We start from the raw sequence: 57,671 nt of genomic DNA, 5'->3' as shown, positions 1-57,671 counted from the left end.
CGCGCGGACCCTTTTCCGACCCCCTCCCAGGGGAGTGCGTCACAGGCCGCCCGCAGCCGCATTCCTGACCGTATGCTGGCATGACGCAGGGGCGGACGGGGAATGAGAGCCCCGTCGGATCAGGCGCAGTGGGGCGGGTTTCACCGGGGCGATTCCCTGCCTATCCTTGAAGGGTCGGACCGGTCGTCTCACGCGACCGACGAGTAGGAGGTCTCCGTGCCGCTCTCGGAGCACGAGCAGCGCATGCTCGAGCAGATGGAGCGAGCGCTGTACGCCGAAGATCCCAAGTTCGCGTCGGCGCTCGAGGGCAGCGGGCTGCGCACGTTCACCCGTCGCCGCGTGTATCTGGCAGGGGCAGGGTTCCTGATCGGCATCGGTCTGCTCATGGGCGGTCTGGTCGCGCGGCAGACCTGGGTCAGCGTGGTGGGCTTCCTCGTGATGCTCGCGTGCGCGGTGGTCGGGGTGACCGCCTGGCGGCGGGGGACCCGGCCGGCCGAGCAGCCGGCGGCCACGCCCAGGAGGCGGATCGGCGGCCGGGCGGGGCGCAGGCAGCCGCATCCGCCACGGCGCGGCAAGGTCATGGACCGCATCGAGGAGCGGTGGCAGCGCCGCCGCGACGAGCAGGGCCAGTAAGCGGGGCCCTGCCTTTCTTCTGTTCACAGGCGCCGGCCCCGGAGGACGATCTCCGGGGCCGGCGCGTTGGTGCGTCCCGCCCCGCAGAAATCCGGCGCCCCGCCTTCGCCCATCAGGCCCGGGATGCCCCCGGCCCCCCGCGTGGCGCCGCACCCGGCCAGAGAGCCGCATCCGGCCCGGAGGGCGGGGCCTGGGAGGTCCCGCCCGGCAGGCGGGGCCGTGCCCTCGGCCCGTCCGGCGCCCCGGCCTGACCTGGCAGCGCACGCGGCCCGGAGGGCCGCTCGGCAGCGGACTCGGCCTGGACCGCCCGGCGCGGAGGGCGAGGCCCGGGAGGTCCCGCCCGGCCGCGCCCGGCCCCGCAGGCGGCCCCGGCAGGCGGGGCAGCGCGGTCGGCCGGGGCCGGCCACCCGGCCGGCCCCGGTGGCGCTCCCGGCCCGGGAGGGCCGGCCGGTCAGGCCCGGCGGAGCCGTCGGGGGAGGCGGGCGGTGAGGCGCCGGGCGGTGGCCGAGGCACGCTCGGTGATCTCCATCCATCGCGCGGAGAACGCCCAGGCCAGCCGCGCGGAGGAGCGCGGCAAGAGCGTGGCACGCCACCGCACGCGGCGGGACGCCGCCTGGTGCAGCCCGGCCCGCACCCGGCGGACCTCCGCCCCGAGTCCTGCGGTGGGCCGCGGCTGTGGGGCGTAGAGCGTCTCCTCGACCGCCGTCGCGAGCTTCGCGGCGGCCGTGGCGGCCTCGCCGGTCAGCCCGCCGTCCGCCACCAGACGGGCCATGGCCCGCCGTGGCGTCTCGGACTCGTCCGGCAGCACGCCGTAGTCCCAGCCGGTGTCGAGCACCTCGCGCCACGCCGAGAGCGTCGGCCCCTCGGGCTTCCCGCGGCCGCCGCCGAGCCGCCGGGCCCGCAGCCGGGTCCGCCACAGCAGCGGCGCCGCCGGGATGCTCAGCAGCAGCAGCCCGAGCAGCGCGTAGAGGCCGATCCGCAGCGGCGTGCCGGTCCCGCCGCCACCGGAGTTGCCCCCCGCGGTGGCCGCCGCCTGGCCGCAGTCGCCGACGCCGCGGTTCTCCGGCGCGCAGCTGTCCGTGTTGTGCGGGGCGACCGAGGGCGCCTTGGTGGCCCCGTGCGGCGCCAGTTCCTGCGAGTTGTCACCGCCGCCGGTCGCGGTGTCCTGCGTGTAGGAGGGGGCGGTGCCGCGGTACGGGGTGGGCTCGAAGCGCGTCCAGCCGATCCCCTCGAAGTACAGCTCGGGCCAGGCGTGCGCGTCCTTCAGCCCCACCGACATCATGCCGTTCGAGGTCGCGGTGCCCGGCGTGAAGCCGATCGCGACCCGCGCCGGGATGCCCAGCGTGCGGGACATCGCCGCCATGGTGAAGGCGAAGTGGACGCAGAAGCCCTCCTTCGTCTGCAGGAAGCGGGCGATCGCGTCGACCCCGGTGCCCGCCGTGGCCTGGGTGTTGTACACGAACTGGCCGGAGGTGAAGTACCGCTGGAGGTCCACCGCGCGCTGGTAGTCGTCGGTCGCGTTCCGGGTGACCGCGCGCGCGGTCTGCGCGACCACCGGCGGCAGCGACTTGGGCACCTCGGTGTACTGCCGGGCGATCCGGCCGGTGGCGCGCGGCGCCGCGGCGAGCTGGGCGGCGGTCGGCGCCACCTGCATGCTGGTCACCGCGTACCGCAGGTCGGAGGTGGTCTGGCCGCCCTGGCCGATCACCATCCGCCCCTCGGGCTGGAACTTCCAGTCGCCGGGCACCTGCACGGTCAGCGCCGGGAACGGCATCGGCAGCAGGCCCTGGACGTAGTCGTGGTCGGCCCGCACCTGGGTGCTGACCGGGGTGAACTTCACGTCCGCCGCCATGCCCTGCGGGCGCGGCAGCGGATCGGGGATGTCCTGGGTGTCCTGGTGGGACGGGGTCCACGCCTTGCCGTCGAACTTGTCGAGCGCCGCGATCCGCAGATACGTCCCCGGCACGTCGGTGGCGTCGGTGCGGTAGGTCAGCACCTCGCGGTTGTCCGGCTGGTTGAGGTTGTCCTGCAGGGCGGCCACCAGGTTGACCGAGCCGCTTCCACCGCCGCGGCCGGAACCGGAGCCGGAGCCCCGGCCGGAGGGGTCGAGCAGGCCGCCGCCCAGCGAGGGCAGCACCGCGGGGGCGAGCAGCGCGATGCCCAGGGCCATCGCGCCGATCCGCCGGCCGGTGCGCACCGGCGCGCTCGTCGAGCCGCCCGCCGAGGAGCCGCCCCAGCCGTTCGCCGCCGGCGGGCCGCCGAAGACCCGCCCCCAGCGCGACAGCCGGTCGCGGCCCTCGGCCAGGAGCAGCAGCAGGTAGCCGGCCGCGGCGATCAGGAAGTACGGCCAGGCGGCGCCGCCGTCGTAGAGCCCCGCGGCGACCGAGTACAGCGCCAGCAGCGGCAGTCCGGCCGGCGCCGAGGTGTTGTAGGTGACGGCGACGGCGTCCACGGCCAGCCCGACGATGAGCACGCCGCCGATCAGCAGCAGCCGGATGCCGGGCGTCACCGGCGCCGGGATGGAGAAGTTGCTGACGTCGTCCATGCCGTCCTGCAGCACCTGGCCGAGCTGCCGGAAGGCGCTCGGCCCCGGCAGCAGGCCGCCCAGCGCCTGGTGCGAGGCGAACATGACGGTCAGCACCACCAGCGAGACCACCGCCTGCACCAGCACCGTCAGCGGCCGGGCGAGCGGAATCCTGCGGGCGCCCGCGCCGATCCCGGACTGCACGCAGACCAGCACCAGCGCGCGGACGTACCAGCCCGAGCCGTCGGTCAGGGGCAGCAGCGAGAACGAGGCCATCATCGTGGCCAGCGCCGCGCACATGGTCAGCCGTGCCCGCCCGCTCATGAGTCCGCCCCCGCTCCGCGCCGCTGCGCCTGGTGCTCCTCCCGGGACCGGTAACGGTCTGCCTGCTGCCACAGTTCCGGGAGCTTCTCGCCGGGGTGGACCTCCACCACGGTCCAGCCGGACTCGCGCAGCAGCCGCACCGCGCGCTCGGTGCTGTCCGTGTCGTCCGCCGGGTCCTGCTGCCCCGACTGCAGCTCGGGCCGGCCGGCCGCCTCGCGGACCAGCCAGTCGTCGCTGTCCAGCACGAACGCGACGGCGCCGCCGGCCCGCTGGCGCATCCGGCCGAGCAGCACCGCCTGCTCCTCGTAGAGGTCGCCGACGAAGGCCACCAGCAGGCCCTCGGTGCCGGACCGCAGCACCTCGTACGCCGGCGACAGGTCGTCGCCGTCGGAGTGGTCGACCACCGCGAGGGTGTCCAGCAGCAGCCCGGCCATGTCGGAGGAGTCGCCGGTGAACCCGGCGCTGGCCTCGGGGCCCGGCACGCTGCTGCCGGTGTCGGTCAGCAGCCGCACCGCGAAGCCGCGCTCCAGCATGTGGGTGGCGATCGACGCGGCGCCGGAGACCGCCCACTCGAAGGCCGAGTCGGGGCCGGCGCCGAAGAACGCCTCCTTGCGGGTGTCGAGCAGCACCGTGCAGCGGGCCCGGTGCGGCTGCTCCTCGCGGCGCACCATCAGCTCGCCGTACTTGGCGGTGGAGCGCCAGTGCACCCGGCGCAGGTCGTCGCCGTGCCGGTAGCCGCGCGGGATCACGTCGTCGTCGCCGGCCAGCGCCAGCGACCGGGTGCGGCTCTCGCCGTAGCCCGAGGACTCGCCGGCCAGCCGCACCGCGGGCAGCGGCTCGACCCGCGGCACCACGGTGAGCGTGTCGTAGGCGCTGAAGGAGCGGGTCAGCTCGACCATCCCGAAGGGGTCGGTCAGCCGCAGCTGCAGCGGTCCCAGCGGGTAGCGGCCGCGCAGGTCGGAGCGGACCCGGTAGGACACCTCGCGGTGGCCGCCCGGCTCCACCCGGTCCAGCACGAACCGGGGCCGCGGCCCGAGCACGTACGGCACCCGGTCCTGGAGCATCAGCAGCCCGGTGGGGATCCGCGAGACGTTGTCGACCCGCAGGTGCACCCGGGCCTCGGACATCGCGGGCACCCGGGACGGCGCGAGCCGGCGGCTGCCGGCCACCCGGTAGCGGGTGCGGTAGAGCACCGCGACGCACACCAGCGGCAGCACCGCCAGCAGCAGTCCGACCCGCAGCAGGTCGGACTGGCCGAGCACGTAGCTGCACACGGCGGCGGCGACCCCGGCGGCCACGAAGGACCGGCCGCGGGTGGTCAGCCCGCCGAGTGCGGTGCGGAAGCCGTTGCCGCCGTGCTGCCCGCCCTGCTGCGCGGAACCGCCGACCGGCCCCGGGGCGCCCTGCGGCCTGCGGCCGCCCTGGCCTCCGTGCGGGGCCGCGGGCCCCGGGCCGCCGCCGGTCGCGCCCGGTGGTGCGGACGGCGGCGGGGGCGGCGGCGAGGCCATCACAGCTCCCGTGCGCCCGCAGTGCCCTGCGGCCGGCCGGCCGGCGGCTGCGGCCAGGTGCCGGGGACGGGTTCGGGGAGCGGCACCCGCTGCACGATCTCGGCGACCACCTGCTCGGGGGTGCGCCGGTTCAGCTGCGCCTGCGCGGTGGGCAGCAGACGGTGCGCCAGCACCGAGACCGCCAGCGACTGCACGTCGTCGGGGAGCACGTAGTCGCGCCCGTCCAGCGCCGCGGCCGCGCGGGCCGTCCTGACCAGGTGCAGGGTGGCCCGGGGCGAGGCCCCGAGCCGCAGGTCGGGATGGTTGCGGGTGGCGCCGACCAGGGTCACCGCATACCGCCGCACCGGGTCGGAGACGTGCACCTGGCGTACCGCCTCGATCAGCTTGACGATCTCGTGGGCGTGCGCGACGGGCTGCAGGTCGTCCAGCGGCGACACACCGCCGTGCACGTCGAGCATCTTCAACTCGGCTTCGGCGCTGGGGTACCCGATGGACACCCGGGCGGTGAAGCGGTCCCGCTGCGCCTCCGGCAGCGGGTAGGTGCCCTCCATCTCCACCGGGTTCTGGGTGGCGATGACCATGAAGGGGCTGGGCAGCGCGTAGGTGGTGCCGTCGACGGTGACCTGGCCCTCCTCCATCGACTCCAGCAGCGCGGACTGCGTCTTCGGCGAGGCGCGGTTGATCTCGTCGCCCACCACGATCTGCGCGAAGATCGCGCCCGGCTTGAACTCGAAGTCCCGCTGCTGCTGGTCGAAGACGCTGACGCCGGTGATGTCCGAGGGCAGCAGGTCCGGCGTGAACTGGATCCGCCGGACCGTGCAGTCGATCGAACGCGCCAGCGCCTTGGACAGCATCGTCTTGCCGACGCCGGGCACGTCCTCGATCAGCAGGTGCCCTTCTGCGAGCAACACGGTCAGTGCAATGCGTACGACCTCGGGCTTGCCCTCGATCACGTTCTCCACGCTGCGGCGCACCCGCTCCGCGGTCGTGGTCAGATCGCTCAGGCTTGCTCGTGCGTCGAAGGTCGTCACCCGGTACTCCTCGGCCTGTTCCAGGGGACCGCAGGGTTCGGTCATCCCTGGACCGTCCCTCCCCGTGTGCGCAACGCTCGCATCGGACGCGACGTGCCGCACGATGCATTGTTCCCTTTCGGGACGGCCCACGTCACTCGGCTGCCGTTACTGGTTCGTGATTTCCCGCAGCCGGCCGGTGTGCACGTCGAAGACGAAGCCTCGCACGTCTCCGACGTGAACGAGGAAGGGGGAGGTCCGAACCCGTGCCATCGACTGCCGGACGTCCTGGTCGACGTCGGTGAACGACTCCACCGCCCAGGTCGGGCGCTGGCCCACCTCCGCCTCCAGCTCGGCGCGGAAGTCCTCGGTGATGGTCTGCATGCCGCAGTTGGTGTGGTGGATGAGCACCACGGATCGGGTGCCCAGCGCGCGCTGGCTGATCGCGAGGGAGCGGATGGTGTCGTCGGTGACCACGCCGCCGGCGTTGCGGATGGTGTGGCAGTCGCCCAACTCCAGGCCGAGCGCCTTGTGCAGATCGATGCGGGCGTCCATGCAGGCGACCACGGCGACCTTCAGGACGGGGGCGGCGCCCATCCCCGGGTCGTGGAACGCGGCCGCGTAGCGCTCGTTCGCCTCGATGAGCCGGTCGGTGACGGACGTGGTGGCGGTGGTCCCGGGCTGCTCGGAAGGACCGCTGACAGGTATCGACATGTCTATGACGGTATCGCGGAGCGTCCCGCGAGGCAGCGGTGCGCCCCCGTCGGCGGGGGGCGCGCCGCGCCGCGTCCGTCGTTGCCGGTGGAGCATGGTGGAGTAAAGTGGCGCGAAGTGGTGCCGTCTGCGGGAGGTGGGCCGTGTTCCTGGGATTCCTCGGGACGTACACCCCTCGGCTGGACGACAAGAACCGGCTGGTGTTGCCGGCCAGGTTCCGCGAGCAGCTGGCGGACGGGCTGGTGATCACCCGCGGGCAGGAGCGCTGCCTGTGCGTGTGGCCCGTCGAGGGTTTCACGGCGGCCACCCAGCAGCTGTCCGACGCACCGCTGACCTCGAAGTCCGCCCGCGACTACCTGCGGGTGCTCTTCGCCGGCGCCCACGACGAGGTGCCGGACAAGCAGGGCCGGGTCACCGTCCCGCAGCCGCTGCGCGCGTACGCGGGGCTGGTCCGCGACTGCGCCGTCATCGGCGCCAACACCCGGGTGGAGATCTGGTCGGCCGAGGCGTGGGAACGCTATCTGGCGGCACAGGAAGACACCTTTTCGGCCCTGTCAGAGGAGGTTCCGCCCGGATTACTGTGAGCGCGCCGGGCAACCGCGCGCACCGGCGCCGGCCGCCCGCCGGACGTACGGCTCGGCCTCCTCCCGCTCCTCCGGTCCGCTGACACCACTTCCCCGGTGCCAGCGGGTCGTCTCCCTCCGAGCGGGCGGGGACCAGGTCCTACGTCCCGCGGCGCCCGCCGCGGCCCCCGCCGGAACCCTCTGGCACCCTCTAGCACCCTCTGGAAACCAGCCACATGAGCGACCCGTCCCCGTCCTCGCCCGCGTCCTCACCCGCGCAGCCGCGGCACGTCCCGGTGATGCTGCGGCGCTGCCTCGACCTGCTGGCCCCCGCCCTCGCAGAACCGGGCGCCGTCGTGGTGGACGCGACGCTCGGACTCGGCGGCCACAGCGAGGCGCTGCTCGCCACCTTCCCGGCTGCCCGGCTGGTCGCGCTCGACCGCGACCCGGAGGCGCTGCGGCTGTCCGCGGAACGGCTGGCCCCCTTCGGCGACCGCGCCACGCTGGTCCACGCGGTCTACGACGAGCTGCCCGAGGTGCTGGACCGGCTGGGCGTGGCCCGCGTCCAGGGCGTGCTCTTCGACCTCGGCGTCTCCTCGATGCAGCTCGACGAGGCCGGCCGCGGCTTCGCCTACGCCCAGGACGCGCCGCTGGACATGCGGATGGACCAGTCGACGGGGATCAGCGCGGCCGAGGTGCTCAACACCTACCCGCCGGGCGAGCTGGTCAGGATCCTGCGCTCCTACGGCGAGGAGAAGTTCGCCCGCAAGATCGTGGACGCGGTCGTGCGCGAACGCGACCGGGAGCCCTTCACCACCAGCGCCCGGCTGGTCGAGCTGATCAGGGACGCGCTGCCGCAGGCCGCCAAGCGCACCGGCGGCAACCCGGCCAAGCGCACCTTCCAGGCGCTGCGGATCGAGGTCAACGGCGAGCTGTCGGTGCTGGAGCGGGCGGTCCCGGCCGCGGTCGGGGCGCTCGCGGTCGGCGGCCGGATCGCGGTGCTGGCCTACCAGTCGCTGGAGGACCGGCTGGTCAAGCAGGTCCTCGCGGCCGGCGCGGCGAACACCGCGCCGCCCGGCCTGCCGGTGGTGCCCGAGCAGTACCAGCCGCGGCTGAGGCTGCTGACCCGCGGCGCGGAGCTGCCCAGCGAGGACGAGATCGCCGAGAACCGGCGGGCCGCGCCGGCCCGGCTGCGCGGCGCGGAGCGGATCAGGGAGGACGTGCGGTGAGCGGACAGGGCGGAAGCGGGCACGGCGCCGGTCGCGGTGGCGGCGTGCGGCCGGGACGGGGCGCCGCCGGGCGGCCGGGAGCGGTCCGCGGCGCCGGCCGCGGGGCGCGGCTCGGCCGGGTCGCGGGGATCGCGGGGGCCCGCGGCAGTGCAACCGCGGCCCGCACCCCGTTCGTCGTCCTCATCGTGACCTTGCTCGCGGGCGGCCTGATCTCGCTGCTGCTGCTGAACTCGGCGGTCAACCAGGACTCGTTCGAGCTGAACAAGCTGCAGAAGGAGACCACCGGCTACACCGACGAGCAGCAGCAGCTCCAGCAGGACGTGGACGGCTACTCGGCGCCCGGGTCGCTCGCCGACCGGGCCAGGCGGCTCGGCATGGTCCCGGGTGGCGAGCCGGCGTTCCTGACGCCCGGCGGCGGCGTCCACGGCAGCCCGTCGCCGGCCACCGAGCCGCCCGCGCCCCCGTCGCCGTCCTCGCCGGCACCGTCGTCGGCCCCAGGCTCCGGTGCGACCCCCTCCGGCGCGACCCCCTCCGGGCCGACCCCGAGCGGCTCCGCCGCGGGCGGTGCGCGGTGACCGGGCGCGACCCCCGGTCGGGCCGCCCCGACCGACCGGATCGCCCGGACCGCCCCGACCGGGCGCAGGGCGGCCGCGACGCCCGGGGCGCCCCCCGGGCCCGGCGCCCCGAGGAGCAGGACGGCGCGCCGCGCCGGGTGCGCAGGCCCGCCGGCGCCGCCGCCGAGCCGCCACCGCGCGCGCGGCGGCCCGCGCCGGCCGGCGGCGACCCGCGGGTGGCGCGGCCCCGCAGCGCCGGGGGAGGCCCCCACGGCCCGCGCGGGCCGTACCGCCGTCCCGCGCCCTCGGTCGGCCGGACCGTGCGCCTCGGCCGCCCCAAGCCGCGGCTGCGGCTGGTGGGCGCGGCGCTGACCATCGTGATGGCCGTGTTCGTGGTGCGGCTGCTCCAGGTGCAGGCGGTGGACGCGTCCGCGTACGCGTCCAAGGCGGCGGTGAACCGCTGGGTGACCCACGAGGTCACCGCGGACCGCGGCACGATCACCGACCGCACCGGCGCGGACCTCGCCACCACCGTCGACGCCTTCGACGTCATCGCCGACCCGTACCTCTTCACCCGCGCGCAGACCAAGGTCGCGGACGCCCCGCAGCAGGCGGCGGAGCTGCTCGCGCCGATCGTGGGCGGCGACGCGACGACCATCGCCCGGCAGCTGGCCACCCCGGGCTCGCGCTTCCAGGTGCTCGCCACCCGGCAGTCCCCGCAGGTGTGGAACCAGATCAAGGACCTCAAGGCCGCCTTCGCCGACAAGGCCGCCACCGGCGAGGGCGCGAACGTGCTGGCCGGGGTCTTCAACGAGCCGCACTCCCGGCGGGTCTACCCGGCCGGCGACCTCGCGGCCGGCGTCATCGGCTTCGTGAACAGCGAGGGCCAGGGCGCCGGCGGCCTGGAGTCGATGCTCGACAAGCAGCTCTCCGGCACCAACGGCAAGATCCGCTACGCCCAGTCCAACGGCCGCGAGGTGCCCACCGCGGGCGGCCAGGACCAGCCCGCGGTCCCCGGCGACGATGTGCAGCTCACCCTCGACCGGGACATCCAGTGGGCCGCGCAGAGCGCCATCTCGGCCCAGGTGGCCGCATCCGCGGCCGACCGCGGCTACGTGGTGGTGGAGGACAACAGGACCGGGCAGGTGTTGGCCATGGCCGATGCTCCGGGATACGACCCCAACGACCTCGCGCACGCCGACTCCGCCGCGCTGGGCAACGCCGCCCTGCAGGACGCCTACGAGCCGGGCAGCGTCAGCAAGCTGATGTCGATGGCCGCGATCCTCGACACCGGCACCGCCACCCCCACCACCCGCGTCACCGTCCCCGGCACGCTGCCGCGCGCGGACCGGATCTTCCACGACGACGTGGACCACGGCACCTGGCACCTCACGCTCAACGGCGTGCTCGCCAAGTCCAGCAACATCGGCACCATCCTCGCCAGCCAGCAGCTCGGCGCGACCCAGGCGCAGGCCAACAGGGTGCTCTACTCGTACCTGAAGAAGTTCGGCATCGGCGAGCCCAGCGGCATCGGGTTCCCCGGCGAGACGCCCGGCATCCTGGCCAAGCCGCAGGACTGGAACGCCTCGCAGCAGTACACCATCCCGTTCGGCCAGGGCCTGTCGCTGAACGCGCTGCAGGCCACCTCCGTCTACGCGACGATCGCCGACGGCGGGGTGCGCGTCGAGCCCTCGCTGATCCGCGGCATCACCGGACCCGACGGCCGCTTCACGCCCGCCGACCCGCCGAAGAGGACCCGGGTGGTCAGCGCCGCGACGGCCAGGACGCTCTCGCAGATGCTGGAGTCGGTGGTCGGCAGCGAGCAGGGCACCGGCATGAACGCCCGGATCGACGGCTACCGGGTCGCGGGCAAGACCGGTACGGCCAACCGGGTGGACCCCAAGACCGGCCGCTACAAGGGCTACACCTCCTCCTTCATGGGCTTCGCGCCGGCCGACGACCCGCGGGTCACGGTCTCCTGCGTGATCCAGAACCCCACCAAGGGCAGTTATTTCGGCGGCGACATCTGCGGGCCGGTCTTCAAGAAGGTGATGGAGTTCGCCCTGAAGTCACTGGACGTGCCGCCCACCGGCAAGCCCGCCCCGCACCTGCCGATCACCTTCGACCCGTCCGCGCCGGCCTCGCCGGCCGGCGCCAAGGGGCAGTGATCCACCGTGACAGCACACCGCAGCCCGCTCGCGCCGCACGGCGCCGCGGACCGACCCGCCGGCCGGCCCGATCGCGACCCGCACCCGCCGCGACCGGCCCGTTTTGGCCCGGAGACCGACCGGGCCGGTAACCTCACCGCCGTGCCCACAGCTGATCAGTCCACCCTCAGACAGCCGGGCGCGCCGCGCCCGGCGCATCCGCGCCCCACGCCGCTGGCGGACCTCGCCGGCCGGCTCGGCGTGCCGGCGCCCGATCGTGCCGCGCAGGTCACCGGCATCACCCACGACTCGCGGGCGGTGCGCCCCGGCGACCTGTACGCGGCGCTGCCCGGCGCGCGCTTCCACGGCGCGCAGTTCGCCGAGCAGGCGGCCGCGGCCGGCGCGGTCGCCGTGCTGACCGACGCCGAGGGCGAGGCGGCCGCGGCCGCCACCGGCCTGCCGGTGCTGGCGGTCGCCGACCCCAGGGCGGTGATGGGCGGCCTGGCCGCGGCGGTCTACGGCGAGCCGGGTGAGGGGATGCTGCGGATCGGCATCACCGGCACCTCGGGCAAGACCACCACCTCGTACCTCGTCGAGGGCGGCCTGCGGGCGGTCAGGCACGGCGGGACCGGGCTCATCGGCACGGTCGAGACGAGGATCGGCGACGAGCGGATCAAGAGCGAGCGCACCACCCCCGAGGCCACCGACCTCCAGGCGCTGTTCGCGGTGATGCGCGAGCGCGGCGTGGAGTCGGTCGTCATGGAGGTCTCCAGCCACGCGCTGGTGCTCGGCCGGGTCGACGGCGCGGTCTTCGACGTGGCCGTCTTCAACAACCTCAGCCCGGAGCACATGGAGTTCCACTCCGGCATGGAGGACTACTTCCAGGCCAAGGCGCAGCTGTTCACGCCGCGCCGCAGCCGGCTCGGGGTGGTCAACCTGGACGACGAGTACGGCCGCAGGCTGGTCGCCGAGGCGGGCGTGCCGCTGGTGACCTTCTCCGCGCGGGGCCGCCTCGACGCGGACTGGCGGGCCGAGGACGTCGAGGCGCGGCTGCTGGACAGCCGCTTCACCGTGCTCGGGCCGAAGGGCGAGCGGGTGCAGGCGGTCGCGCCGCTGCCCGGCCCGTTCAACGTGGCCAACACGCTCGCGGCGATCGCCGCGCTGGCCTCGGCCGGGCTGGACCCGCAGGCCGCCGCCGACGGCATCGCCGGGGTGCCCGGGGTGCCGGGCCGGCTGGAGCGGGTCGACGCCGGGCAGCCGTACCTGGCGGTGGTGGACTACGCCCACAAGACCGACGCGGTGGAGTCGGTGCTGCAGGCCCTGCGCACCACCACCGAGGGCCGCATCCACGCCGTGCTGGGCTGCGGCGGCGACCGGGACCGCACCAAGCGCGGGCCGATGGGCGCCGCGCTGGCCCGGCTCGCCGACACCGCCGTACTGACCTCGGACAACCCGCGTTCCGAGGACCCGCTGGCGATCCTCGCCGCGATGCTGGACGGGGCCGTGGAGGTCCCCTCCGGTCAGCGCGGCCACGTCATCGTCGAACCGGACCGGGCCGCCGCCGTCGCCACCGCCGTCGCCCAGGCGCGGCCGGGCGACATCGTGCTGGTCGCGGGGAAGGGCCATGAGCAGGGCCAGGACATCGCCGGAGAGGTGCGCCCCTTCGACGACCGTGAGGTGCTGCGCGCCGCGATCGAGAAGGACCAGAAACAACAGTGATCCCCCTTACCCTCGCCGAGGTCGCACGTGCGGTCGGCGGGAGCATGCACGACATACCGGACAGTGGCGTTCGGGTCACCGGGCCCGTGGTCAGGGACTCCCGCGAGGTCGGGCCCGGCGCGCTCTTCGTGGCGTTCGCCGGGGAGCGGGTGGACGGCCACGCGTTCGCCGCGGGAGCGGTCGCGGACGGCGCGGTCGCGGTGCTCGCGGCCCGCCCCGTCGGCGTGCCCGCCATCGTGGTGGACGACGTCCAGGCCGCGCTGGGCGCGCTCGCCCGGCACGTGCTGGAGCAGCTCGGCGCGACCGTGGTGGCGCTGACCGGCTCGGCCGGCAAGACCAGCACCAAGGACCTGGTCGCGCAGCTGCTGCAGCGCCTGGCGCCGACGGTGTGGACCCCGGGCTCGCTGAACAACGAGATCGGGCTGCCGCTGACCGTGCTCAGCGCCGACGAGTCCACCCGGCACCTGGTGCTGGAGATGGGCGCCCGCGGCGTGGGCCACATCCGCTACCTGACCGGGCTCACCCCGCCGCGGATCGGCATGGTGCTCAACGTCGGCAGCGCGCACATCGGCGAGTTCGGCAGCCGCGAGCGCATCGCCGAGGCCAAGGGCGAGATGGTCGAGTCGCTGCCCGCGGCGGCCGAGGGCGGTATCGCGGTGCTCAACGCCGACGATCCGCTGGTGCTCGCCATGGCGAGCCGCACCAAGGCGCGCGTGGTGCTCTTCGGGGAGAGCGAGCAGGCCGCCGTCCGCGCCGAGAATGTCCGGCTCAACGACCGAGGTCAGGCCGTCTTCGCGCTGCGAACACCCACCGGGTGCGCCGATGTGACCTTGCGCCTGTACGGTGAGCACCACGTGTCGAACGCGCTCGCCGCGGCCGCCGTCGCCAGTGAACTCGGCATGCCCGCCGGGGAGATCGCCACCGCACTCTGTGAGGCCGGCTCGCTCTCGCACTGGCGGATGGAGGTCACCGAGCGGCCCGACGGCGTGACGGTCGTCAACGACGCCTACAACGCGAATCCCGAGTCCATGAGGGCAGCCCTGCGCGCACTGGCCGCGATGGGCACGTCCGCACAGGCCCGGGGAGGGCGGACCTGGGCGGTGCTGGGGAAGATGGCCGAACTCGGCGAGCAGTCGCTCACCGAGCACGACGCGGTGGGGCGGCTGGCCGTCCGGCTCAACGTCAGCAAGCTCGTGGCCGTGGGCGGTACCGAAGCCGCCTGGCTGCAAATGGGCGCCTATAACGAGGGTTCGTGGGGTGAGGAGTCGGTGCACGTGTCCGACGCGGAGGCGGCGATCGACCTGTTGCGCAGCGAAGTGCGCCCGGGAGACGTCGTGCTGGTGAAGGCATCGAGGTCGGTGGGGCTCGAAGCCGTCGCCTTGGCGCTGACCGAGGGCAGCGAGGGTGCCGCCCGATGAAGCAGATCCTCGTCTCCGGCGTGCTCGGGCTCTTCCTGTCGCTGATCGGCACTCCGCTGCTGATCCGCCTGCTGGCCCGCAAGGGCTACGGGCAGATGATCCGGGACGACGGCCCCAAGGCCCACCACAGCAAGCGCGGCACCCCCACCATGGGCGGCATCGCCTTCATCCTGGCCACCCTGATCGCGTACGCGGTGACCAAGCTGATCACCGGCGACAAGCCCAGCGTCTCCGGTGTGCTGGTGCTGTTCCTGACCGTCGGCATGGGCCTGGTGGGCTTCCTCGACGACTACATCAAGATCGTCAAGCAGCGCAGCCTCGGCCTGCGGGCGAAGGCGAAGATGGGCGGCCAGCTCACCGTCGGCATCGCCTTCGCGGTGCTGGCGCTGAACTTCAAGGACTCCCGCGGCCAGACCCCGGCGTCCACCAAGCTCTCCTTCACCACGGACTTCGGCTGGTCCATCGGCCCGGTGATCTTCGTGATCTGGGCGCTGTTCATGATCCTGGCGATGTCCAACGGCGTGAACCTCACCGACGGCCTCGACGGCCTGGCCACCGGCGCCTCGGTGATGGTCTTCGCCGCGTACACCGTCATCGGCGTGTGGCAGTACGGCCAGTGGTGCGGCACCCCGGTCAGCGCCAACAACGCCTGCTACGAGGTGCGCAACCCGCTGGACCTCGCGGTGGTGTCCGCCGCGCTGATGGGCGCCTGCTTCGGCTTCCTGTGGTGGAACACCTCGCCGGCGAAGATCTTCATGGGCGACACCGGCTCGCTCGCCCTCGGCGGCGCCCTCGCGGGCCTCGCGATCTGCTCGCGCACCGAGATGCTGCTGGCCATCCTCGGCGGCCTGTTCGTGCTGATCACCATGTCGGTGATCATCCAGGTCGGCTCCTTCCGGCTGACCGGCAAACGCGTCTTCAGAATGGCCCCGCTGCAACACCACTTCGAACTCAAGGGGTGGAGCGAGGTCCTGGTGGTGGTCAGATTCTGGATCGTCCAGGGCATGTGCATGGCCGTCGGCCTGGGCATCTTCTACGCCGCGTGGGTGGCCGCCTCGTGACCACCGCCGAGCGCCTGCGGGACACCGCGGTCACCGTCGCGGGACTCGGCGTCTCCGGAGTGCCCGCCGCCAAGGCGCTGCACGCCCTGGGCGCCCGCGTCACCGTGGTCAACGCCGGTGCGGGCGACGCGCAGCGCGCCCAGGCCGCCGAACTGGAGGCGCTCGGCATCACCGTACGGCTCGGCGACGGCGACACCCTGCCGGCCGGCACCGGGCTGGTCGTCACCACGCCCGGCTGGAAGCCCGCGAGTCCGCTGTTCGCGGCCGCCGCGGCGGCCGGCGTCGAGGTGTGGGGCGACGTCGAACTCGCCTGGCGGCTGCGCGGACCCGGCGCCGCGCCCTGGCTCGCGGTGACCGGCACCAACGGCAAGACCACCACCACCCGGATGCTGGCGAGCATCCTCACCGCGGCGGGCCTGCGCACCGCGGCGGTCGGCAACATCGGCGTCTCGCTCCTCGACGTGGTGCTCGGCGAGCGGGAGTACGACGTGCTTGCCGTCGAACTCTCCAGCTACCAGCTGCACTGGGCGCCCGGCATCAGGCCGCACTCCGCGGTGGTGCTCAACCTCGCCCCCGACCACCTGGACTGGCACGGCTCGATGGCCGCCTACACGGCGGACAAGGGCCGGATCTTCCACGGCAACCAGGTCGCCTGCGTCTACAACACCGCGGACAAGGAGACCGAACGGCTGGTGCGCGAGGCGGACGTGGCGGAGGGCTGCCGGGCGATCGGCTTCACCCTCGGCGCGCCGGGGCTCTCCGAGTTCGGCGTCGTGGACGGCATCCTGGTGGACCGGGCGTTCGTCGAGGACCGGGCGCACCGCGCCCAGGAACTCGCCGAGACCGCCGACGTCCGGCCGCCGGCCCCGCACAACATCGCCAACGCGCTGGCCGCAGCGGCCCTCGCCCGCGCGTACGGCGTCGAACCCGCCGCCGTACGCGAGGGGCTGCGCGCCTTCCGGCCCGACGCGCACCGCATCGCCGAGGTCGCCACCGTCGACGGCGTCCGCTGGGTGGACGACTCCAAGGCGACCAACACCCATGCCGCGCAGGCCTCGCTGACCGCGTACGACCCGGTGGTGTGGCTCGCCGGCGGGCTCGCCAAGGGCGCGGTCTTCGACGAACTCGCCGCCGCCGCCGCGCCGAGGCTGCGCGCCGCGGTGCTGTTCGGCGCCGACCGCGCGCTGATCCGCGAAGCCCTGGCGCGACACGCCCCGCAGGTCCCGGTCACCGAGCTGGAACGGACCGACACTGGGGCGATGTCCGAGGCCGTCGCCGCCGCACGCGGCCTGGCCCGGCCGGGGGACACGGTGCTGCTGGCGCCGGCCTGCGCGTCGATGGACATGTTCGACAACTACAACCAGCGCGGCGACATGTTCGCCGACGCGGTGCGCGCGCTGGCCGCGGGCCCGGCGGGCGCCGCCGCCCAGGACGCCGCCGCCCGGGACACCCACTAGCGCGCTCCCCGCGGGCGCGGAGCAGCGCACGAAGGAGGGGCCGCATGACCGCCTACCCCGCTCCGCCGCGCGGCAGCGCGCTGCGCGGCGCCGTGCGGCTGCCCGGCCGGCTGCGGGCGGCCTGGGACCGCCCGCTGACCGCGTACTACGTGATCCTCGGCGGCAGTGCGCTGATCACCGTGCTCGGCCTGGTGATGGTGTACTCCGCCTCGCAGATCCAGGCGCTGCGGTTCGGGCTGCCGGCCACCTTCTACTTCCGCAAGCAGCTGCTCGCGGTCGGGATCGGCGCCCTGATGCTGTGGTTCGCCGCGAAGGCGCCGGTGCGGCTGCACCGGGCGCTGGCCTACCCGCTGCTGCTGGGCGCGGTGTTCCTGATGGTGCTGGTGCAGGTGCCGGGGATAGGGGAGACGGTCAACGGCAACACCAACTGGATCTCCGTCGGCGGGCCGTTCCAGCTCCAGCCCAGCGAGTTCGGCAAGCTCGCGCTGGTGCTGTGGGGCGCCGACCTGCTGGCCCGCAAGAACGAGCGGAACCTGCTGGTGCAGTGGAAGCACCTGCTGGTGCCGCTGGTGCCCGTCACCGTGATGCTGCTCGGACTGATCATGCTCGGCGGCGACATGGGCACCACGATGATCCTCACCGCGATCCTGTTCGGCATGCTCTGGCTGGCCGGCGCCCCCACCCGCCTGTTCGCCGGAGTGCTCGCCGGGGCCGGCTCGCTGGCCACCCTGGCCATCGCCACCAGCCCCAACCGGATGGGCCGGCTGCACTGCATCGCCGCCACCGACCCGGGCACCGGCGACCAGTGCTGGCAGGCCGTGCACGGCATCTACGCGCTCGCGTCCGGCGGCTGGTTCGGTTCAGGACTCGGCGCGAGCGTGGAGAAATGGGGTGAACTGCCCGAACCGCACACCGACTTCATCTTCGCCGTGACCGGGGAGGAACTGGGCCTGGCGGGGACGCTGTCGGTACTCGCCCTCTTCGCGGCACTAGGCTACGCGGGTATCCGCGTGGCCGGTCGTACGGAGGACCCCTTCGTCAGGTTCGCAGCGGGTGGCGTGACCACCTGGATCACGGTGCAGGCCGTGATCAACATCGGTGCGGTGCTCGGCCTGCTGCCGATCGCCGGAGTCCCGCTCCCGCTGTTCTCCTACGGAGGTTCAGCCATCCTGCCGACCATGTTCGCGATCGGGCTGCTGATCTGCTTCGCCAGGAGCGAGCCCGCGACGCGAGCGGCGTTGGCCGTGCGGGGGCGGAACAACTCCCTGACCGGGGCGATGAGACGGATGATGCGACGGCCCGCCCAGCGGCGGCCGTCCGGAGAGCGGTGAATTTCGGTGCATGTCGTACTCGCCGGCGGGGGGACCGCCGGCCACATCGAGCCGGCGCTCGCGCTCGCCGATGCCCTGCGCAGGCAGGACCCGACCGTGGGCATCACGGCCCTCGGCACCGAGAAGGGCCTGGAGACCAGGCTCGTTCCGGAGCGCGGCTACGAACTGGCGCTGATCCCCGCCGTTCCGCTGCCGCGCAGGCCGACCCCCGAACTGATCACCGTCCCCGGACGGCTGCGCGGCACCATCAAGGCCGCCGAGCAGGTCATCGAGCGCACCAAGGCCGACTGCGTGGTCGGCTTCGGCGGCTACGTGGCGCTGCCCGGCTACCTCGCGGCCAAGCGGCTCGGCGTGCCGATCGTCATCCACGAGGCCAACGCCCGCCCGGGACTGGCCAACAAGATCGGCTCCCGCTACGCCCACGCGGTCGCCGTCTCCACCCCGGACAGCAAACTGCGCGACGCCCGCTACATCGGCATCCCGCTGCGCCGCACCATCGCCACCCTGGACCGGGCGGCGGTCAGGCCGGAGGCGCGGCACGCCTTCGGCCTCGACCAGAACCTGCCCACCCTGCTGGTCTCCGGCGGCTCCCAGGGCGCCCGGCGGCTCAACGAGGTGATCGCCTCGGTCGCGCCGCGGCTGCAGCAGTCCGGCGTCCAGATCCTGCACGCGGTCGGCCCGAAGAACGAACTGCCGCGGTCCGACAACATGCCCGGCATGCCGCCGTACCGCCCGGTGCCGTACATCGACCGGATGGATCTCGCCTACGCGGCCGCCGACATGATGCTCTGCCGGGCCGGCGCCATGACCGTCGCGGAGCTCTCCGCGGTCGGGCTGCCCGCCGCCTACGTGCCGCTGCCGATCGGCAACGGCGAACAGCGGCTCAACGCGCAGCCCGTGGTGAAGGCCGGCGGCGGACTCCTCGTCGACGACCCGGAGCTGACCGCCGACTGGGTGCTCGGCAACGTGCTGCCGGTGCTCACCGACCCGCACCGGCTGTACGACATGTCGCGCGCCGCAGCCGAGTTCGGCCGCCGCGACGCCGACGACCTGCTGGTCGCCATGGTGTACGAGGCCGTCGCCGCCCGGCGCCGGTAGCCCCGACCGGGGCGCGCCGACACGCCGCGCCCGGCGGCCGATTCGGCCGTCGGGCGGGGCCGGCCGGGCCGGACGGGCGCCGCGGCGCGCGCCTCCCGCCGCGCCGGGCGCCCGGCCTGACACGATGGGCGCCGCGGGGGCGGCCGCCCCCAACCGTCGATGTGGGGAGCCCGAGGTGACCGGTACGGAAACCGGAGCGCTCGGCGCGGGACCGGCGCCGCAGCCACGCCAGGACGCCAGGCCCGCGCCGCCCGTCCGGCAGCACACCGGGCGGACGCCGCGGCGCGGCGGGCCGCGGTTCACCGCGCCCGCCAGGCGCACCGCGCTCGTGGCGCTGATCGTGCTCACCGTGCTGGTGGGCGCCGGCACCTGGGCGCTCTACGGCTCCTCGTGGTTCCGCGCGGACCGGGTCGCGGTGGCCGGCAACAGCGCGCTGACGACCGGCCAGATCGAGCGGGCGGCCGCCGTGCCGCTCGGCGGCCCGCTGCTCTCGGTCGACACCGGGGCGGTGCGCGGCCGGCTGCTGGCCGCGCTGCCGCGGATCGGCCGGGTGGAGGTCGGGCGTTCCTGGCCGCACACGATCACCGTGCGGATCACCGAGCGGACCGCGGCCGCGGTGCTGCGCAGCGGCGCGCGGTTCACCGAAGTGGACCGCGACGGCGTGCGGTTCGCCACCGTCGACCGGGCGCCGGCCGGTGTCCCGGTGCTGCGGCTGGAACCGGACCGCGCGGGCGCGGCGGCCAGCCTCCGCCAGTTCGGCACAACGCGGTTGCTGCAGGCGGCCATCGCGGTCGCCGGCGATCTCCCCGACGTGCTGCGCGGCCGGGCCACCGCGATCCGGGTGCGCTCCTACGACGGGATCACCGTCGAACTCTCCGGCGGCCGCGAGGTCGTGTGGGGGAGCGCGGAGGACGGCGCGCTCAAGGCGGCGGCGCTCACCGCGCTGATGAAAGTGCAGCCGCACGCGGACCATTTCGACGTCAGCGCCCCCACCGCCCCCGCGGCGTCGCATGGTTGACGCCGGTGGCGGGCCCGTTGCACGCTGTTCGACCCTGCCAGGACCACGGCCGACGTGATCACATAGGGTGAAAAGAAAAACGGGAGGTTCGGCGTGTTCGTTGAACCGCCCCTGCTTGTCGACTTAGTGTCTCGTCCCAAGGAACACATGGGACAGGCAGACTGGTAACCCTAAACCTCAGGGTCAGGGTTCGGAACGGCAACGGCGAGCGTACCGGCCGTCCCACACGATTCGTAACTCGAGGCGAGAGGCCTTCGACGTGGCAGCACCGCAGAACTACCTCGCAGTCATCAAGGTCGTCGGAATCGGCGGCGGTGGCGTCAACGCCATCAACCGGATGATCGAGGTCGGTCTCAAGGGCGTCGAGTTCATCGCGATCAACACCGATGCACAGGCCCTGCTGATGAGCGACGCCGACGTCAAGCTCGACGTCGGCCGAGAGCTGACCCGGGGCCTCGGCGCCGGCGCCAACCCCGACGTCGGCCGCAAGGCCGCGGAGGACCACCGCGAGGAGATCGAGGAGGTGCTCAAGGGCGCCGACATGGTCTTCGTGACCGCGGGCGAGGGCGGCGGCACCGGCACCGGCGGCGCCCCCGTCGTCGCCAACATCGCCCGCTCGCTGGGGGCCCTGACCATCGGGGTGGTCACCCGCCCCTTCACCTTCGAGGGGCGCCGCCGCGCCAACCAGGCGGAGGACGGCATCGCCGGCCTGCGCGAGAACGTCGACACCCTGATCGTCATCCCCAACGACCGCCTGCTGTCCATCTCGGACCGCCAGGTGAGCGTGCTGGACGCCTTCCGCTCCGCCGACCAGGTGCTGCTCTCCGGCGTGCAGGGCATCACCGACCTGATCACCACCCCCGGCCTGATCAACCTGGACTTCGCCGACGTGAAGTCCGTGATGAGCGAGGCGGGTTCGGCGCTCATGGGCATCGGTTCCGCCCGTGGTGACGACCGCGCGGTGGCCGCCGCGGAGATGGCGATCTCCTCGCCGCTGCTGGAGGCGTCCATCGACGGCGCCCGAGGCGTGCTGCTGTCCATCTCCGGCGGCTCCGACCTCGGCCTCTTCGAGATCAACGAGGCCGCCCAACTGGTCAGCGAGGCCGCCCACCCGGAGGCGAACATCATCTTCGGCGCGGTCATCGACGACGCGCTCGGCGACGAGGTGCGGGTCACCGTCATCGCGGCCGGCTTCGACGGCGGCCAGCCGCCGACCAAGGGCAGCCGCGACAAGGTGCTCGGCTCCACCTACACCTCGCGTGACGACGCACCCGCGGCGGGCTCCCCGCGCGCCGAGGCGCCGCGCCCCACCCCGTCCTTCGGCGGCCTCGGCAGCATCCCGGCCGCCCCGGGCGAGCGGGAGCCGGAGAGCGAGCCGGTCGCCGAGACCTCGCCGGTGATCCCGCCGGTGGTCCCCTCGGCCCGGCCGTACCAGGAGTCGGCCGAGGAGCTCGACGTCCCGGACTTCCTGAAGTGACCGCCCGGCAGTGATAGGGCACCGCACGACAGCGAACGGCGCGCACTTCGCCTTCACCGACCGGTGGGGCGGGGTGAGCGCCGTTCCGTACGACAGCCTCAACCTCGGCGGCGCGGTCGGCGACGACCCCGCGGCCGTCACCGCCAACCGTGCGCTCGCGGCGGGGGAACTCGGCCGCGACCCCGGCCGGGTGGTGTGGATGAACCAGGTGCACGGCCGGGACGTCGCGGTCGTCGACGCGCCCTGGGGGGACGCTCCGGTGCCCGCGGTCGACGCGCTGGTCACCACCCGGCCCGAGCTGACCCTCGCGGTGCTCACCGCCGACTGCGTGCCGGTGCTGCTGGCCGATCCCGCGGCCGGCGTCGTGGCCGCCGCGCACGCCGGACGGCCGGGGCTGCTCGCCGGGGTGGTGCCGGCCGCCGTCGAGGCGATGGCCGCACTCGGCGCCGATCCCGGCCGCACGGCCGCGATCACCGGCCCCTCGGTCTGCGGCCGCTGCTACGAGGTGCCCGCCGCGATGCGCGACGAGGTCGCCGCGGCCGTGCCCGAGGCGTACGCCGAGACCGGCTGGGGCACCCCGGCGGTGGACGTGGCCGCGGGCGTGCGCGCGCAGCTCGTGCGCGCCGGAGTACGCGAGGTGCGCGCCTCCCCGGTGTGCACCCTGGAATCCACCGACCACTTCTCCTACCGCCGCGAGCGCACCACCGGGCGCCTGGCGGGCTACGTCTGGCTGGACGGAACCGAGTGAACGACCCCGCAGCACCCGAGGACCGGGCCGCACAGCTGGCCGCGAACCTGTCCCGGGTGGAGGAGCGCATCGCCGCCGCGTGCGCCGCGTCGGGGCGGGACCGCGAGGACGTGACCCTGATCGTGGTCACCAAGACCCATCCGGCGCACGACGTACGGCTGCTGGCCGGGCTCGGCGTGCGCGAGGTGGCGGAGAACCGCGACCAGGACGCAGCCCGGAAAGCGGCGGAATGCGCCGATCTGCCGCTGCGCTGGCACTTCGTGGGCCAGTTGCAGACCAACAAGGCACGCTCGGTGGTCCGTTACGCTGATCATGTGCACTCCGTCGACCGGCCGCGGCTGGTCGACGCGCTGTCCACCGCGGCGACCGCCGCAGGACGGCAGCTCGGTTGCCTGGTGCAGGTCGCACTGGACGCCGGGTCGGGAGCGCGGGGTGAGCGCGGCGGGGTGGCGCCCGACGCGGTCGGCGCGTTGGCCGACGCCGTCGCGGCGGCCGAAGGGCTGCGGCTCGACGGCCTGATGACGGTCGCGCCGCTGAGCGGGGCGTACGCGGGCCAACCCCGTGCCGCCTTCGACCGGTTGGTGGAAATCTCATCCCGCCTGCGCGAGACTCATCCGGCTGCGAACATGGTCTCGGCAGGGATGAGTCAGGACCTCGACGAGGCGGTGGCGGCCGGAGCGACACATGTGCGCGTCGGAACGGCGGTACTCGGAGTCCGTCCGCGGCTCCGGTAACGTCACCAAACAAGTCGGACCACAGCATAAATATGGTGTGGCGGCCGTCCCACCGGCGGCCGAGGACCGCAACCCCGCTGAGAGGACGCAGAGCATGGCCGGCGCGATGCGCAAGATGGCGGTCTACCTCGGCCTCGTGGAGGACGACGGATACGACGGGCCGGGGTTCGACCCCGACGACGAGTTCGAGCCCGAGATGGCGCCGCCGCCCAGCGGCCGGGCCGCCCCGGAACCCGAGCGCGTGCCCAGGCGGCAGCACATCCCGCCGCCCAGCCAGCACCAGCCGCCGCAGGACGAGCCCCCGAGGCTCGTGCACGCCCCGGCCCCCCGTGAACCGCGGATCGCCCCAGTGGCATCCATCACACCTGAACGCCACAGCCTGGAGAAGAACGCAGCGGTGATCATGCCCAAGGTCGTGTCAGAACGCGAGCCGTACCGGATCACGACACTCCACCCCCGGACCTACAACGAAGCCCGTACCATCGGGGAACACTTCCGCGAAGGCACCCCGGTGATCATGAACTTGACGGAGATGGACGACACGGACGCGAAGCGACTTGTCGACTTCGCCGCCGGTCTGGTCTTCGGTCTGCACGGGAGCATCGAGAGGGTGACGCAGAAGGTCTTTCTGCTCTCGCCTGCTAACGTCGATGTCACGGCGGAGGACAAAGCCCGGATCGCCGAGGGCGGGTTCTTCAACCAGAGCTGAGCGAAACGCACCGCAGGGCCCGGCCGACAGGCCGACGACGTAGTGAGGAGAGGGAAGCGCGATGAGCGTCGCACTCCAGGTGCTGTACATCGCGTTGTACTGCTTCCTCGCTGTCCTTATTTTCCGGTTGGTGATGGACTGGGTCTTCCAGTTCGCCCGTTCGTGGCATCCTGGCAAGGCCATGGTGGTCGTCCTGGAGGGCACCTACACTGTCACCGATCCGCCACTCAAGCTTCTGCGGCGGTTCATTCCGCCGCTACGTCTCGGGGGCGTGGCGCTCGACCTGTCCTTCTTCGTATTGATGATCATCGTGTACATCCTGATCTCCGTCGTCGGGGGCTTGATGTGAACGGTGTGGGCTCCCGATATGTCGACGATCACGTTGAGGTGAAGAGATGCCGCTGACCCCCGAGGACGTTCGGAACAAGCAGTTCACGACCGTCCGGCTCCGAGAGGGCTATGACGAGGACGAGGTCGACGCCTTCCTCGACGAAGTCGAGTCGGAGCTGACCCGATTGCTCCGCGAGAACGAGGATCTGCGGGCCAAACTGGCCGCGGCCACCCGTGCCGCCGCGCAGAACCAGCAGCAGGGCATGCGCAAGCCGGAACCCCAGGACCGGCCGGTGCCCGCTGCCATATCCGGACCGCAGCCGGTGCAGCAGCAGATGCCGCAGCAGCAGATGGGCCCGCCCCAGCTGCCCGGTGGCGCTCCGCAGCTGCCGCCCGGTCCGAGCGGACAGCAGGGTCCGGGCCCGATGGGCCAGCACCCGATGCAGCAGCAGGGCCACCCGATGCAGCAGCAGGGTCCCGGTCCGATGGGCCAGCACCCGATGCAGCAGCAGGGCCACCCGATGCAGCAGCAGGGTCCCGGTCCGATGGGCCAGCACCCGATGCAGCAGCAGGGCCCCGGCGGCGACAGCGCCGCCCGCGTCCTGTCGCTCGCGCAGCAGACCGCCGACCAGGCGATCGCCGAGGCCCGTTCCGAGGCCAACAAGATCGTCGGTGAGGCGCGCAGCCGTGCCGAGGGTCTGGAGCGGGACGCCCGCGCCAAGGCGGACGCGCTGGAGCGGGACGCGCAGGAGAAGCACCGCGTCGCGATGGGTTCGCTGGAGTCCGCCCGCGCCACGCTGGAGCGCAAGGTCGAGGACCTGCGCGGCTTCGAGCGCGAGTACCGCACCCGGCTGAAGTCCTACCTGGAGTCCCAGCTGCGCCAGCTGGAGAACCAGGCGGACGACTCGCTCGCCCCGCCGCGGACGGCCCCGTCCGCGCCGTCCCTGCCGTCCGCGCCCTCCATGGGCGGCGGCACGATGGGCGGCATGGCTCCGGCCGGCGCCGGCGCCATGGGCCACAACGGCTCCGCGCCCTCCTACGGCGGCGGCCAGGGCATGGGCGGCCACAACCCCGGGCCCACGTACGGCGGCCAGCAGCAGATGTCGCCCGCGATGACGCAGCCGATGGCTCCGGTACGGCCGCAGGGGCCGTCGCCGCTGCAGCAGGCGCCGACGCCGATGCGCGGGTTCCTGATCGACGAGGACGACAACTAGTCGCCTCCGGCGCGGGTTCGCGCCACTGAGGGCCGGGCACCACCGGGGAACCGTTTCCCCCGGGCGGTGCCCGGCCCTCTGTCGTCCCCCCTGCGCCGGGCGCGGGGAACCCGGGCGGCCCGCTGCCGGCAGGCCCGCACGCCGCCGCCGGCCCCGGGGGGCGGGTGATCCCCGCGCCCCCGGGGGTGGACGTCCGACGTCCGGCGGAGTGCGGTCAGACCTGGCGGAGGTGGAAGGTCAGGCCGAGGGCGGAGTCGGTGAAGACGTCGCTGAAGCCCTCCTCGGGCCCGCCGGCGCGGAAGGAGTCCGCGAGGACCTCCTCGGCGATGAACCCGGCGTGCACGCCGAGCGCCTCGGCCAACTCGCCGCCGGAGGCGGCGTAGCGGACGTGGATGCGGTCGGCCACGTCGAACCCCGACGTCTTGCGCGCCTCCTGGACCAGCCGGATCACATCCCTGGCGAGCCCCGCGAGCCGCAGCTCGGGGGTGATCTCCAGGTCGAGCGCGACTGTTGCGCCCGCGTCGGACGCCACCGACCAGCCCTCCCGGGGCGTCTCGGTGACGATGACCTCCTCGGGCGACAGCGCGACCTCCTCGCCGTCGACCACGACCACCGCCGCGCCCTTCTCCCGCAGCTCCGCGGAGAGCGCGGCCGCGTCAGCCGCGGCGACCGCCGCCGCGACCGCCTGGACGCCCTTGCCGAACCGCTTGCCGAGCGCCCGGAAGTTGGCCTTCGCGCTGGTGTCGACCAGCGAACCGCCGACCTCGGAGAGCCCGGCGAGCGAGGCGACGTTCAGCTCCTCCGCGATCTGCGCGCGCAGCTCCGCGTCCAGGTCCTCGAAGCCCGCCGCGGCGACCAGCGCCCGCGACAGCGGCTGCCGGGTCTTGACGCCGGACTCCGCGCGGGTGGCGCGGCCCAGCTCGACCAGCCGCCGCACCAGCTGCATGCGCGCTGACAGCGCCGGGTCGATCCACCGCTCCTCGGCCACCGGCCAGCTCGCCAGGTGCACCGAGTCCGGCGCGTCCGGGACGACCGGCACCACCAGGTCCTGCCAGACCCGCTCGGTGATGAACGGCACCAGCGGCGCCATCAGCCGGGTGACCGTCTCGACCACGTCGTGCAGGGTCCGCAGCGCCGCCGCGTCGCCCTGCCAGAACCGCCGGCGCGAGCGCCGCACGTACCAGTTGGACAGGTCGTCCACGAAGGCGGAGAGCAGCTTGCCGGCCCGCTGGGTGTCGTAGGACTCCAGCGCCTGTGTGACATCGCTCACCAGCACGTTCAGCTCGCCGGTGAGCCAGCGGTCGATCAGCGGGCGGTCCTGGACCGCCGGGTCGGCCGCGGACGGCGCCCATCCGGAGGTGCGGGCGTACAGCGCCTGGAAGGCGACGGTGTTCCAGTAGGTGAGGAGGGTCTTGCGGACGACCTCCTGGATGGTGCCGTGGCCGACCCGGCGGGCCGCCCACGGGGAGCCGCCGGCGGCCATGAACCAGCGCACCGCGTCCGCGCCGTGCTGGTCCATGAGCGGGATCGGCTGCAGGATGTTGCCCAGGTGCTTGGACATCTTGCGGCCGTCCTCGGCGAGGATGTGGCCGAGGCAGACCACGTTCTCGTACGCCGACCTGTCGAAGACCAGCGTGCCGATCGCCATCAGCGTGTAGAACCAGCCGCGGGTCTGGTCGATCGCCTCGGAGATGAACTGCGCGGGGTAGGTGCGCTCGAACACCTCCTTGTTGCGGTACGGGTAACCCCACTGCGCGAACGGCATGGAGCCCGAGTCGTACCAGGCGTCGATGACCTCGGGGACGCGGGTCGCGGTACGCGCGCAGTCCCGGCAGGGGAAGGTGACCTCGTCGATGTACGGCCGGTGCGGGTCCAGCCCCGACTGGTCGGCGCCGGTCAGCTCGGACAGCTCCGCGAGCGAGCCGACGCAGGTCAGGTGGCCCTCCTCGCACCGCCAGATGGGCAGCGGCGTGCCCCAGTAGCGGTTGCGGGACAGCGCCCAGTCGACGTTGTTGTCGAGCCAGTCGCCGTAGCGGCCGTGCTTGACGTTCTCCGGGTACCAGTGGGTGCGCTCGTTCTCGCGCAGCAGCGCGTCCTTGACCGCGGTGGTCCTGATGTACCAGGACGGCTGCGCGTAGTAGAGCAGCGCGGTGTGGCAGCGCCAGCAGTGCGGGTAGCTGTGCTCGTACGGCACGTGCCGGAACAGCAGCCCGGACGACTGGAGTTCGGCGACCAGCGCCTCGTCGGCCTTCTTGAAGAAGACGCCGCCGACGAGCGGCACGTCCGGCGCGAAGGTGCCGTCGGGGCGCACCGGGTTGACCACCGGGAGCCCGTACGCGCGGCAGGTGCGCAGGTCGTCCTCGCCGAAGGCGGGGGACTGGTGGACCAGCCCGGTGCCGTCCTCGGTCGTGACGTACTCGGCGTTCACCACGTAGTGCGCGTCGGCGATGTCGATGAAGGAGAACGGCCGCCGGTAGGTCCAGCGCTCCATCTCGCGGCCGGTGAAGGTCTGCCCGGTGGGCGTCCACCCCTCACCCAGCGCCTTGCCCAGCAGCGGCTCGGCGACGACCAGTTGCTCGTCGCCGTCGGTGGCGACCACGTACGTGACGTCCGGGTGCGCGGCCACCGCGGTGTTCGAGACGAGCGTCCACGGCGTGGTCGTCCAGACCAGCAGCGCGGCCTCGCCGGCCAGCGGCCCCGAGGTCAGCGGGAAGCGGACGAAGACCGACGGGTCGACGACCGTCTCGTACCCTTGCGCCAACTCGTGGTCCGACAGGCCGGTCTGGTCGCGCGGGCACCAGGGGGCGACCCGGTAGTCCTGCACCAGCAGGCCCTTGTCGAAGATCTGCCGGAGCGACCACCACACCGACTCCACGTACTGCGGGTCCATGGTGCGGTAGGCGTCGTCCAGGTCCACCCAGTAGCCCATGCGCGTGGTCAGTTCGGCGAAGGCGTCGGTGTGCCGGGTCACCGACTCGCGGCACTTCGCGTTGAACTCGGCGACGCCGTACGCCTCGATGTCCTGCTTGCCGGTGAAGCCCAGCTCCTTCTCCACCGCCAGCTCGACCGGCAGGCCGTGGCAGTCCCAGCCCGCCTTGCGGGTGACGTGGTGGCCCTGCATGGTCTTGAACCGCGGGAAGACGTCCTTGAAGACGCGGGCCTCGATGTGGTGGGCGCCGGGCATGCCGTTGGCGGTCGGCGGGCCCTCGTAGAACACCCAGTCGGGGCGGCCCTCGGTCTGCTGAAGGGAGCGGGCGAAGGTCTTCCGCTCGCTCCACAGGGCCAGCACCTCGTGTTCGAGTGCGGGCAGGTCGACCTGGGCGGGCACCTGGCGGTACTGCGGCTGGCGCGGCTGGCTCATGGGGCTGCTTCCTCCGGCGGACGCTCGTCGCTTGTCGCGGACTTCCGTCGGAGGGACGAGAGCATCGTGCGCGCTCCCGCGGTACCACCCTCCTTGGCGGTGTGGCGGCCCGGCCGGGCCCACCGCCCCCTCATTGGGGTTCGCGAAGCCGGTTCTACCGCCCGGACGGGGCTGCGCCCGCGGGCTTTCTTCCGGCGGCTCCGGGGTGATCTTCGCATCGCGCACACCCCCGGGCTTCCACCGTCCCCGGGTCGCTCATGGCTGCGTGCGGCGCTACTCGTCCCATCCACGCCTTTCGCTCCGCCCAGTGTACGGGCCCGTGCGATCCCCGGCCGACCGGATCACCCGGGGGCGCCGGCCCCCGGCGGGGCCCGCCCGGCGGCGTCGCCGAGGCGCTGACCCGAATGGCCGCGTGGGGGCATGGTCGCGGGTCCGGGCCGGAATACCTGGACGTGAGCTGGGCACAACCGATGCAGGCCGGTCTCCCCCCGGGGAGCGGCGGCCGGCCAGGCAGCGCGCCCCGTTGCCGCGGATCGATGCCCGACTTACCGTTTCCGGCACTGTTCGCGTACAAGATCACGCATGCGAAGGGGACGCGGCCATGGTCGTGAAGAAGGCCGCCGCCAAGAAGGCGGCGCCGAGGAAGTCGGCCGCGAAGTCCGCCGCTGAGAAGACCACGACAGGGAAGGCGCCCGCGAGGAAGTCCGGGACGTCCGCGGCGAAGAAGACCGCGGCCGGGACGTCGCCGGCGAAGAAGACGACCGCGAAGAAGACGACCGCCAAGAAGACGACCGCGAAGAAGGCGGCGCCGATCTCCGGCACGACCGCGGCGCACAAGACCGCCGCGGAGAAGACCGATCAGGCCAAGACAGGAGCCCGCAAGGTGGCAGCCAAGAAGACCGTGGCCCAGCCGGCCGCGACATCGGGGACGCCGGTCCCCGCCGCCCGCATCGCGGTCGAACCGGGCACGCTGGCCGTGCTCCCGGGCGAGGACCCCTGGACGCCCGAGGAGGTCGAGGAGGCCCGCTCGGAGCTGGTCGGCGAGGTCGAGCGCCTCAAGGCGGAGATCGCCAACTCCGAGGCGGCCGTCGCGGGCCTGCTCAGGGACTCCGGCGACGGCGCCGGGGACGAGGCCGACACCGGCAGCAAGAACATCACCCGCGAGTACGAGATGGCGCTCGCCGCCAACACCCGGGAGATGCTCGGCCAGGCCGACCACGCCCTGCGGCGGCTCGACGAGGGCACCTACGGGCTGTGCGAGGTGTGCGGCAACCCGATCGGCAAGGCGAGGATGCAGGCGTTCCCGCGCGCCACCCTGTGCCTGGACGACAAGCAGAAGCAGGAGCGCCGCTGACCGGGTGCGCTCCGGGTGCGACCGGGCCCCGCCGTCGCCGGGCGGCGCGGGGCGGCTGTGCCGTACCCTCGTCAGCAGTCAGGATTTCGGCCTGGCGGGCACGGAGCACAACGGCTGAGGGACTCACGTGACGGAAGCGGAGCGCACCATCACCACGCCGGACACCCCGGAGAATCCGGACACCCCGGAGGCCGCGGAGACGTCGCGGGGCGCGTCCCAGGCGTCCCCCGCGCCGCAGGCCGGGGCCGCCGCGCCGCGCAGGCGCCGGATCGCCGTCCTGATCGGGGTGGCCGCGCTCGCCTACGCGCTGGACCTGCTCTCCAAGATCTGGGTCGTGCACAGCCTGGAGCACCACGAGCCGATCAACGTGCTCGGCCACTACCTGCGGTTCGACGCGATCAGGAACGCGGGCGCCGCCTTCGGCTTCGGGCAGGGCATGACGATCGTCTTCACGGTGATCGCGGTCGGCGTGATCGTGGTGATCGCCCGGCTGTCGCGGCGGCTGTACAGCGCGCCCTGGGCGGTGGCGCTCGGCCTGCTGCTCGGCGGCGCCTTCGGCAACCTCACCGACCGGGTCTTCCGCGCCCCCGGCGGCTTCCAGGGCCGGGTGGTCGACTTCGTCGCCCCCGAGCACTTCGCGGTCTTCAACCTCGCCGACTCGGCGATCTGTGTCGGCGGTGCGCTGATCGTGCTGCTGTCCTTCCGCGGCGTGGACCCGGACGGCACCCGGCACCAGGACTGACCCCCGGCCTCGGGACCGGCCCCCGGGGCCGGTGCCCCCGGTCCACCGCGGGGCCGCTGCCGAGCCCCGGCAGGCCGCTCCGGGCGGGAGGGCCCGCGCGGTCCGGCATACTCGACCAGGTGAGTACGCTTCCCGAAGTCCGTTCCCTGCCGGTGCCCGACGGCCTGGAAGGCGAGCGCGTCGACGCCGCCATCGCCCGTATGTTCGGTTTCTCCCGGACCAAGGCCGCCGAGCTGGCCGCCACGGGCAAGGTCTCCATCGACGGGTCGGCCGCGGGGAAGTCCGAGCGCGTGCACGGCGGGGCCTGGCTCGAGGTCGAGATGCCCGCCACCGCCGCGCCGGTGCAGATCGTCGCCGAGCCGGTCGAGGGCATGGAGATCGTGCACGACGACGACGACGTCGTGGTGATCGACAAGCCCGTCGGGGTGGCCGCCCACCCCAGCCCCGGCTGGACCGGCACCACCGTCATCGGCGGCCTCGCGGCCGCCGGCTACCGCATCTCCACCTCCGGCGCCGCCGAGCGCCAGGGCATCGTGCACCGGCTGGACGTCGGGACCTCGGGGCTGATGGTGGTCGCCAAGTCCGAGCGCGCCTACACCCTGCTCAAGCAGCAGTTCAGGGAGCGCACCGTCGACAAGCGCTACCACGCCCTGGTGCAGGGCCACCCGGACCCGATGAGCGGCACCATCGACGCGCCGATCGGCCGCCACCCCACCCACGACTACAAGTGGGCGATCACCGCCGACGGCAAGCCCTCGGTGACGCACTACGACCTGATCGAGGCGTTCCGCTCCGCCAGCCTGCTGGACATCAAGCTGGAGACCGGCCGCACCCACCAGATCCGGGTGCACATGTCGGCGCACCGCCACCCCTGCGCGGGCGACCTCACCTACGGCGCGGACCCGGTGCTCGCCAAGCGGCTCGCCCTGACCCGGCAGTGGCTGCACGCCATGCGGCTGGGCTTCGAGCACCCCTCGGACGGCTCCTGGGCTGAGTTCGAGAGCGCCTACCCGGCCGACCTCCAGCACGCCCTGGACACCGTGCGGGCGGACAGCCAGTGACCGAGGCGCAGGTCAGGACCGTGCCGCCGATCCGGGTGGTGTCGCCGGACGACCCCGAGGGCATGGACCAGGTCCACGCGATCCGGCACGAGGTCTTCGTCGTCGAGCAGCGCGTCCCCGCCGAGCTGGAGTGGGACGGCAAGGACGGCCGCGCGGTGCACGTGCTCGCCGAGGGCGCGGGCACCGGCCGGCTGCTGACCGGCGACGACGCGGCGCGGAAGAACGGCGGCGACCCGCGGCTGGCCGTCCTCGGCCGGCTCGCGGTGCTGGCCCCGGCCCGCGGCGGCGGCGTCGGCGCCCGGCTGGTCCGCGCGCTGGAGGACGAGGCCCGCAGGCTGGGCCTGCGCGGCGTCCACCTGGAGGCCCAGGTGCACGCGGTGCCCTTCTACGAGCGGCTCGGCTACGTCGCGCACGGCCCGCGGTTCATGGACGCGGGCATCGCCCACCGGGCGATGGCGCGCACCTTCTGACGGACGCCGACGGGCCCCGGCAGACCTTCCGGGCGCGGTACGAAGGCGCGCCGGAGCGCGCGTGCGGGTCCGGGGCGTAGCGTCTGACAGTCTGGCGCTGTGGATCAGCTCGCCCTCTTCTTCTCGCTCACGCTCGCCGCGATCGTCGTGGTGCCGCTGGGCGACTGGGTCAAGCTGCCGTCGCCGGTGCTGATGACCCTCTTCGGGGCGGTGCTCGCGCTGGTGCCGCAGGTGCCCAACGTCCGGATCGACCCGGACCTGATCCTGCCGCTGCTGCTGCCGCCCCTGCTCTACGCGTCGGTGCAGCGCACCTCCTGGCGGCAGTTCGCGGCGAACCGCCGGGCGATCTTCCTGCTGGCGGTGGCGCTGGTCTTCCTGACCACCGCCGCGGTCGCCGCGGTCGCGAACGCGGTGGTGCCCGGCATCACGCTGGCCGCCGCCTGCGCGCTCGGCGCGCTGGTCGCGCCGCCCGATCCGGTGGCCGCGACCGCGGTGGCGGGCGCGCTCGGGCTGCCCCGCCGGATGATCTCCATCCTGGAGGGCGAGGGCCTCTTCAACGACGTCACGGCCATCGTGCTCTACCACGTGGCGGTGGCCGCGGTGGTCTCCGGCCACTTCTCGCTGCCGCACGCGGTGCTCGAACTGGTGCTGTCCGCGGTGGTCGCCCTCGTGGTCGGCCTGGTGCTCGGCTGGGGCGCCAACCAGCTGATGGGCGTGGTCGGCGACGCCACCCTGCAGATCGGCCTGTCGCTGCTGGTGCCGTTCGCCTCCTACGCGCTGGCGGAGGAGTTCCACGGCTCGGGCGTCCTCGCGGTGCTCACCACCGCCCTCTTCCTCGCCGAGCACGCCTTCGAGGCCGACGACGTGAAGGCCCGGCTGGCCGGCAACACCTTCTGGGAGATCGTCGACACGATGGTCACCGGGATCGCCTTCGGGCTGATCGGCCTGGAGCTGCACCACGTCTTCAGCGTCGGCCGGGACGCCTGGGGGCCGATGCTGCGGCACGCCGGCCTGGTGGTCGCCGTGGTGGTCGGGCTGCGGCTGCTCTACCTGCTGCCCGCCGCCTGGATCGCCAAGAAGCTGCACCGGCAGCGGGACATGGACGAGGACATCCCGCTGACCTGGCGGGAGACCGTGGTCATGTGGTGGGCGGGGATGCGCGGGGTGGCCTCGGTGGCGCTCGCGCTGGCCATCCCGCTGCGCACCGACCACGACGGCGCCTTCCCGGCCCGTACCGAGCTGCTCTTCATCGCCTTCGTGGTGGTGCTCGCGACCCTGGTGGTGCAGGGGCTGACGCTGCCCTGGCTGGTCGGCCGGCTGGGCGTGGAGGGCGACAGCAAGGCCGAGCACGACCTGGAGCGCGGTCTCGCGCTGCGCGCGATGACCGCGGCGCGGTCCCGGCTGAAGGAGATCGAGGCCGCCGAGAACCTCGACGAGGAGCTCTCCGAGATACTGCACCACCGCGCCTTCGACCTCGGCGCGCGGATCTCGCCGGACATCGTCGACGACGAGCGGCGCGAGAGCCACGCCCGCCGGGTCAGGCGGATCAAGGCGCTGCGCCGGATCCAGGAGGACATGCTGTCCGCCGCCCGGCACGAGGTGCTGGCCGCGCGCAGCGAGCCGGGCTCCGACCCGGAGATCGTGGACCGGGTGCTGCGCCACCTGGACCTGCGCTCGATGCGCGGGCTGTGACCCCGGCGCGCGCGAGCTGCCGGCGCGCGAGCGCTACTGGGGGCCGGGCCCGGGCCCGAGGTGCTCCGGGTTGGGCATCGGCGACGCCTCGCGCTCCCGGTCCTCGTGGCGGCCGGGAGCCGCCGCGGTGCTGATCCGGGGCAGCGCGTACGGGTGCTCGCAGCGCAGCCAGTCGATCAGCTGCTCGCGCACGATGCACCGCAGGTTGAAGATGTCCGAGGCGTCCCGTGCGGTGAGCAGCGCCCGCAGCTGGACGGTGGTGGGAGTGGTGTCGATCACCACCAGCCCCCAGGCGCGGTGGTCCCACTCCGCGGTCTGCTCCAGGATCTCCAGCAGCCGCTTGCGCATCGCGTCGACCGGGACCGCGTGGTCGAGGTGGAAGAAGACCGTGCCGGTCATCCGCGGGTCGCCGCGCGACCAGTTCTCGAACGGCTTGCTGGTGAAGTACGACACCGGCATGGTGATCCGCCGCTCGTCCCAGGTGCGGACGCTCAGATAGGTGAGGGTGATCTCCTCGACCTCGCCCCACTCGCCGTCCACGACCACCGTGTCGCCGATCCTGACCATGTCGCCGAAGGCGATCTGCAGCCCGGCGAAGAGGTTGCTCAGGGTGGACTGCGCGGCGACGCCCGCGACGATGCCGATGATGCCCGCGGAGGCCAGCACGGAGGCGCCGACGGTGCGCATCTCGGGGAAGGTGAAGAGCATCGAGGCGACCGCGATCACGCCGACCACCGCGGTGAAGGACCGCTGGATGAGCGTCAGCTGGGTGCGCAGCCGGCGGATCTTCGGCACGTCGCGGGAGGTGGCCGCGTAGCGGGCGTAGGAGGAGTCGATCGCGGCGGCGGCGACCCGTACCACCAGCCAGGCGGAGGCCGCGATCAGCACCAGGACCAGGGCCTGGCCGATCGCCCCCGCGTGGGCCGGCCACATCCGGGTGGCCCGGTATCCGGCCCGCAGCATCGCCGTGCACACCACCACCTGCAGCGGCAGCCGGCAGCGGCGCAGCAGCCCCCACAGCGGCGTCTCGGGATGGCGTTGGTCGGCCGCCCGCAGCGACCGGTCCACCGTCCAGCCGACGACCAGCGTCAGCAGGACCGCGAAGCCGATCACCAGGACCGGGCGGAGCGCGCTCTCCATCACTCACCTCTCCTCGTCGGGGCGTAGTCCACGGTGCGATGGTCGCGTACCCGAGTGTGGTGTGTGCAGCCCTGTGACGGATCTCGCCCCGCCGCCCCGCGGCGGGGTCCTCGTCGCGGAGGACCCCCGCGGGGCGGCGGGGCGGTCGCGCGGACTACTTCAGCAGCCCCTCGACGGTGCTGGTGAACTGGCCGGAGGCCATGGCCTGCACGTTGTCCACCGCCTTGCCGTCGAGCTTCACCGTCGGCGTGGAGGTGATCCCGTCGGAGTCGAACTGCTTGGCCATGGTCAGCGCCCACTTGTCGTAGGTGCCGTCCTTGACCGCGGTCTGGAACGCCTGGTTGTCCTTGAGCGCCGGAACCTGCTGGGCGGCCTTGATCAAGGTGGCGTCGCTGCCGAAGCCGTCGGTGGTCTCGTCGGGGTGCACGGCCTTGGAGTAGAGCACCTTGTGGTACTGGACGAAGGCGTCCGTCGAGACGTTGAGCGCGGCGCCGAGCGCGCTGAGGGCGTTCTTCGAGCCGTCGCCGCCGCGGTCGTCGATGAAGTCGCCCATCGTGTACGAGATCTGGTACTTGCCGCTCTTGGCGAGCGTCTGCACCTCGTCGCCCGACTGCTGTTCGAAGGCCGCGCAGACCGGGCAGCGCAGGTCCTCGTAGACCTTCAGCACGTGCTTGTTCGTCGCGTCGCCGACGACGATCGAGGTGCCGTCGGTGCCGCTGGAGTGGGCCGGCTCGACGAGCGGCTTGTCGGCCGCGGCCTGCCAGTAGCCGGGCTTGTTGGCCTGGTTGACCGCCACGGCTATGCCGGCGGCCGCGCCGAGCACCACGACGATGCTGACGGCCACCGTGATCTGGCGGCGGACCTTGGCGCGCTTGACCTCCTTCTCGCGCTCGGCGCGCAGCCGCTCGCGCGCGGCTGCCTTGGCGTTCTTGCTGTTCCTGCTGCTCATGGGTGAGGTCTCCGTGGTGATACGGGGGAAGGGGGCTCGTCGGGTGCCGCGTCAGGCGGCGAGGACGGGCGGACCCCGGCGTACCAGGGAGTGCAGCAGCAGGGGGAGCGCGGGAGCGCCCGGCGTGCGGGCGGCGACGGGCCGCGCGGGTGGGCCGGGCACCGACCCGGTCAGCGCGGCGAGCGCCACCAGCAGCGGCCGGAAGACCGCCCGCAGGCTGCGGTGCAGCCACGCCTCGCCGGAGCGCAGCAGCCACCCGGCCACCAGGCCGACGGCGACGTGCGCGGTGAGCAGCAGCCAGGGGCTGACCGGCAGCCGCGCGGCGGAGGCCGCGGTGCGCTCGGCGAGCGAGCCGCCGCCGAAGGAGCCGGCGCCGAACGGGCCCGTGCCTGCGCCGTTCCCGCAGATGATCGCCTCGTGCAGGGACCGCCAGGAGCCGGTCACCGGTCCGCCGCCGGGCCCGTAGCAGGTGTGCTGGCCGGCGTTGAAGAGCGTGTCGGAGGCCAGTTCCAGCGGGATGAGGGCGGCCGCGATGGACACGAAGCCGCGCTCCCGGCCGCCGAGCGCGTAGGCCACGGCGAAGACCGCCAGGGCCACGACGGCGATCACCGGCAGCGGCAGCGGGGTGCGGGAGAGCAGGATGTGCGTGGTGCTGGACATGACGACGCACACCGCGGCGAAGGCCGCCGCTCGCATCGCTCTCATCCCAGGTCCAGCCCGATCCACAGGGTGCAGTGTGCCACGACTCCGGCGGACAGTGTCTGAGGATTCCATGAGACCTTCGCCGCGCTGGGCACCCCGCTCACCTGGGGCGATTCCCCGCCTCGTGACCGCCTGGCGCGGCGCGCGCCCGGTCGTCCCCGGCGGCCAGGGTCAGCCGCCGCGGCGGACCGCCGCCGCGTTGTCGGACCCCGGTCCTAGACTTCACCACGCCGTCCGAGGACCGGCTGCCGGAGGCGTCGCCGCAGGCGCGGGAGCGGGAGCGCGGGGGGCTAGGGTGGAGGTTCTCCCACGCGACTGTCCCGGAGGTGCCTGCCCGGTGGCCGACAGCTTTGTTCACCTGCACAATCACACCGAGTACTCGATGCTCGACGGTGCCCAGCGGTTGAAGCCGATGTTCGCCGAGGTGGCGCGGCAGGGCATGCCGGCCATCGCGATGAGCGACCACGGCAACATGTTCGGGGCGTACGAGTTCCAGCAGGTCGCCAAGGGCTTCGACGCGGTGAAGCCGATCATCGGCATCGAGGCGTACGTGGCGCCCTCCTCGCGCCGCTACCGCAAGCAGGAGTTCTGGGGACCCGGCGGGCAGCGGGCGATGTCGGACGACGGCGAGGGGAGCAAGGACGTCTCCGGCGGCGGCCGGTTCACCCACATGACCATGTGGGCCACCGGGGTCGAGGGGCTGCGGAACCTCTTCTACCTGTCGACGGAAGCCTCGTACACCGGCCAGTTCCCCTCCGGCAAGCCGCGGATGGACATGGAGCTGATCTCCGAGCACTCGGCCGGGATCATCGCGACCACGGGCTGCCCCTCGGGCGCCGTCCAGACCCGGCTGCGGCTGAACCAGTACGACGAGGCGCGCCAGGTCGCCGCCGCCTACCAGGACATCTTCGGCAAGGAGAACTACTTCCTTGAGCTGATGGACCACGGCCTGGACCTGGAGCGCAACGTCCGCGCGGACCTGCTGCGGCTCGCCAAGGACCTGAACATCCCGCTGCTGGCGACCAACGACGCGCACTACGTGCTGGAGGAGCACGCGGACGCGCACGACAACCTGCTGTGCATCGGCGTGGGCAAGAACAAGGACGACCCGAACCGCTTCAAGTTCAACGGCACCGGCTACTACCTCAAGACCGCCGAGCAGATGCGGGAGCTGTTCGCCGAGCTGCCCGAGGCGTGCGACAACACCCTGCTGATCGCGGAGCGCATCGGCTCGTACGACGAGGTCTTCGACCTCAAGGACGAGATGCCGCAGTTCCCCGACGTCCCCGAGGGCGAGACGCAGGAGACGTGGCTGCGCAAGGACGTCGTCAAGGGTCTGGCGATGCGGTACGGCGAGCCGGTCCCCGAGCACGTGATGGAGCGCTTCGAGACCGAGATGAAGGTCATCGGTCCGATGGGCTTCTCCTCCTACTTCCTGGTCGTCGCCGACATCTGCAAGTACGCCCGGGACAACAAGATCCCGGTCGGCCCCGGCCGCGGGTCGGCGACCGGGTCGATCGTCGCCTACGCCACCCGCATCACCGAGCTGTGCCCGATCGAGCACGGTCTGCTCTTCGAGCGGTTCCTCAACCCCGAGCGGATCAACCCCCCCGACGTCGACCTCGACTTCGACGACCGCAAGCGCGACCAGATGGTCCGCTACGTCGTGGACAAGTACGGCGACGAGTTCACCGCGCTGGTGAACACCTTCGGCAAGCTCAAGGCCAAGAACGCGATCAAGGACACCTCACGCATCCTGGGCTATCCCTTCGCGCACGGCGAGCGGATCACCAAGGCGCTGCCGCCGGACGTGATGGGCAAGAGCATCCCCATCGACGGCATCTTCAACTCCGAGCACCCCCGCTACGGGGAGGCCGGCGAGATCCGGACGCTCTACCAGAACGACACGGACGTCAAGCGGGTCGTGGACGGCGCCAAGGGCGTCGAGGGACTGATCCGCAACACCGGTGTGCACGCGGCAGCGGTCATCCTCTCCAAGACGAAGCTGACCGACCGCATCCCGCTGCACATGCGGAAAGACGGCGCGAAGATCACCGGGTTCGACTACCCGTCGTGCGAGAACATGGGCCTGGTCAAGATGGACTTCCTGGGTCTTCGCAACCTGGGCGTCATCGATCAGGCCATCCAGAACGTCCGGGAGAACCGCGGCATCGACCTGTCCACGGAGAACATCCCGCTGGACGACAAGGCCACCTACGCGCTGCTCGCCCGGGGCGACACCTTCGGCGTCTTCCAGCTCGACGGCGGCGGCATGCGCACGCTGCTCAAGCTGATGGAGCCGAGCCGGTTCGAGGACATCGCGGCGGCCCTGGCGCTCTACCGGCCCGGTCCGATGGCGGCGAACGCGCACACCAACTACGCGCACCGCAAGACCGGCCGCCAGTCGATCGACCCGATCCACCCGGAGCTGAAGGACGCGCTGGAGCCGATCCTCGGCAACACCTTCCACCTGCTCATCTACCAAGAGCAGATCATGGCCATCGCCCGGCAGCTCGCCGACTACACCCTGGGCGGCGCCGACCTGCTGCGCCGGGCGATGGGCAAGAAGAAGCCCGAGGTGCTGGCCGCGGAGTGGGAGAAGTTCCACGCCGGCATGGCGGGCAACCACTACTCGGAGGAGTCGATCAAGGCGCTGTGGGACGTCATGCTCCCCTTCTCCGGCTACGCCTTCAACAAGTCGCACACCGCCGGCTACGGACTGGTGTCGTACTGGACGGCGTACCTGAAGGCGAACTTCGCCCCCGAGTACATGGCGGCCCTGCTCACCTCGGTCGGCGACGACAAGGACAAGGCGGCGATCTACCTCGCCGACGCCCGCAAGGGCGGCGTCAACGTGCTGCCGCCGGACGTGAACGCGTCCGTCGCGGAGTTCACCGCCGTCGGCGACGACGTCCGCTTCGGCCTGAAGTCGGTGCGGAACGTGGGGGACGGCGTGATCGAGGCGCTGATCGCGGCGCGCAAGTCCAAGGGCAAGTTCACCGCGTTCCCCGACTTCCTCGACAAGGTCAGCATCCCGGTGCTGAACAAGCGCGCCGTGGAGTCCCTGATCAAGGCGGGGGCGTTCGACTCCCTCGGCCACACCCGGCTGGGCCTGTCCCAGGTCTTCGAGGACGCGGTCGACGCGATCATCCCGGTCAAGAAGGCCGAGGCGTACGGCCAGAACGACCTCTTCGCCGACCTGGGCGGCGGGGACGACGACACCCCGGCGTTCGGGCTGGACTTCGCCATCCCGGAGGCGGAGTGGCCGCGCAAGCAACTCCTCGCCATCGAGCGCGACATGCTGGGCCTGTACGTGTCGGCGCACCCGCTGGACGGCACCGAGCACATCCTGGCCCGCAACCGCGACATCACCGTCGCGGAGCTGCTCGCCTCAGGCCACGAGGGACCGGTCAAGGTCGCCGGGCTGATCACCGGCGTGGAACGGAAGATGACCAAGCAGGGCAACGCCTGGGCGGCCGTCCAGTTCGCCGACCGCGACGCCACGATCGAGGTCTGCTTCTTCCCCGCCAGCTACCAGCTGGTGGGGCACGCCCTGGTCCCGGACAGCGTGGTGTCGATCGCCGGGCGGGCACAGGACCGCGACGGCACGATGAACATCATCGGCTCGGAACTGGCGGAGCTGGACGTCAGTTCGGCGGAGAGCGGCGGAAAGCCGCCCGTCCAGCTGGTCTTCCGCGAGTTCAAGCTGCTGCGCGAGCCCGCGATCAGGGAGCTGAAGCGGATTCTCAGCGCGCACCCCGGCGAGAGCCCGGTGCGGGTGCGGTTGCAGGGACCGGACAAGACCACCGTCTACGAACTGGGCTTCCTGGTCGATCCGATGTCGGTCGCCTCCGACATCAAGGGCTCCTTCGGCGCCGAAGCCTGGCTGGGCGTCGCCTGATCCCCGGCGAGGCGGCGCGGCGGGCCCGCTGACACGAGCGCGGGGGCGCCCCGGAAGGGGTGCCCCCGCGCGTGTGCCGTGGAAGTGCGGGTGTGGCGCGATCAGTTGTGGCCGAACTTCTTCTGCCCCTTGCGCGCGCTCTGCGGCGCGGCCGGCATCACGTGCTGCTCGGTCATGGAGCCGCGCTCCTGCGGCTCCATGACCTGGCTGGACCGCTGGTCGTGCCGCTCGTGCTGGTCGTGCTGCTCGCGCTGGCGGTTCTGGTTCTTGTTCTTAGCCACGATCGTGCCTTCCTAGTGGGGGGATGGTGGCCGATGGGGCCGCCATCAGGCTCGCACGGGAGGACAAAGCGCGCATTTCGGTCAGTTGGCCGGAGAGGGCGGCGGAAAAGCACGGCGACCGCCACGCCGAAGATCGCGTTCGCGTTCATAACCCCCGGTGGTTCGGGCAGACTCGGGGGAAATCCGTGCCGGGGGGCGACCGGAAGAGGTGCAACATGGACCGCTGCGTCGTCCTGGTGGACGCCGGGTACCTGCTGGGCGCAGCGGCGAGCCTGCTGGCCGGTGAGCCCTCGCGTTCCCGCATCCTGGTGGATCATGCCGCCGTGGTCGCTGGCCTGCGAGAACGCGCGGAACTCGAGACCGGTCAGCCGCTGCTGCGGATCTACTGGTTCGACGGCGCACCCGACCGGGTTCCGCAACCCGAGCACCGCAGACTGCGCGTGATGCCCCGGGTGACCGTACGGCTCGGAGCGCTCACCCGGACGGACGGACGCTGGGCGCAGAAGGGCGTCGACGCGGCGATGCACGCCGAGCTGTCCGAGCTGGCCAGGAACCGGGCCTGCGCGGACGTGGTGCTGGTCACCGGCGACGGCGACCTGCTGCCCGGCATGATGTCCGCCAAGGAGCACGGCGTGGCCGTGCACCTGTGGGCGGTGCAGGCCGCGGACGGCGACTACAACCAGTCGGAGGACCTGGTCGCCGAGGCGGACGAGCGGCGGGTCCTCGACCGGGAGTGGATCACCGCGGCGATCCGGGCCAGGGAGGTCGGCGGCGCCTGCGCGCCCCCCGGGCCCAGGCCCGAGATCGGGCCGGACATCGCCGCGATCCTCTCCGCGCCGCTGCCCGAGCCGGGCGCGGCCCCGCCGCCCGCGCAGCCCGGCGAGCCCCACCCGGCGAAGAACGGCTCCGCGCCGGACACCGCGGGCGGGCACACCGCCCACGGCAAGGGCGTGCCCACGCCCAAGGACCTCGCCGGGCTGGGCAGGGTGCACGCGGCGCCGCCGCCCCCGCAGCCCGCGCCCAGCGCCACCCTGCGCTGGTCCTCGGACAAGGGCTGGACCGACCGCGGCAGCGGCGCCGACCAGTCCGACACCAGCGGACTGCCCACCCTCGCCCAGCTCACCAGCGCGGAGCAGCGCTGGGCCGACCGCGAGGCCGACATCACCGCGGTCAGCGGCGACCCCTACGAGGTCGGGCAGGTCTTCGCCCGCCGCTGGATCGCCCGGGTCGCCGAGCCCGCCCAGCGCCAGCAGCTCCCCACCCACTACCCGCGGGTCCCGCACCGCATCGACGGCGAGCTGCTGCGCTACGCGGCCCGGTTCGGGCTGCTCGCGCACAAGGACGACCAGATCGACGAGCACGACCGCTACGCGATCAGGGCGGGCTTCTGGCGGGAGTTCGGCATCCACGAGTCGCCGTCGCCGTCCCCGGGCGCCGCCGCGGACTGAGGGCCGCGGTGAACGGCGGCGCCGGGGAATCGCGTAGGCTCGGGCCTCGTGAGTACGGGCACGGAGGAGACGGCGGCCCCGCAGGCCGCCGGAGCCCGCGAGGCGGTGTGCACCGTGCGCGGACTGGTCAGGACGTATCCGGCAGGGAACGCGCGCCGTCCGCTGCGGCGGCGCGGCGCCGACCCGGCCGGCCTTCCGGTGCGCGCCAGCGACGGCATCGACCTGGACGTCCACCGCGGCGAGCTGTTCGGCATCCTCGGGCCCAACGGCGCCGGCAAGACCACCCTGGTCCGCCAGATCACCGGGCTGCTGCGCCCCGACGCCGGCACCATCGAACTGCTCGGCCACGACCTGGTACGCCACCCCGACCGCGCCTCGCGGCTCATCGGCTACCTCGGCCAGGAGTCGACCGCGCTCGACGAGCTGACCGTGTCGCTGGCCGCCGAGACCACCGGGCGGCTGCGCGGCCTCACCGTGCCGGCCGCCCGCGCCGCCCGCGACCGCGTGCTCGACGAACTCGGCCTCGCGCCGCTCGCCGGCCGCCCGCTGAAGAAGCTCTCCGGCGGCCAGCGCCGGCTCGCCTGCCTGGCCGCCGCCCTGGTCGGCGAGCGCCCCGTGCTGGTGCTGGACGAGCCCACCACCGGCATGGACCCGGTGGCGCGCCGCGCGGTGTGGGCCGCGATCGACCGCCGCCGCACCGAGCAGGGCGTCACCGTGCTGCTGGTCACCCACAACGTCATAGAGGCCGAGACCGTGCTGGACCGCGTCGCGGTGCTCGATCGCGGCAGGGTCATCGCCTGCGACACCCCGGCGGCGCTGCGCGCCCTGGTCGCCGACGAGGTCCGGCTCGACCTGGTGTGGCGCTACGAGGCGCCGGACGCGCTCCCCGCGGTGGCCGCGTTGCGGCCGCTGGCCCAGATCGCCGGCCGCCGCTGGACCCTCCGCCTCCCGCAGGACCGGGCCCGCGCCGCCGTCGCCGAGATCACCGGCGGCCCCGCCTTCGCCGCCCTCGACGACTTCACCCTCGCCGTCCCCAGCCTGGAGGACGTCTACCTGGCGCTCGGCGGCCGCGGCGAAGGACTGATGAAGGCATGACCCTCCCCCCCGCCGCTGCGGCTGGCGCCGCCGGTGCGTTGCGGCTGGCCGCCGGCCGGGCGGGCCGCGTGCCGCGCCCTGCCGGTTCCGCCGCCGGGGCGGGCTGCGGGTGCCCGCGTGCGGGTGCGGCTGGCGCCGCGTCGCTTGGGGGCAGCCCTGCTCGGCGCGCGCCGCGCGGTGCCGGTTCCGCTGGGGCTGGCTGCCGGCTTTCTGCCGGTGCGTTGCGGCTGGCCGCCGGCCGGGCGGGCCGCGTGCCGCGCCCTGCCGGTTCCGCCGCCGGGGCGGGCCGCGGGTGCCCGCGTGCGGGTGCGGCTGGCGCCGCGTCGCCTTCGGGTTGGTCTGTTCGGCGCGCGCCGAACACGGTCGGGGTCGGGTGCCCGCTACCCGTCGGCGCCGGGAGGGCGACGCGTAGCGCGCTCGCCGTGAGGCGCGCGGCGGGAGTCGCGGGCGGTCGCAGGGGAGGGGCACGGTGAGTGTCATCGCACAGGCCGGGGTCGGTCGGGCCGGTCGGCCCGCGGGTGCGGCCGGGAGCGGTGCGGTGCCGGCGGCGCTCGCGCCGAGGGCCCGGATGTGGCCGGCGTTCGCGGCCGTCTACCGGGCGCAGCTCTCGCGCGCCCGGGTCGCCCGCATCCCGCTGCTGTTCGTCGCGACCTTCCAGTCCGTCGGCATCATGATCATGATGCGCGGGGTGGTGCACGCGGGCGCCGGCGAGGCGGCCCGCTCGGTGGTCGCCGGGTCCAGCGTGCTCGTCGTCGCCTTCGTCGCGCTCAACCTGCTCGCGCAGTACTTCGGCCAGCTGCGGGCCTCCGGCGGCCTCGACCACTACGCGACCCTGCCGGTGCCGCCGGCCTCCGTCGTGCTCGGCACGGCGGCCGCGTACGCGTCGTTCACGGTGCCCGGCACGCTGGTCACCGCGCTCGCCGGGTGCGTGCTGTTCCATCTGACCTTGGCCGGGCTGTGGGTGCTGCTGCTGGTGATCCCGCTGGCCGGCGCGGCGCTGTCCGGGCTCGGCGCGGCGCTGGGGCTGCTGGCGCCGCGGCTGGAGATCGCCACCCTCTTCGGCCAGCTCGGCATGTCCGCCGCGCTGCTGCTGGGTGTGCTGCCCGCCTCGCACATGCCCGCGCCGATCGGCTGGGTGCGCGACCTGCTGCCGTCCACGTACGGCGTGGAGGCGTACGCCCGTACCTTCGGCGGTTCAGGGGCGACGCACTGGGCGGCCGTCTTCGGCGACCTGTCGGTGTGCGCGGCGGTCGGCGTGGTGTCGCTGGCCCTGGCCACCTGGGCCTACCGGCGGGCGGCGGTCCGCTGAGCGGGGGCGGCCCGGTCGGTGGCGCGGCTGACAGCCAGACCTGGCACGATGGGCGGGTGACCGCGCCTCTGACTCCGCACGAACAGCCGCCTCACCTGCCCCCGTACCCGGGAGGCGAGGCCGGCTCCGGCGGCGACGAGCACGGCTCCGCGCTGCGCGAGATCGGGCGCGGCGCACTGGTCGCGGTGCTCGTCGCGGTCGTCGGTGTGGCCCTCGGGCTGCTGTGGCTGTGGCTGTCGCCGCGCGTCCCGATGATCTCCGACGGCCAGGCCGTCTACCTCAAGGACACCGAGGGCGAGGAGGCGGTCGGCGGCGACGGCACCTTCGTGTGGATCGCCGCGATCCTCGGGGTGGTCACCGCGGCGCTGGTCTTCTGGCGGTACCGCAAGGGCGGCGTGGCCGTCGTCCTGGGCCTCGCGGCGGGCGGCGTGCTCGCCTCGGTCATCGGCTGGCGGCTCGGCGTGGCGCTCGGTCCGACCACGGACATCGTGGCGCACGCGAAGGCCGTCGGGCCGAAGAAGGTCTTCGACGGGCCGCTGGAGCTGCGGGCCAAGAGTGCGCTGGTCGTCTGGTCGGCGGCGGCGATGCTCGCGCACCTCTGCCTGACCGCGGCCTTCGGGCCGCGCGAGCCGGCGGAGGCGCCCCCGCTGCCGTACTGGGGGCAGCAGCCCCCGCCGTCCGGCCCGTCCCCGTACGGCCCGTCGCCCTCCGGCCAGCCCCCGTACGGCCCGGCGCCCGGCCCGGCGTCTGGGCCGCAGCCCGGCGGGCCGTCCTCGCCGCCGCCTGCCTGACCGCGCCGCGCGGCTACCGGCGGGCGATCGGCGCGACCGCCGCGCCCGTCAGCTCGACCAGGGTCCCGGGCGCCAGCTCGACCTCCAGGCCGCGCCGGCCCGCGGAGACGAACACCGTCGCGAAGCCGGCCGCCGACGCGTCGACCACCGTGGGCAGCGCCTTGCGCTGGCCCAGCGGGGAGATGCCGCCGCGGACGTAGCCGGTGGTGCGCTCGGCGGCCGCCGGGTCGGCCATCGCCGCCCGCTTGCCGCCCGCCGCGGCCGCCAGCGACTTCAGGTCGAGCGACGCCGACACCGGCACCACGGCGACGGTCAGCGCGCCGTCCACCTCGGCCACCAGGGTCTTGAAGACCCGGTCGGGGGAGGTGCCGAGGGCGTGCGCGGCCTCCTCGCCGTAGGACAGCTCGGAGCCCGGGTCGTGTGCGTAGGCGTGGACGGAGAAGGCCGCCCCGGCCTTCTCCAGGACCACCGTCGCGGGCGTGCCGCCGGCGCCGCGGGACTTCTTCGGCATGCGCGGGCCCGTCTCAGTTCGCGCAGATCGGCTGGTGGGTCAGCTCCACCGCGGGCAGCGACGGCAGCTTGTCGATGATCGAGCTCTCCCGCCGCAGCAGCCGCAGCTCCGCGGCCAGCCGGCCGGCCGCGTCGGGGGTCTCCAGCAGCGCCTGCTTCTCCGGCGTCCCCGCGATCATCGCCGCCGCGACCAGGTACGACAGCACGGTCGGGTCGTCGGGGAACTCCTGCCCGGACAGGGACCGCTCCCGCGCCCCGGCGAGCCGCTTCTGGTAGGTGCCGAAGTGCCGGACCACCTCGGCGGCCAGCGCGCCCGCCCCCGCGCCGACCTCCTCCGGGACCTCCTCGATCTCCGCGGTGAGGTACGGCCCGGTGGCATCCACCGACAGCAGCCGGAACCGGATCACGCCGGTCGCCACCAGTTCGTAGCCGCCGCCGTCACGCTCGGCGATGCCCGCCGCGTCGGCGATGCAGCCGTAGCCGTGCAGCGCGGCCATCGGGTCGTCGCCGAGGCCGGCCAGCGGGCCGGTGTCCCGGCCGTCCTGGCCGGTCGGCGCCACGTCCTGGCCGTTCTTGATGGCGACCACCGCGAACCGTCGCGGCGCCTCCTCGGGAAGCGCCAGCAGATCCCCGACGAGAGCGCGGTACCGCTCCTCGAAGACGTTCAGCGGGAGGACCAGGCCGGGGAACAGCGCCGAACTGAGCGGGAAGAGCGGAAGGCGATCGGTCACAGTGAGCCAGGGTACGGGCAGGGCGGCCCCTTTCGTCACCCACTGTGCGCACTCCGCCCGGTCGGCAGGGTCCGCAGGCGCCCCGGCGGCGGCCGTCACGACCCGCGGCGCAGCAGCCGGGACGCGCCCGCTGCGGCCGTCGTCGCCAGCACCCAGCCCAGCAGGATCAGCCCGGAGGCCACCCACTGGCCGGCGCCCGCCTCCCGCCACGCGTTGTCCTGCCCCAGGTCGATCACCGGCAGCAGCAGGTCGAGGGCGTAGAGCGCCGGGTTCCAGTGCGGCACGTACCCGCTGTCCGACGGGTGCGGCACCGGGTGCACCGCGAAGTACGTCGCGCCGATCGCCCACAGCACCGCCATCCACACCGCGGCCCGGCCCGGCCGGTAGCCGTATCCGACGGTGACGTCCTGCAGCCAGCCCCAGATCCGGCCGGCCGGCGGCAGCGTCTCGCGTCTGCGGCGCTGCCTGGCCAGCTGCACCTCCCGCGCCTCGGCGTCCTCCCCGCCGGCCCGCAGCGCCGCCGCCAGCCGCTCGTACGGCTCCGGCCGGAACTCCGGGGTGGCCGCGTGCAGCCAGGCGATCCTGGCCCGCAGCGGGAACTCCTCCAGCGGCGTCAGCCCCTCGTACACGAAGCCGCGCAGCGACAGCCGGCCGGACTCCGGCCAGCTGTCGGGGGCGTCGACGAGCTTGCCGACGCGCGCGCCGGCCAGCGAGACCGTGCCGTCCGGGGGGGTGCCGGGCACGAAGCGCAGCTCGGGGGTCTGGATGCGGCGCAGCGACAGCTGCTGGTCGCCGGTCAGCCGGAAGTCGGAGCGGGTGACGATGACCGCGTTGCCGAAGCGGCCGTCGTCCAGCCGCAGCCCGCCCTCGCACACGAAGTCCCGGGTGGCGGAGCCCGGCGGCGGCCGGGTGTCGCCCGCGCCGCCCTCCATGGCGTTCCACCCGGCGGTCAGGTACAGGGTGTGCTCGACCTGGACGCGCGCGGCGTTCAGCGCGTACCGCCCGTGCGGGTTGTGCAGCGCGCTGCCGCGCAGGCTCAGCCGGCCGCCGATCCGGGCGCTGCGCAGGCTGAACTCCCCGGTGACGTCGATCAGTTCCGCGTCGAGGTCCTGGCCGACCTGCAGCCCGTCGGCGGCCACCGCGCGGCCCGCCCGGTCGCGGCGCACGGTCAGCTGGTTGAGCAGCAGGTCGGTGCCGATCTGCGCGTCGGTGAGCCGTATGCCGCCGGGGATCAGGCACTGCGGCAGGTGCAGGTCGCCGGTGACCGTGAGGCGGGCGGCCTCCAGCCGGGGGATCAGGCAGCGCACCAGCCGCATGCTGCCGGCCCGGCACTCCTGCATCATCAGCTGCTCGTCGAAGCGGCAGTCGTCGAGCTGGAGGTACGGCGTGATGATGCCGCCGGAGAGCATCAGCCGGCCGCTGATCCGCACCCCGGCGAGCTTCAGCGCGGCGACCCGGCCCGGCTGCGGCGGCGGCGGGTTCAGCAGCAGCTCCGCGACGGCCTGGGCGCGCACCGTGCGCTCCGCCGGCCACGCCGGGCCCTCCAGCGCGTCGTCGGCGGCCGCCGGCGGCCCCGAGCGCCTGCTGCGGCCGCCGCGGACTCCGGTGGAGCCGCCGTCGTAGTCCGCGCCGACCCGCAGGTCGCAGGTGCGGCCGGCCCGGAAGAGCCACCACATGCGCCGCTCGGGCGCCGTCCAGTCGTCCGGCGGCGCGTGCCGCTCTCCGCGCCCGCCCGGCGGCGCCGCGCCCCCGCCGCTCCCGTCGCGCTCGGCCATCTCGACCTCCCCGTGGCTCCCGCCGCAGCCGCGCGGCGGATCGCGCCGCCACGCTAGCGTGTTCGACGCCGGGACCTGCCGCATCGCCGAATGTGGCCCGTATCACGGACTGGGACTCGGGAACGCCCCCCATGCCCGGGTCTCTACACTTGGCATCGTGATCTCCCGAATCGATCTGCGCGGCGCCGCCTTCCCGGAGGGCGGCATCGACCGCGACCTGCTGCCCCGAGCCGAGTTCGACGTGGAGGCCGCGCTGGAGGCGGTGCGGCCGATCTGCGAGGACGTGCGCCATCGCGGCACCGCGGCGGTCGTCGAGTACGGGGAGCGGTTCGACGGGGTGCGCCTGGAGCGGCTCAGGGTCCCCGAGCAGGCCGTCGCCGACGCGCTGGCCGCCCTGGACCCGCAGGTGCGGGCCGCCCTGGAGGAGTCGATCCGGCGCGCCAGGATCGTCCACCGCGAGCAGCGCCGCACCGACGTGACCACGCAGGTCGTGCCCGGCGGCACCGTCACCGAGCGGTGGGTCCCGGTCCAGCGGGTCGGGCTGTACGTGCCGGGCGGCCTCGCGGTCTACCCGTCCTCCGTGGTGATGAACGTGGTGCCCGCGCAGGAGGCCGGCGTCGAGGGCATCGCGGTGGCCTCACCGCCGCAGCGCGAGTTCGGCGGCCTGCCGCACCCCACCATCCTCGCCGCCTGCGCCCTGCTCGGCGTGCCCGAGGTGTACGCCGCCGGCGGCGCCCAGGCGATCGCGATGTTCGCCTACGGCACCGAGGAGTGCCGCCCGGTGAACCTCGTCACCGGCCCCGGCAACATCTACGTGGCCGCGGCCAAGCGCCTGCTCAAGGGCCGGATCGGGATCGACGCCGAGGCCGGGCCCACCGAGATCGCGGTGCTCGCCGACGCCACCGCCGACCCCGCCTTCGTCGCCGCCGACCTGATCAGCCAGGCCGAGCACGACACGCTGGCCGCCGCCGTGCTGGTGACCACCTCGCCGGAGCTGGCCGACGCGGTGGACCGGGAGCTGGCCGTCCAGGTCGGCGCCGCCAAGCACCACGAGCGGATCGCCACCGCGCTGGCCGGACGGCAGTCGGCGACGGTGCTCGTCGACACCGTCGAGCAGGGCCTCGCCGTGGTGGACGCCTACGGCGCCGAGCACCTGGAGATCCACACCGCGCAGCCCGCCGACGTCGCCGCCCGGGTGCGCAACGCCGGCGCGGTCTTCGTCGGCCCGCACGCCCCCGTCTCGCTCGGCGACTACTGCGCCGGGTCCAACCACGTGCTGCCCACCGGCGGCTGCGCCTGCCACTCCTCGGGCCTGTCGGTGCAGTCGTTCCTGCGCGGCATCCACGTGGTCGACTACTCGCGCGAGGCGCTGGCCGAGGTCGCCCACCACGTGGTGGCGCTCGCCGAGGCCGAGGACCTGCCGGCGCACGGCACCGCGGTCTCCCGCCGCTTCGACGGAGGCCGGCCGTGACGCGCATCGACGACCTGCCGATCCGCGACGAACTGCGCGGCCAGTCCCCGTACGGCGCCCCGCAGCTCGACGTGGCGGTGCGGCTGAACACCAACGAGAACCCGTACCCGCTGCCCGAGCCGCTGGTGGCCAGGATCGCCGAGCGGGTCGCGGTGGCGGCCCGGCAGCTGAACCGCTATCCGGACCGGGACGCGGTCGAGCTGCGCACCGAGCTGGCCGCCTACCTGAGCCGCACCGCGGGCCACCGCGTCGGCACCGGCCAGGTGTGGGCCGCCAACGGCTCCAACGAGGTCATCCAGCAGCTGCTGCAGACCTTCGGCGGTCCCGGCCGCAGCGCGATCGGCTTCGAGCCCTCGTACTCGATGCACGCACTGATCTCCCGCGGCACCGGCACCGGCTGGATCTCCGGGCCGCGCCGCGACGACTTCACCGTCGACGTGGCCGCCGCGACCCGGGAGATCGCCGCCCGGCGGCCCGAGGTGGTCTTCGTCTGCTCGCCGAACAACCCCACCGGCACCGCGGTCGCCGCCGACACCGTCGTCGCGCTGTACGAGGCCGCGCAGGCCGCGCGTCCTTCGCTGGTCGTGGTCGACGAGGCGTACGGGGAGTTCTCGCACCGGCCGTCGCTGCTGCCGCTGATCGAGGGCCGGCCGAACCTGGTGCTGACCCGCACCATGTCCAAGGCGTTCGGCGCGGCCGGGCTGCGGCTCGGCTATCTCGCCGCCGACCCCGCGGTGGTCGACGCGGTGCAGCTCGTGCGGCTGCCGTACCACCTGTCCGCGGTCACCCAGGCGACCGCGCTGGCCGCGCTGGAGTACACCGACACGCTGCTCGGCTACGTCGAGCAGCTGAAGGCCGAACGCGACCGGCAGGTCGCCGAGCTGCGGGCGATCGGCTACGAGGTCACCGAGTCCGACGCCAACTTCGTGCAGTTCGGGCGGTTCGCCGACAGCCACGCGGCGTGGCAGGCGATCCTCGACCGCGGCGTGCTGGTCCGGGACAACGGCGTGCCCGGCCGGCTGCGCGTGTCGACCGGCACGCCCGCGGAGAACGACGCGTTCCTGGACGCCGCCAGGACCGTGTACAAGGAGCACCAGCTTTCCGAGGAGTCCGTATGACCCGCGTGGGACGCGTCGAGCGCACCACCAAGGAGACCTCCGTCGTCGTCGAGATCGACCTCGACGGCACCGGGCAGGTCTCGGTGTCCACGGGCGTGGGCTTCTACGACCACATGCTCGACCAGCTGGGCCGGCACGGCCTGTTCGACCTCAGTGTGAAGACCGAGGGCGACCTGCACATCGACACCCACCACACCATCGAGGACACCGCCCTCGCGCTCGGCGCCGCCTTCCGGCAGGCGCTCGGCGACAAGGTCGGCATCTACCGCTTCGGCAACTGCACGGTCCCGCTGGACGAGTCGCTCGCCCAGGTCACCGTCGACCTCTCCGGCCGCCCCTACCTCGTGCACACCGAGCCCGAGCAGATGGCGCCGATGATCGGAAGCTACGACACCACGATGACCCGGCACATCCTGGAGTCCTTCGTGGCGCAGGCGCAGATCGCGCTGCACGTCCACGTGCCGTACGGGCGCAACGCACACCACATCGTGGAGTGCCAGTTCAAGGCGCTGGCCCGGGCGCTGCGTTACGCGAGCGAGCGCGACCCGCGCGCCGCGGGAATCCTGCCGTCGACGAAGGGCGCGCTGTGAACAAGGGGTCATCCCTCTTCATCCTCCTCGGGCTGTTCCTGGCCGGAGGGGTCTACTCCTTCTGGAAGCAGAAGCAGTCCAGGAGCATCATCGCGGTGCTGGCGATCGGGTCCGTGATGGCCCTCGCGGCCGGCTTCCTGCAGCTCTGAGGAGGCACGGCATGACGAAGAAGGTCGTCGTCCTCGACTACGGGTTCGGCAACGTCCGCTCGGTGGAGCGCGCGCTGGCCAGGCTCGGCGCCGAGGTCGAGATCACCGCCGACTACGACCGCGCGATGGCCGCCGACGGGCTGCTGGTGCCCGGCGTGGGCGCGTTCGCCGCGTGCATGGCCGGCCTGAAGGGCGTGCGCGGCGACTGGATCGTGGGCCGCCGGCTGTCCGGCGGCCGGCCGGTGATGGGCATCTGCGTGGGCATGCAGATCCTGTTCGCCCGCGGCATCGAGCACGGCGTGCGGACCGAGGGCCTGGACGAGTGGCCGGGCACGGTCGAGCCGCTGCGCGCCCCGGTGGTCCCGCACATGGGCTGGAACACCGTCAAGGCACCGGAGGACTCACGGCAGTTCGCCGGCCTCGACGAGGACACCCGCTACTACTTCGTGCACTCCTACGCGGTCCGCGACTGGGCCATGGAGACGCACCACGCGAGCATCCGCGCCCCCCGGGTCGCCTGGACCACGCACGGCGAGCCCTTCGTCGCCGCGGTCGAGAACGGCGCCCTGTGGGCCACCCAGTTCCACCCCGAGAAGTCCGGTGAAGCGGGCGCCCAGCTGCTCACCAACTGGCTCGGCACCCTCTGAGATCCCGGCCCGCCCCTTTCCGGCCCGCCCCCTTCCCGACCGAGGAACCCGCATCCCGATGAGCAAGCTCGAACTCCTCCCCGCAGTCGACGTCCGCGACGGCCAGGCGGTCCGTCTGGTGCACGGCGAGTCCGGCTCCGAGACGTCCTACGGCGACCCGCGTGCGGCCGCCCTCGCCTGGCAGCAGGCGGGCGCGCAGTGGCTGCACCTGGTGGACCTCGACGCGGCCTTCGGCACCGGGGACAACCGGCGGCTGATCGGCGAGGTGGCCCGTTCGATGGACATCCGGGTGGAGCTGTCCGGCGGCATCCGGGACGACGACACGCTCGCCGCCGCGCTGGCCACCGGCTGCACCCGGGTCAACCTGGGCACCGCCGCGCTGGAGACCCCGGAGTGGGTCGCCAAGGCCATCGCCGAGCACGGCGACCGGATCGCTGTCGGACTGGACGTGCGCGGCACCACCCTGCGCGGCCGCGGCTGGACCCGCGACGGCGGCGACCTGTACGAGACGCTGGCCCGGCTGGACTCCGAGGGCTGCGCCCGTTACGTCGTCACCGACATCGCCAAGGACGGTACGCTGCAAGGTCCCAACCTCGACCTGCTGCGCCACGTGTGTGCGGCCACCGACCGACCGGTGGTGGCCTCCGGCGGCGTCTCCAGCCTGGACGACCTGCGGGCGATCGCCGCGCTGGTGCCCGAAGGTGTGGAAGGCGCGATCGTCGGAAAGGCGCTCTACGCCGAGGCGTTCACTCTCGAAGAAGCCCTGGAGGCAGTGTCACGATGACCCCGAGCCCGGAGGTACGCCGTGAGAGGTCGGACAGCCCGTGGGAAGAGGCGATCGGCGCCGCGCGGGCGGTGGCGGCCGGCGACCGGGTGATAGTCGCCGGGACCAAGCCGGCGCCCGACCGGATCGCGCCCGGCGACGACGAGCCGTACCAGCAGACGCTGAGCGCCTTCAGGACGGCACTGGACGCGCTCGAACCGTTCGGCCTCGGCGCGGACAGCGTGATCCGCACCCGCATCTACCTCAGCCACGCGCGCGACGCCGACGAGGTCGGCCGCGCGCACCGGGAGCTGTTCGGCGCGGCCCGGCCGGTCACCACGATGGTGCTGGTCGCCGGGTTCGTCGACTCGCGGGTGCTGGTCGAGGTGGAGATCGAGGCGTACCGGGGAGAGGGCGGCAGATGACGCTGGCGGTCCGAGTGATCCCCTGCCTGGACGTGGACGCCGGGCGGGTGGTCAAGGGCGTCAACTTCCGGAACCTGCGCGACGCGGGCGACCCGGTGGAGATGGCCAAGCTCTACGACGCCGAGGGCGCCGACGAGTTGACCTTCCTGGACATCACCGCCTCCTCGGGCGACCGGGAGACCACGTACGACGTGGTGCGGCGCACCGCGGAGCAGGTCTTCATCCCGCTGACCGTCGGCGGCGGGGTGCGCAGCGCCGAGGACGTGGACCGGCTGTTGCGGGCCGGCGCGGACAAGGTGGGCGTCAACACCGCGGCGATCGCCCGGCCCGAGCTGATCCGGGAGATCGCCGAGCGCTTCGGCAGCCAGGTGCTGGTGCTGTCGGTGGACGCGCGGCGCGCCGCGGACGGGTCCTTCGAGGTCACCACGCACGGCGGCCGCCGCGGCACCGGCATCGACGCGGTCGCGTGGGCGCACCAGGCCGCGGAGTTGGGCGCCGGCGAGATCCTGGTCAACTCGATGGACGCGGACGGCACCAAGGACGGCTACGACACCGAGATGATCGGCGCGGTACGGCAGCACGTGACCGTCCCGGTGATCGCCTCCGGCGGCGCGGGCCGGCTCGACGACTTCGCGCCCGCGGTCGCGGCGGGCGCCGACGCGGTGCTCGCCGCCTCGGTCTTCCACTTCGGCGACCTGCGGATCGGCGAGGTCAAGTCGGCGCTGCGGGGGGCAGGACACCCGGTCAGGTAGCGCCTGCCGCCCGGCCCTGTGGGGCGGCGTCGGCGGGCGTCGGCGCCGCCTCCGGCCGCCGCGTGCGGAGCGGCACCGCCGGTTCGGGCGCGGGCGGCGACTCCGCGGCGCGCGGCGCCGGACGGTCCAGCCGGTGCGGCCGCGCCCCGTCCGGCCCGCCGTCGTGCAGCGGCGGCCCGCGCTCCGCGGGCGTGAAGCCGTCGATCACCCACCTGCACCCCGCCGGGGGGCGGCCGCACCGCCCGCCCGCACTCCACGCAGAACACTCCGGCTCCCGGCCGCCTGCCGGCGGGTTCAGCGCCGTGATGAGCCTGACCGGGTTCGGCCTCGCGCCGCCGGCCCACCCGCTGTTCGGCGCGGCGGTGGCGGCGGCGGGACCGGCGCCGGTCTTCCTGGCCAGCGCCGGGCTGGGCGCCTGCGGCGGTGTCGCCGGCCTGCTCGTCCCGGCCGTGCGCACCGCCCGGCTCGCCCGTCCGGCCGGCGCGAAGGCACGCGCTCCCGCTCCCGCGGCCGCGCCCGCACCGCGCGGCACCAGGACGGCCAAGGCGTGATCCCGGCAATCCCCGGTAAGCCACAGTAATCCCCGGCAATCCCCGGTAATCCCCGGGAGGGGGGCGCAAATACGCCAGCGTCCGCTCGCGCAAAGGACGTTGACATGAATCCGAGGCCGATGGTTCCCTCTGGTGCGCATTGCTTCGAACTCCGTGGAACAGGCGTCGTGGCTGGCACAACGCCAAGTCAGGACCGGGTGGTTCGGATGAGGGGCGGTTGATGCGAAGCCGTCCGAATCCGGTCGATGTGGCCCACATCGATGAGGCGGAGCACTGAAGCGCGGATCCGGAAAACAGAGGGGGAGCATGAAAGTCAGGAAACGCCTGAGGGTGACGCTGGCGGCCGCCGCGGCGGCCGCCACCGTCGCGGCGCTCGGCCAGCTGACCCCGGCGTGGGCGCAGCAGCCCGCCGGGGCGCCGACGCAGGACACGACGTCGCCGGCGACCGCCGGCCAGGACGGCGGGGCGTCGCGCACCCGGGTCGCGAACCCCGACGCGTCCCTGGCCAAGGGGTGGCGGACCTCGCGGGACCGTGCCGTCAGCGTGGTGGGCGACGCGCAGGGACTGCACGTCCTGGTCGCCGACAGCACGCAGGCCTACCAGTGGCGCCAGGCCGCGCTGCTGCGCGAGCAGGGATTCGACGCGGACGCGTGGATCGGCAACGCGTGCGTCACCGGATCGGGCGCCCGCGCCGTCGTGGTCTACGCCCCGCGCACCTTCACCAACGACCAGCAGCTCTTCGACCGCGGCGCCTTCGCCGCGGTCGTGGACCTCGACAAGGGCACCGTCACCAAGCTCGGCGTGAACGTCTCGCTCGCGTACTTCAATCCGGGCTGCGGGACCGGCGAGACGGCGGTGCTCAGCCAGGCCGCTGACATCGAGCAGGGGAAGACGCGCCTGCTGCGCCTCGACACCGCGAAGGCGGCGATCACCGCGCGGACCGAGGTGCCCGGCGAGGTCACCTCCGCGGTGCCGGTGGCCGACGGGACGGTGGCCGCCGCGGGGAACCGGCTGCTGCACATCTCCCCGGCCGGTGCGCGCCGCACCCTCGCCACCGCCGTGTCCACGCCCTTCCGGCTGCACCCGGACGCGGGCGGCGGCGTCGACTTCCTGACGAGCGACGGCAAGCAGGCCGACGTCCGGCGCGTGGCCGGCGGCCGGAACGTCCGGCTGGCGCACGGCGCGCTCGGCGCGGTGGGCCTCCAGGCGGGAACGGCCGGGCGGGTCTTCGTGACCGGCGCCGCCACCAGGGACGCCGCCCTGCCGGCGGCCGTCAGCGCGGTGACCGCCGATCCGCAGGCGACGGTCTCCTCGCAGGGGCAGCTCGTCGTCGACCAGGCTGTCTCCGCCGGCCTGGCCTCGCACGTCGCCTCGCCGCTCAGCGACCAGGAGAGCGCGTCCCCCGACCTGGACATCACGGCGCACGCCGTCGCGACCGGCGCGAAGTTCTCCTTCCAGCTGGCTGCGACCGGCGGCGGCGCCGCGGCCGAGCGCCCCTCGCCCGCGCTGGGCGGAGCGGTCGCACCGGCCGGCGCCCCCACCGGCGGCTCCGCCAAGACCGCCACCGCCAAGACCGCCACCGCCGAGTCCGGCACCGCCAAGGCGCTGGCCGCGCAGGCCGCCTCCGACGCCACCTCGACCGTCGACGCCGACCACATCTGCGCCGTCCCCCGCAACGACCCCGCGCAGCAGGCGCTGCAGCCCACCCCGAACCAGGTCGAGTGGGCGGTGGACATGGCGATCCGCGGCGACCTGACGAGCGGCTGGCTCACCCAGGGCGGATGGCGCGCGCAGGACGGGCTCGGCTCCTCGGTGGCGCCGTCCACCATGTTCCCGATGCCGGCGCTGACCGGCGCGGCCGCCGGGGCCCGGATACCGGCCCAGGTGCTGCTGGGCATCCTGGCCCAGGAGTCCAACCTGTGGGAGGCGTCCTTCCACTCGCTGCCCGGCCAGACCGGCAACCCGCTGGTCGGCAACTACTACGGCACCAACATCTACCCGGGCACCACCGGGTACGACCCCAGCCGGATCTGGGTGGTCGACTGGAGCAAGCACGACTGCGGCTACGGCCTGGGCCAGCAGACCGACGGCATGTCGCTGGACCAGGACCCGTCCAAGCCGCCGGGCCTGCCGGCCGCCCAGCAGCGGGCGATCGCGCTGGACTACGCGTCCAACATCGCCATCGCCGCGCAGACGCTCGCCAAGAAGTGGAACGAGCTGCACACCGCCGGGCAGACCATCAAGATCAACGACGACGACCCGCAGTACCTGGAGAACTGGTTCGCCGCCGCCTGGAACTACAACCTCGGCTTCAACCCGCCCGGCACGGACGCCGGCAACTGGGGTCTCGGCTGGGCCAACAACCCGGCGAAC

At 73.6% G+C, this 57,671-nt stretch carries 50 protein-coding genes (1 of these 50 cut by a window edge); 38 read left to right on the top strand and 12 right to left on the bottom strand.

What is annotated here, in order from left to right:
• The first annotated feature begins 216 nt into the window (after positions 1 to 216).
• Complete coding sequence (locus tag V2S66_RS06370) at positions 217 to 633, top strand: DUF3040 domain-containing protein (RefSeq protein ID WP_330793490.1); 417 nt, start codon at positions 217 to 219, stop codon at positions 631 to 633.
• 451 nt (positions 634 to 1,084) lie between these two features.
• Here V2S66_RS06370 and V2S66_RS06365 read toward each other — a convergent pair whose 3' ends face one another.
• From V2S66_RS06365 to V2S66_RS06350, 4 genes are all read right to left on the bottom strand, one after another.
• Positions 1,085 to 3,481, bottom strand: coding sequence for a transglutaminase TgpA family protein (locus tag V2S66_RS06365; RefSeq protein WP_330793489.1), 2,397 nt, complete (start codon positions 3,479 to 3,481; stop codon positions 1,085 to 1,087).
• Positions 3,478 to 4,989, bottom strand: a complete 1,512-nt coding sequence (locus V2S66_RS06360) for a DUF58 domain-containing protein (protein WP_330793488.1) — start codon at positions 4,987 to 4,989, stop codon at positions 3,478 to 3,480. The genes V2S66_RS06365 and V2S66_RS06360 overlap by 4 nt, the downstream gene beginning before the upstream one ends.
• On the bottom strand, positions 4,989 to 6,020 hold the full coding sequence (locus tag V2S66_RS06355) for an AAA family ATPase (protein WP_330793586.1): 1,032 nt from the start codon (positions 6,018 to 6,020) through the stop codon (positions 4,989 to 4,991). Before V2S66_RS06355 ends, V2S66_RS06360 begins: the two co-directional genes overlap by 1 nt.
• 147 nt (positions 6,021 to 6,167) lie before the next feature.
• A complete protein-coding gene (locus V2S66_RS06350; protein ID WP_330793487.1) occupies positions 6,168 to 6,713 on the bottom strand; it encodes a beta-class carbonic anhydrase in 546 nt (181 codons plus the stop codon).
• A gap of 143 nt (positions 6,714 to 6,856) precedes the next feature.
• Between V2S66_RS06350 and mraZ the strand changes: the two genes are divergently transcribed.
• The 17 genes from mraZ (at position 6,857) to V2S66_RS06265 (ending at position 25,520) form a co-directional block, all read left to right on the top strand.
• Positions 6,857 to 7,297 (top strand): division/cell wall cluster transcriptional repressor MraZ, encoded by a 441-nt coding sequence (gene mraZ, locus V2S66_RS06345; RefSeq protein ID WP_330793486.1) that lies wholly within the window; start codon positions 6,857 to 6,859, stop codon positions 7,295 to 7,297.
• 215 nt (positions 7,298 to 7,512) lie between these two features.
• Positions 7,513 to 8,505 carry a 16S rRNA (cytosine(1402)-N(4))-methyltransferase RsmH gene (gene rsmH, locus V2S66_RS06340; RefSeq protein ID WP_330793485.1) on the top strand — a complete coding sequence of 331 codons (993 nt, stop codon included), beginning with the start codon at positions 7,513 to 7,515 and terminating at the stop codon, positions 8,503 to 8,505.
• Between the two features lie 185 nt (positions 8,506 to 8,690).
• Complete coding sequence (ftsL, locus tag V2S66_RS06335) at positions 8,691 to 9,080, top strand: cell division protein FtsL (RefSeq protein WP_330793484.1); 390 nt, start codon at positions 8,691 to 8,693, stop codon at positions 9,078 to 9,080.
• Positions 9,081 to 9,379: 299 nt separating this feature from the next.
• A complete protein-coding gene (locus tag V2S66_RS06330) occupies positions 9,380 to 11,227 on the top strand; it encodes a peptidoglycan D,D-transpeptidase FtsI family protein (RefSeq protein ID WP_413966312.1) in 1,848 nt (615 codons plus the stop codon).
• A 6-nt stretch (positions 11,228 to 11,233) separates the two neighbouring features.
• Complete coding sequence (locus tag V2S66_RS06325) at positions 11,234 to 12,925, top strand: UDP-N-acetylmuramoyl-L-alanyl-D-glutamate--2,6-diaminopimelate ligase (protein WP_413966311.1); 1,692 nt, start codon at positions 11,234 to 11,236, stop codon at positions 12,923 to 12,925.
• The gene (locus tag V2S66_RS06320; protein ID WP_330793482.1) at positions 12,922 to 14,343 is read left to right on the top strand and encodes a UDP-N-acetylmuramoyl-tripeptide--D-alanyl-D-alanine ligase; all 1,422 of its coding nucleotides are present in this window, start codon (positions 12,922 to 12,924) and stop codon (positions 14,341 to 14,343) included. The genes V2S66_RS06325 and V2S66_RS06320 overlap by 4 nt, the downstream gene beginning before the upstream one ends.
• A complete protein-coding gene (gene mraY / locus V2S66_RS06315) occupies positions 14,340 to 15,404 on the top strand; it encodes a phospho-N-acetylmuramoyl-pentapeptide-transferase (RefSeq protein ID WP_330793481.1) in 1,065 nt (354 codons plus the stop codon). Before V2S66_RS06320 ends, mraY begins: the two co-directional genes overlap by 4 nt.
• The gene (murD, locus tag V2S66_RS06310; RefSeq protein ID WP_330793480.1) at positions 15,401 to 16,861 is read left to right on the top strand and encodes a UDP-N-acetylmuramoyl-L-alanine--D-glutamate ligase; all 1,461 of its coding nucleotides are present in this window, start codon (positions 15,401 to 15,403) and stop codon (positions 16,859 to 16,861) included. Before mraY ends, murD begins: the two co-directional genes overlap by 4 nt.
• Positions 16,862 to 16,905: 44 nt before the next feature.
• Positions 16,906 to 18,192: a putative lipid II flippase FtsW gene (ftsW, locus tag V2S66_RS06305; protein WP_330793479.1), complete on the top strand. Its 1,287-nt coding sequence runs from the start codon at positions 16,906 to 16,908 to the stop codon at positions 18,190 to 18,192.
• A gap of 6 nt (positions 18,193 to 18,198) precedes the next feature.
• Positions 18,199 to 19,290 (top strand): undecaprenyldiphospho-muramoylpentapeptide beta-N-acetylglucosaminyltransferase, encoded by a 1,092-nt coding sequence (gene murG / locus V2S66_RS06300; RefSeq protein ID WP_330793478.1) that lies wholly within the window; start codon positions 18,199 to 18,201, stop codon positions 19,288 to 19,290.
• Between the two features lie 175 nt (positions 19,291 to 19,465).
• Positions 19,466 to 20,308, top strand: coding sequence for a cell division protein FtsQ/DivIB (locus V2S66_RS06295; RefSeq protein ID WP_330793477.1), 843 nt, complete (start codon positions 19,466 to 19,468; stop codon positions 20,306 to 20,308).
• Positions 20,309 to 20,567: 259 nt separating this feature from the next.
• On the top strand, positions 20,568 to 21,785 hold the full coding sequence (gene ftsZ, locus V2S66_RS06290; protein WP_330793476.1) for a cell division protein FtsZ: 1,218 nt from the start codon (positions 20,568 to 20,570) through the stop codon (positions 21,783 to 21,785).
• Between the two features lie 10 nt (positions 21,786 to 21,795).
• Positions 21,796 to 22,533, top strand: a complete 738-nt coding sequence (pgeF, locus tag V2S66_RS06285; RefSeq protein WP_330793475.1) for a peptidoglycan editing factor PgeF — start codon at positions 21,796 to 21,798, stop codon at positions 22,531 to 22,533.
• The gene (locus tag V2S66_RS06280; protein ID WP_330793474.1) at positions 22,530 to 23,267 is read left to right on the top strand and encodes a YggS family pyridoxal phosphate-dependent enzyme; all 738 of its coding nucleotides are present in this window, start codon (positions 22,530 to 22,532) and stop codon (positions 23,265 to 23,267) included. Before pgeF ends, V2S66_RS06280 begins: the two co-directional genes overlap by 4 nt.
• Positions 23,268 to 23,361: 94 nt before the next feature.
• The gene (locus V2S66_RS06275; protein WP_330793473.1) at positions 23,362 to 23,976 is read left to right on the top strand and encodes a cell division protein SepF; all 615 of its coding nucleotides are present in this window, start codon (positions 23,362 to 23,364) and stop codon (positions 23,974 to 23,976) included.
• Positions 23,977 to 24,037: 61 nt separating this feature from the next.
• Positions 24,038 to 24,325 (top strand): YggT family protein, encoded by a 288-nt coding sequence (locus tag V2S66_RS06270; protein WP_330793472.1) that lies wholly within the window; start codon positions 24,038 to 24,040, stop codon positions 24,323 to 24,325.
• A 46-nt stretch (positions 24,326 to 24,371) separates the two neighbouring features.
• The gene (locus V2S66_RS06265) at positions 24,372 to 25,520 is read left to right on the top strand and encodes a DivIVA domain-containing protein (protein WP_330793471.1); all 1,149 of its coding nucleotides are present in this window, start codon (positions 24,372 to 24,374) and stop codon (positions 25,518 to 25,520) included.
• A gap of 214 nt (positions 25,521 to 25,734) precedes the next feature.
• Here V2S66_RS06265 and ileS read toward each other — a convergent pair whose 3' ends face one another.
• Positions 25,735 to 28,881, bottom strand: a complete 3,147-nt coding sequence (gene ileS / locus V2S66_RS06260) for an isoleucine--tRNA ligase (protein ID WP_330793470.1) — start codon at positions 28,879 to 28,881, stop codon at positions 25,735 to 25,737.
• 601 nt (positions 28,882 to 29,482) lie between these two features.
• Here ileS and V2S66_RS06255 point away from each other — a divergent pair.
• The 5 genes from V2S66_RS06255 (at position 29,483) to V2S66_RS06235 (ending at position 34,200) form a co-directional block, all read left to right on the top strand.
• The gene (locus V2S66_RS06255; RefSeq protein ID WP_330793469.1) at positions 29,483 to 30,235 is read left to right on the top strand and encodes a TraR/DksA family transcriptional regulator; all 753 of its coding nucleotides are present in this window, start codon (positions 29,483 to 29,485) and stop codon (positions 30,233 to 30,235) included.
• A gap of 127 nt (positions 30,236 to 30,362) precedes the next feature.
• Positions 30,363 to 30,977: a signal peptidase II gene (gene lspA / locus V2S66_RS06250; protein WP_330793468.1), complete on the top strand. Its 615-nt coding sequence runs from the start codon at positions 30,363 to 30,365 to the stop codon at positions 30,975 to 30,977.
• 119 nt (positions 30,978 to 31,096) lie between these two features.
• Entirely contained in the window at positions 31,097 to 32,038 is a 942-nt protein-coding gene (locus V2S66_RS06245; protein WP_330793467.1) for an RluA family pseudouridine synthase, read from the top strand.
• Positions 32,039 to 32,100: 62 nt separating this feature from the next.
• On the top strand, positions 32,101 to 32,508 hold the full coding sequence (locus V2S66_RS06240; RefSeq protein WP_330793584.1) for a GNAT family N-acetyltransferase: 408 nt from the start codon (positions 32,101 to 32,103) through the stop codon (positions 32,506 to 32,508).
• Between the two features lie 99 nt (positions 32,509 to 32,607).
• Positions 32,608 to 34,200, top strand: coding sequence for a Na+/H+ antiporter (locus V2S66_RS06235; protein ID WP_330793466.1), 1,593 nt, complete (start codon positions 32,608 to 32,610; stop codon positions 34,198 to 34,200).
• Between the two features lie 33 nt (positions 34,201 to 34,233).
• Here V2S66_RS06235 and V2S66_RS06230 read toward each other — a convergent pair whose 3' ends face one another.
• The 3 genes from V2S66_RS06230 to V2S66_RS06220 form a co-directional block, all read right to left on the bottom strand.
• The gene (locus V2S66_RS06230) at positions 34,234 to 35,340 is read right to left on the bottom strand and encodes a mechanosensitive ion channel family protein (protein WP_330793465.1); all 1,107 of its coding nucleotides are present in this window, start codon (positions 35,338 to 35,340) and stop codon (positions 34,234 to 34,236) included.
• Positions 35,341 to 35,494: 154 nt separating this feature from the next.
• On the bottom strand, positions 35,495 to 36,289 hold the full coding sequence (locus tag V2S66_RS06225) for a thioredoxin domain-containing protein (protein ID WP_330793464.1): 795 nt from the start codon (positions 36,287 to 36,289) through the stop codon (positions 35,495 to 35,497).
• 51 nt (positions 36,290 to 36,340) lie between these two features.
• Positions 36,341 to 36,994: a hypothetical protein gene (locus V2S66_RS06220; RefSeq protein ID WP_330793463.1), complete on the bottom strand. Its 654-nt coding sequence runs from the start codon at positions 36,992 to 36,994 to the stop codon at positions 36,341 to 36,343.
• Positions 36,995 to 37,328: 334 nt separating this feature from the next.
• Here V2S66_RS06220 and dnaE point away from each other — a divergent pair, with 334 nt between their 5' ends.
• The gene (gene dnaE / locus V2S66_RS06215; protein WP_330793462.1) at positions 37,329 to 40,892 is read left to right on the top strand and encodes a DNA polymerase III subunit alpha; all 3,564 of its coding nucleotides are present in this window, start codon (positions 37,329 to 37,331) and stop codon (positions 40,890 to 40,892) included.
• 101 nt (positions 40,893 to 40,993) lie between these two features.
• On the opposite strand, the gene V2S66_RS06210 is transcribed toward dnaE, so the two are convergent.
• Positions 40,994 to 41,173, bottom strand: a complete 180-nt coding sequence (locus V2S66_RS06210) for a hypothetical protein (protein ID WP_330793461.1) — start codon at positions 41,171 to 41,173, stop codon at positions 40,994 to 40,996.
• Between the two features lie 215 nt (positions 41,174 to 41,388).
• Here V2S66_RS06210 and V2S66_RS06205 point away from each other — a divergent pair, with 215 nt between their 5' ends.
• The 4 genes from V2S66_RS06205 to V2S66_RS06190 all read left to right on the top strand — a co-directional run bounded on the left by V2S66_RS06205 (position 41,389) and on the right by V2S66_RS06190 (position 45,816).
• Positions 41,389 to 42,621, top strand: a complete 1,233-nt coding sequence (locus V2S66_RS06205) for an NYN domain-containing protein (RefSeq protein WP_330793460.1) — start codon at positions 41,389 to 41,391, stop codon at positions 42,619 to 42,621.
• Positions 42,622 to 42,669: 48 nt separating this feature from the next.
• Complete coding sequence (locus V2S66_RS06200) at positions 42,670 to 43,716, top strand: ABC transporter ATP-binding protein (RefSeq protein ID WP_330793459.1); 1,047 nt, start codon at positions 42,670 to 42,672, stop codon at positions 43,714 to 43,716.
• A gap of 478 nt (positions 43,717 to 44,194) precedes the next feature.
• Positions 44,195 to 45,025, top strand: a complete 831-nt coding sequence (locus V2S66_RS06195) for an ABC transporter permease (protein ID WP_413966320.1) — start codon at positions 44,195 to 44,197, stop codon at positions 45,023 to 45,025.
• 56 nt (positions 45,026 to 45,081) lie between these two features.
• Positions 45,082 to 45,816 carry an ABC transporter permease gene (locus V2S66_RS06190; protein ID WP_330793458.1) on the top strand — a complete coding sequence of 245 codons (735 nt, stop codon included), beginning with the start codon at positions 45,082 to 45,084 and terminating at the stop codon, positions 45,814 to 45,816.
• Positions 45,817 to 45,829: 13 nt separating this feature from the next.
• On the opposite strand, the gene ybaK is transcribed toward V2S66_RS06190, so the two are convergent.
• The 3 genes from ybaK to V2S66_RS06175 form a co-directional block, all read right to left on the bottom strand.
• Positions 45,830 to 46,327, bottom strand: coding sequence for a Cys-tRNA(Pro) deacylase (gene ybaK, locus V2S66_RS06185; RefSeq protein WP_330793457.1), 498 nt, complete (start codon positions 46,325 to 46,327; stop codon positions 45,830 to 45,832).
• Between the two features lie 13 nt (positions 46,328 to 46,340).
• Complete coding sequence (locus tag V2S66_RS06180; protein ID WP_330793456.1) at positions 46,341 to 47,057, bottom strand: LON peptidase substrate-binding domain-containing protein; 717 nt, start codon at positions 47,055 to 47,057, stop codon at positions 46,341 to 46,343.
• Positions 47,058 to 47,152: 95 nt separating this feature from the next.
• Positions 47,153 to 48,832: an oxidoreductase gene (locus V2S66_RS06175; protein ID WP_413966310.1), complete on the bottom strand. Its 1,680-nt coding sequence runs from the start codon at positions 48,830 to 48,832 to the stop codon at positions 47,153 to 47,155.
• Between the two features lie 157 nt (positions 48,833 to 48,989).
• Between V2S66_RS06175 and hisD the strand changes: the two genes are divergently transcribed.
• The 10 genes from hisD to V2S66_RS06125 form a co-directional block, all read left to right on the top strand.
• Positions 48,990 to 50,303 (top strand): histidinol dehydrogenase, encoded by a 1,314-nt coding sequence (gene hisD / locus V2S66_RS06170; protein WP_330793455.1) that lies wholly within the window; start codon positions 48,990 to 48,992, stop codon positions 50,301 to 50,303.
• Positions 50,300 to 51,421 (top strand): histidinol-phosphate transaminase, encoded by a 1,122-nt coding sequence (locus V2S66_RS06165; RefSeq protein WP_330793454.1) that lies wholly within the window; start codon positions 50,300 to 50,302, stop codon positions 51,419 to 51,421. The genes hisD and V2S66_RS06165 overlap by 4 nt, the downstream gene beginning before the upstream one ends.
• Positions 51,418 to 52,011 carry an imidazoleglycerol-phosphate dehydratase HisB gene (gene hisB, locus V2S66_RS06160; protein ID WP_330793453.1) on the top strand — a complete coding sequence of 198 codons (594 nt, stop codon included), beginning with the start codon at positions 51,418 to 51,420 and terminating at the stop codon, positions 52,009 to 52,011. The genes V2S66_RS06165 and hisB overlap by 4 nt, the downstream gene beginning before the upstream one ends.
• Positions 52,008 to 52,160 carry a hypothetical protein gene (locus V2S66_RS06155; protein ID WP_330793452.1) on the top strand — a complete coding sequence of 51 codons (153 nt, stop codon included), beginning with the start codon at positions 52,008 to 52,010 and terminating at the stop codon, positions 52,158 to 52,160. Before hisB ends, V2S66_RS06155 begins: the two co-directional genes overlap by 4 nt.
• A gap of 11 nt (positions 52,161 to 52,171) precedes the next feature.
• Complete coding sequence (gene hisH / locus V2S66_RS06150; protein WP_330793451.1) at positions 52,172 to 52,807, top strand: imidazole glycerol phosphate synthase subunit HisH; 636 nt, start codon at positions 52,172 to 52,174, stop codon at positions 52,805 to 52,807.
• A 58-nt stretch (positions 52,808 to 52,865) separates the two neighbouring features.
• Positions 52,866 to 53,591, top strand: coding sequence for a bifunctional 1-(5-phosphoribosyl)-5-((5-phosphoribosylamino)methylideneamino)imidazole-4-carboxamide isomerase/phosphoribosylanthranilate isomerase PriA (priA, locus tag V2S66_RS06145; protein WP_330793450.1), 726 nt, complete (start codon positions 52,866 to 52,868; stop codon positions 53,589 to 53,591).
• A complete protein-coding gene (locus V2S66_RS06140; protein ID WP_330793449.1) occupies positions 53,588 to 53,995 on the top strand; it encodes a Rid family hydrolase in 408 nt (135 codons plus the stop codon). Before priA ends, V2S66_RS06140 begins: the two co-directional genes overlap by 4 nt.
• Positions 53,992 to 54,747, top strand: a complete 756-nt coding sequence (gene hisF / locus V2S66_RS06135) for an imidazole glycerol phosphate synthase subunit HisF (RefSeq protein WP_330793448.1) — start codon at positions 53,992 to 53,994, stop codon at positions 54,745 to 54,747. Before V2S66_RS06140 ends, hisF begins: the two co-directional genes overlap by 4 nt.
• 305 nt (positions 54,748 to 55,052) lie before the next feature.
• A complete protein-coding gene (locus V2S66_RS06130) occupies positions 55,053 to 55,298 on the top strand; it encodes a hypothetical protein (RefSeq protein WP_330793447.1) in 246 nt (81 codons plus the stop codon).
• 330 nt (positions 55,299 to 55,628) lie between these two features.
• Positions 55,629 to 57,671 carry the 5' portion of a golvesin C-terminal-like domain-containing protein gene (locus tag V2S66_RS06125; RefSeq protein WP_330793446.1) on the top strand. It continues 1,974 nt past the right edge of the window, so 2,043 of the gene's 4,017 nt are visible here — the first part of the coding sequence; the start codon lies at positions 55,629 to 55,631; the stop codon falls past the right edge of the window.

Source organism: Actinacidiphila polyblastidii (assembly GCF_036353415.1).
GTDB classification, from domain to species: Bacteria; Actinomycetota; Actinomycetes; order Streptomycetales; family Streptomycetaceae; genus Actinacidiphila; species Actinacidiphila polyblastidii.
The sequence above is the reverse complement of the archived record's forward strand: the minus strand, read 5'-3'. Positions and strand labels throughout refer to the sequence as shown.

Excerpts from the sequence above, each read along its gene's own strand:
- V2S66_RS06365 (WP_330793489.1), bottom strand. The coding sequence starts at position 3,481 with ATGAGCGGGCGGGCACGGCTGACCATGTGCGCGGCGCTGGCCACGATG.
- V2S66_RS06360 (WP_330793488.1), bottom strand. The coding sequence starts at position 4,989 with ATGGCCTCGCCGCCGCCCCCGCCGCCGTCCGCACCACCGGGCGCGACC.
- V2S66_RS06350 (WP_330793487.1), bottom strand. The coding sequence starts at position 6,713 with ATGTCGATACCTGTCAGCGGTCCTTCCGAGCAGCCCGGGACCACCGCC.
- rsmH (WP_330793485.1), top strand. The coding sequence starts at position 7,513 with ATGAGCGACCCGTCCCCGTCCTCGCCCGCGTCCTCACCCGCGCAGCCG.
- mraY (WP_330793481.1), top strand. The coding sequence starts at position 14,340 with ATGAAGCAGATCCTCGTCTCCGGCGTGCTCGGGCTCTTCCTGTCGCTG.
- ftsW (WP_330793479.1), top strand. The coding sequence starts at position 16,906 with ATGACCGCCTACCCCGCTCCGCCGCGCGGCAGCGCGCTGCGCGGCGCC.
- V2S66_RS06275 (WP_330793473.1), top strand. The coding sequence starts at position 23,362 with ATGGCCGGCGCGATGCGCAAGATGGCGGTCTACCTCGGCCTCGTGGAG.
- V2S66_RS06270 (WP_330793472.1), top strand. The coding sequence starts at position 24,038 with ATGAGCGTCGCACTCCAGGTGCTGTACATCGCGTTGTACTGCTTCCTC.
- V2S66_RS06265 (WP_330793471.1), top strand. The coding sequence starts at position 24,372 with ATGCCGCTGACCCCCGAGGACGTTCGGAACAAGCAGTTCACGACCGTC.
- ileS (WP_330793470.1), bottom strand. The coding sequence starts at position 28,881 with ATGAGCCAGCCGCGCCAGCCGCAGTACCGCCAGGTGCCCGCCCAGGTC.
- V2S66_RS06255 (WP_330793469.1), top strand. The coding sequence starts at position 29,483 with ATGGTCGTGAAGAAGGCCGCCGCCAAGAAGGCGGCGCCGAGGAAGTCG.
- V2S66_RS06240 (WP_330793584.1), top strand. The coding sequence starts at position 32,101 with ATGGACCAGGTCCACGCGATCCGGCACGAGGTCTTCGTCGTCGAGCAG.
- V2S66_RS06230 (WP_330793465.1), bottom strand. The coding sequence starts at position 35,340 with ATGGAGAGCGCGCTCCGCCCGGTCCTGGTGATCGGCTTCGCGGTCCTG.
- V2S66_RS06225 (WP_330793464.1), bottom strand. The coding sequence starts at position 36,289 with ATGAGCAGCAGGAACAGCAAGAACGCCAAGGCAGCCGCGCGCGAGCGG.
- V2S66_RS06220 (WP_330793463.1), bottom strand. The coding sequence starts at position 36,994 with ATGAGAGCGATGCGAGCGGCGGCCTTCGCCGCGGTGTGCGTCGTCATG.
- V2S66_RS06205 (WP_330793460.1), top strand. The coding sequence starts at position 41,389 with ATGGACCGCTGCGTCGTCCTGGTGGACGCCGGGTACCTGCTGGGCGCA.
- ybaK (WP_330793457.1), bottom strand. The coding sequence starts at position 46,327 with ATGCCGAAGAAGTCCCGCGGCGCCGGCGGCACGCCCGCGACGGTGGTC.
- V2S66_RS06175 (WP_413966310.1), bottom strand. The coding sequence starts at position 48,832 with ATGGCCGAGCGCGACGGGAGCGGCGGGGGCGCGGCGCCGCCGGGCGGG.
- hisB (WP_330793453.1), top strand. The coding sequence starts at position 51,418 with ATGACCCGCGTGGGACGCGTCGAGCGCACCACCAAGGAGACCTCCGTC.
- hisH (WP_330793451.1), top strand. The coding sequence starts at position 52,172 with ATGACGAAGAAGGTCGTCGTCCTCGACTACGGGTTCGGCAACGTCCGC.
- priA (WP_330793450.1), top strand. The coding sequence starts at position 52,866 with ATGAGCAAGCTCGAACTCCTCCCCGCAGTCGACGTCCGCGACGGCCAG.
- V2S66_RS06140 (WP_330793449.1), top strand. The coding sequence starts at position 53,588 with ATGACCCCGAGCCCGGAGGTACGCCGTGAGAGGTCGGACAGCCCGTGG.
- hisF (WP_330793448.1), top strand. The coding sequence starts at position 53,992 with ATGACGCTGGCGGTCCGAGTGATCCCCTGCCTGGACGTGGACGCCGGG.
- V2S66_RS06130 (WP_330793447.1), top strand. The coding sequence starts at position 55,053 with ATGAGCCTGACCGGGTTCGGCCTCGCGCCGCCGGCCCACCCGCTGTTC.